General features: G+C 63.5%; 51 protein-coding genes and 3 pseudogenes. 24 read left to right on the top strand and 30 right to left on the bottom strand.

The genetic code is table 11. The annotated features are described in order from the left end of the window. Positions 1–277, bottom strand: a pseudogene (locus BM315_RS15480) (IS110 family transposase); the annotation flags it as partial. Between the two features lie 401 nt (positions 278–678). Here BM315_RS15480 and BM315_RS15485 point away from each other — a divergent pair. The 5 genes from BM315_RS15485 to BM315_RS15505 all read left to right on the top strand — a co-directional run bounded on the left by BM315_RS15485 (position 679) and on the right by BM315_RS15505 (position 3,954). Continuing rightward, positions 679–1,623, top strand: a complete 945-nt coding sequence (locus BM315_RS15485; RefSeq protein ID WP_090502555.1) for a DUF2971 domain-containing protein — start codon at positions 679–681, stop codon at positions 1,621–1,623. A 494-nt stretch (positions 1,624–2,117) separates the two neighbouring features. Beyond that, positions 2,118–2,345: an ash family protein gene (locus BM315_RS25510; protein WP_090502557.1), complete on the top strand. Its 228-nt coding sequence runs from the start codon at positions 2,118–2,120 to the stop codon at positions 2,343–2,345. After that, on the top strand, positions 2,338–2,613 hold the full coding sequence (locus BM315_RS15495; RefSeq protein ID WP_090502559.1) for a hypothetical protein: 276 nt from the start codon (positions 2,338–2,340) through the stop codon (positions 2,611–2,613). The genes BM315_RS25510 and BM315_RS15495 overlap by 8 nt, the downstream gene beginning before the upstream one ends. Beyond that, a complete protein-coding gene (locus BM315_RS15500) occupies positions 2,606–2,902 on the top strand; it encodes a LasR-specific antiactivator QslA (protein ID WP_090502560.1) in 297 nt (98 codons plus the stop codon). The genes BM315_RS15495 and BM315_RS15500 overlap by 8 nt, the downstream gene beginning before the upstream one ends. 572 nt (positions 2,903–3,474) lie before the next feature. Beyond that, entirely contained in the window at positions 3,475–3,954 is a 480-nt protein-coding gene (locus BM315_RS15505; RefSeq protein ID WP_090502562.1) for a VOC family protein, read from the top strand. A 474-nt stretch (positions 3,955–4,428) separates the two neighbouring features. On the opposite strand, the gene BM315_RS15510 is transcribed toward BM315_RS15505, so the two are convergent. Beyond that, entirely contained in the window at positions 4,429–4,629 is a 201-nt protein-coding gene (locus BM315_RS15510) for a hypothetical protein (protein WP_090502706.1), read from the bottom strand. Between the two features lie 5 nt (positions 4,630–4,634). Next, positions 4,635–5,078 (bottom strand): BrnT family toxin, encoded by a 444-nt coding sequence (locus tag BM315_RS15515; RefSeq protein WP_212632965.1) that lies wholly within the window; start codon positions 5,076–5,078, stop codon positions 4,635–4,637. Positions 5,079–5,161: 83 nt separating this feature from the next. Between BM315_RS15515 and tnpA the strand changes: the two are divergent. Both tnpA and BM315_RS15525 read left to right on the top strand, forming a co-directional pair. After that, a pseudogene (tnpA, locus tag BM315_RS15520) lies at positions 5,162–5,410 on the top strand (IS200/IS605 family transposase); the annotation flags it as partial. A gap of 112 nt (positions 5,411–5,522) precedes the next feature. Continuing rightward, positions 5,523–6,656 (top strand): aminotransferase class V-fold PLP-dependent enzyme, encoded by a 1,134-nt coding sequence (locus BM315_RS15525; protein WP_090502710.1) that lies wholly within the window; start codon positions 5,523–5,525, stop codon positions 6,654–6,656. A 152-nt stretch (positions 6,657–6,808) separates the two neighbouring features. Here the strand turns inward: BM315_RS15525 and BM315_RS15530 are convergent, their stop codons facing one another. Beyond that, complete coding sequence (locus tag BM315_RS15530; protein ID WP_090502564.1) at positions 6,809–7,279, bottom strand: hemerythrin domain-containing protein; 471 nt, start codon at positions 7,277–7,279, stop codon at positions 6,809–6,811. Positions 7,280–7,752: 473 nt separating this feature from the next. Further along, positions 7,753–8,238 (bottom strand): outer membrane lipoprotein, encoded by a 486-nt coding sequence (locus BM315_RS15535; RefSeq protein WP_090502566.1) that lies wholly within the window; start codon positions 8,236–8,238, stop codon positions 7,753–7,755. Positions 8,239–8,441: 203 nt separating this feature from the next. Here BM315_RS15535 and BM315_RS15540 point away from each other — a divergent pair, with 203 nt between their 5' ends. Next, entirely contained in the window at positions 8,442–9,341 is a 900-nt protein-coding gene (locus BM315_RS15540; RefSeq protein WP_090502568.1) for a DMT family transporter, read from the top strand. Positions 9,342–9,404: 63 nt separating this feature from the next. Here the strand turns inward: BM315_RS15540 and BM315_RS15545 are convergent, their stop codons facing one another. From BM315_RS15545 to yaaA, 18 genes and pseudogenes are all read right to left on the bottom strand, one after another. Then, positions 9,405–11,837 (bottom strand): bifunctional diguanylate cyclase/phosphodiesterase, encoded by a 2,433-nt coding sequence (locus BM315_RS15545; protein WP_244527313.1) that lies wholly within the window; start codon positions 11,835–11,837, stop codon positions 9,405–9,407. A gap of 211 nt (positions 11,838–12,048) precedes the next feature. Then, positions 12,049–12,561 (bottom strand): annotated as a pseudogene (locus tag BM315_RS25515) (DUF2459 domain-containing protein); the annotation flags it as partial. A gap of 222 nt (positions 12,562–12,783) precedes the next feature. Beyond that, complete coding sequence (locus BM315_RS15555) at positions 12,784–13,194, bottom strand: hypothetical protein (protein ID WP_425287790.1); 411 nt, start codon at positions 13,192–13,194, stop codon at positions 12,784–12,786. After that, a complete protein-coding gene (locus BM315_RS15560; protein ID WP_090502572.1) occupies positions 13,195–14,025 on the bottom strand; it encodes an SDR family oxidoreductase in 831 nt (276 codons plus the stop codon). A 237-nt stretch (positions 14,026–14,262) separates the two neighbouring features. After that, entirely contained in the window at positions 14,263–14,727 is a 465-nt protein-coding gene (locus tag BM315_RS15565; RefSeq protein ID WP_090502574.1) for a multidrug transporter, read from the bottom strand. A gap of 127 nt (positions 14,728–14,854) precedes the next feature. Further along, complete coding sequence (locus BM315_RS15570; RefSeq protein ID WP_090502576.1) at positions 14,855–16,294, bottom strand: mannose-1-phosphate guanylyltransferase/mannose-6-phosphate isomerase; 1,440 nt, start codon at positions 16,292–16,294, stop codon at positions 14,855–14,857. Positions 16,295–16,467: 173 nt separating this feature from the next. Beyond that, positions 16,468–17,115 (bottom strand): alginate O-acetyltransferase AlgF, encoded by a 648-nt coding sequence (locus BM315_RS15575; protein ID WP_090502578.1) that lies wholly within the window; start codon positions 17,113–17,115, stop codon positions 16,468–16,470. A gap of 148 nt (positions 17,116–17,263) precedes the next feature. Continuing rightward, positions 17,264–18,421: an alginate O-acetyltransferase gene (locus tag BM315_RS15580; RefSeq protein ID WP_090502580.1), complete on the bottom strand. Its 1,158-nt coding sequence runs from the start codon at positions 18,419–18,421 to the stop codon at positions 17,264–17,266. 12 nt (positions 18,422–18,433) lie between these two features. Further along, the gene (locus tag BM315_RS15585) at positions 18,434–19,906 is read right to left on the bottom strand and encodes an MBOAT family O-acyltransferase (RefSeq protein ID WP_090502582.1); all 1,473 of its coding nucleotides are present in this window, start codon (positions 19,904–19,906) and stop codon (positions 18,434–18,436) included. 201 nt (positions 19,907–20,107) lie between these two features. Further along, complete coding sequence (locus BM315_RS15590; RefSeq protein ID WP_090502585.1) at positions 20,108–21,202, bottom strand: mannuronate-specific alginate lyase; 1,095 nt, start codon at positions 21,200–21,202, stop codon at positions 20,108–20,110. Positions 21,203–21,209: 7 nt separating this feature from the next. After that, entirely contained in the window at positions 21,210–22,649 is a 1,440-nt protein-coding gene (locus BM315_RS15595) for an alginate O-acetyltransferase (RefSeq protein WP_090502588.1), read from the bottom strand. Between the two features lie 15 nt (positions 22,650–22,664). Then, positions 22,665–24,266 carry a mannuronan 5-epimerase AlgG gene (algG, locus tag BM315_RS15600; protein WP_090502590.1) on the bottom strand — a complete coding sequence of 534 codons (1,602 nt, stop codon included), beginning with the start codon at positions 24,264–24,266 and terminating at the stop codon, positions 22,665–22,667. 10 nt (positions 24,267–24,276) lie between these two features. Continuing rightward, positions 24,277–25,791, bottom strand: a complete 1,515-nt coding sequence (locus BM315_RS15605) for an alginate export family protein (protein ID WP_425287791.1) — start codon at positions 25,789–25,791, stop codon at positions 24,277–24,279. After that, positions 25,788–27,176: an alginate biosynthesis TPR repeat lipoprotein AlgK gene (gene algK / locus BM315_RS15610; RefSeq protein WP_090502592.1), complete on the bottom strand. Its 1,389-nt coding sequence runs from the start codon at positions 27,174–27,176 to the stop codon at positions 25,788–25,790. The genes BM315_RS15605 and algK overlap by 4 nt, the downstream gene beginning before the upstream one ends. 13 nt (positions 27,177–27,189) lie before the next feature. Further along, positions 27,190–28,356, bottom strand: coding sequence for a PilZ domain-containing protein (locus BM315_RS15615; RefSeq protein ID WP_090502594.1), 1,167 nt, complete (start codon positions 28,354–28,356; stop codon positions 27,190–27,192). A 31-nt stretch (positions 28,357–28,387) separates the two neighbouring features. Continuing rightward, positions 28,388–29,875, bottom strand: coding sequence for a mannuronan synthase (gene alg8 / locus BM315_RS15620; protein ID WP_090502596.1), 1,488 nt, complete (start codon positions 29,873–29,875; stop codon positions 28,388–28,390). 90 nt (positions 29,876–29,965) lie between these two features. Continuing rightward, on the bottom strand, positions 29,966–31,276 hold the full coding sequence (locus BM315_RS15625; RefSeq protein ID WP_090502597.1) for a nucleotide sugar dehydrogenase: 1,311 nt from the start codon (positions 31,274–31,276) through the stop codon (positions 29,966–29,968). A gap of 621 nt (positions 31,277–31,897) precedes the next feature. Next, complete coding sequence (gene yaaA / locus BM315_RS15630) at positions 31,898–32,677, bottom strand: peroxide stress protein YaaA (RefSeq protein ID WP_090502599.1); 780 nt, start codon at positions 32,675–32,677, stop codon at positions 31,898–31,900. A 203-nt stretch (positions 32,678–32,880) separates the two neighbouring features. Here yaaA and dmeF point away from each other — a divergent pair, with 203 nt between their 5' ends. The 5 genes from dmeF (at position 32,881) to moaE (ending at position 36,945) form a co-directional block, all read left to right on the top strand. Beyond that, entirely contained in the window at positions 32,881–33,870 is a 990-nt protein-coding gene (gene dmeF, locus BM315_RS15635; RefSeq protein ID WP_090502601.1) for a CDF family Co(II)/Ni(II) efflux transporter DmeF, read from the top strand. 313 nt (positions 33,871–34,183) lie between these two features. Beyond that, positions 34,184–35,575, top strand: coding sequence for a PhoH family protein (locus BM315_RS15640; RefSeq protein WP_090502603.1), 1,392 nt, complete (start codon positions 34,184–34,186; stop codon positions 35,573–35,575). Positions 35,576–35,705: 130 nt separating this feature from the next. Beyond that, complete coding sequence (gene moaC / locus BM315_RS15645; RefSeq protein ID WP_090502605.1) at positions 35,706–36,197, top strand: cyclic pyranopterin monophosphate synthase MoaC; 492 nt, start codon at positions 35,706–35,708, stop codon at positions 36,195–36,197. Next, positions 36,194–36,442 (top strand): molybdopterin converting factor subunit 1, encoded by a 249-nt coding sequence (gene moaD / locus BM315_RS15650; protein WP_090502607.1) that lies wholly within the window; start codon positions 36,194–36,196, stop codon positions 36,440–36,442. Before moaC ends, moaD begins: the two co-directional genes overlap by 4 nt. Before the next feature lie 47 nt (positions 36,443–36,489). Next, positions 36,490–36,945, top strand: coding sequence for a molybdopterin synthase catalytic subunit MoaE (gene moaE / locus BM315_RS15655; RefSeq protein ID WP_090502609.1), 456 nt, complete (start codon positions 36,490–36,492; stop codon positions 36,943–36,945). A 481-nt stretch (positions 36,946–37,426) separates the two neighbouring features. Here moaE and BM315_RS15660 read toward each other — a convergent pair whose 3' ends face one another. Beyond that, positions 37,427–37,852 carry a group II truncated hemoglobin gene (locus BM315_RS15660; protein ID WP_090502611.1) on the bottom strand — a complete coding sequence of 142 codons (426 nt, stop codon included), beginning with the start codon at positions 37,850–37,852 and terminating at the stop codon, positions 37,427–37,429. A gap of 332 nt (positions 37,853–38,184) precedes the next feature. Between BM315_RS15660 and BM315_RS15665 the strand changes: the two genes are divergently transcribed. The 6 genes from BM315_RS15665 (at position 38,185) to BM315_RS15690 (ending at position 43,872) form a co-directional block, all read left to right on the top strand. Further along, complete coding sequence (locus tag BM315_RS15665; RefSeq protein WP_090502613.1) at positions 38,185–38,976, top strand: ABC transporter substrate-binding protein; 792 nt, start codon at positions 38,185–38,187, stop codon at positions 38,974–38,976. Between the two features lie 41 nt (positions 38,977–39,017). Continuing rightward, on the top strand, positions 39,018–39,743 hold the full coding sequence (locus BM315_RS15670; protein WP_090502615.1) for an ABC transporter permease: 726 nt from the start codon (positions 39,018–39,020) through the stop codon (positions 39,741–39,743). Then, on the top strand, positions 39,740–40,483 hold the full coding sequence (locus BM315_RS15675; RefSeq protein ID WP_090502617.1) for an ABC transporter permease subunit: 744 nt from the start codon (positions 39,740–39,742) through the stop codon (positions 40,481–40,483). The genes BM315_RS15670 and BM315_RS15675 overlap by 4 nt, the downstream gene beginning before the upstream one ends. Next, positions 40,480–41,241: an ATP-binding cassette domain-containing protein gene (locus tag BM315_RS15680; RefSeq protein WP_090502619.1), complete on the top strand. Its 762-nt coding sequence runs from the start codon at positions 40,480–40,482 to the stop codon at positions 41,239–41,241. The genes BM315_RS15675 and BM315_RS15680 overlap by 4 nt, the downstream gene beginning before the upstream one ends. Before the next feature lie 75 nt (positions 41,242–41,316). After that, on the top strand, positions 41,317–42,768 hold the full coding sequence (lysA, locus tag BM315_RS15685) for a diaminopimelate decarboxylase (RefSeq protein WP_090502621.1): 1,452 nt from the start codon (positions 41,317–41,319) through the stop codon (positions 42,766–42,768). A 123-nt stretch (positions 42,769–42,891) separates the two neighbouring features. Beyond that, on the top strand, positions 42,892–43,872 hold the full coding sequence (locus BM315_RS15690) for a LysR family transcriptional regulator (RefSeq protein WP_212632968.1): 981 nt from the start codon (positions 42,892–42,894) through the stop codon (positions 43,870–43,872). A gap of 194 nt (positions 43,873–44,066) precedes the next feature. Here BM315_RS15690 and rhlB read toward each other — a convergent pair whose 3' ends face one another. The 4 genes from rhlB to BM315_RS15710 form a co-directional block, all read right to left on the bottom strand. Continuing rightward, positions 44,067–45,530: an ATP-dependent RNA helicase RhlB gene (gene rhlB, locus BM315_RS15695; protein WP_090502717.1), complete on the bottom strand. Its 1,464-nt coding sequence runs from the start codon at positions 45,528–45,530 to the stop codon at positions 44,067–44,069. Between the two features lie 131 nt (positions 45,531–45,661). Continuing rightward, positions 45,662–46,597, bottom strand: a complete 936-nt coding sequence (locus tag BM315_RS15700; RefSeq protein WP_090502625.1) for a GGDEF domain-containing protein — start codon at positions 46,595–46,597, stop codon at positions 45,662–45,664. Between the two features lie 267 nt (positions 46,598–46,864). Continuing rightward, positions 46,865–48,766: an acyl-CoA synthetase gene (locus tag BM315_RS15705; RefSeq protein ID WP_090502627.1), complete on the bottom strand. Its 1,902-nt coding sequence runs from the start codon at positions 48,764–48,766 to the stop codon at positions 46,865–46,867. Beyond that, the gene (locus BM315_RS15710; protein WP_090502629.1) at positions 48,763–49,449 is read right to left on the bottom strand and encodes an alpha/beta hydrolase; all 687 of its coding nucleotides are present in this window, start codon (positions 49,447–49,449) and stop codon (positions 48,763–48,765) included. Before BM315_RS15710 ends, BM315_RS15705 begins: the two co-directional genes overlap by 4 nt. 482 nt (positions 49,450–49,931) lie before the next feature. Between BM315_RS15710 and BM315_RS15715 the strand changes: the two genes are divergently transcribed. The 4 genes from BM315_RS15715 (at position 49,932) to BM315_RS15730 (ending at position 54,125) form a co-directional block, all read left to right on the top strand. Then, a complete protein-coding gene (locus tag BM315_RS15715; protein ID WP_090502631.1) occupies positions 49,932–50,960 on the top strand; it encodes an amino acid ABC transporter substrate-binding protein in 1,029 nt (342 codons plus the stop codon). 99 nt (positions 50,961–51,059) lie between these two features. Further along, complete coding sequence (locus tag BM315_RS15720) at positions 51,060–52,244, top strand: amino acid ABC transporter permease (protein WP_090502633.1); 1,185 nt, start codon at positions 51,060–51,062, stop codon at positions 52,242–52,244. 10 nt (positions 52,245–52,254) lie between these two features. After that, positions 52,255–53,352, top strand: a complete 1,098-nt coding sequence (locus BM315_RS15725) for an amino acid ABC transporter permease (protein ID WP_090502635.1) — start codon at positions 52,255–52,257, stop codon at positions 53,350–53,352. Positions 53,353–53,363: 11 nt separating this feature from the next. Next, on the top strand, positions 53,364–54,125 hold the full coding sequence (locus tag BM315_RS15730) for an amino acid ABC transporter ATP-binding protein (RefSeq protein ID WP_090502637.1): 762 nt from the start codon (positions 53,364–53,366) through the stop codon (positions 54,123–54,125). Positions 54,126–54,198: 73 nt separating this feature from the next. On the opposite strand, the gene BM315_RS15735 is transcribed toward BM315_RS15730, so the two are convergent. Next, positions 54,199–55,248, bottom strand: coding sequence for an alkene reductase (locus BM315_RS15735; protein ID WP_090502639.1), 1,050 nt, complete (start codon positions 55,246–55,248; stop codon positions 54,199–54,201). A gap of 37 nt (positions 55,249–55,285) precedes the next feature. Further along, complete coding sequence (locus BM315_RS15740; protein WP_090502642.1) at positions 55,286–55,588, bottom strand: ArsR/SmtB family transcription factor; 303 nt, start codon at positions 55,586–55,588, stop codon at positions 55,286–55,288. Between the two features lie 129 nt (positions 55,589–55,717). On the opposite strand from BM315_RS15740, the gene BM315_RS15745 reads away from it, so the two are divergent. Next, positions 55,718–56,299 carry an acyl carrier protein phosphodiesterase gene (locus tag BM315_RS15745; protein ID WP_090502644.1) on the top strand — a complete coding sequence of 194 codons (582 nt, stop codon included), beginning with the start codon at positions 55,718–55,720 and terminating at the stop codon, positions 56,297–56,299. The last annotated feature ends 161 nt before the right edge of the window (positions 56,300–56,460 follow it).

The following is a 56,460-nucleotide window of genomic DNA, read 5'->3' on the forward strand; positions in this document are numbered from 1 at the left end:
CCACGAAGTCGTTCTTGTTGCTCTTCACGAACGGTCTGACAAATTGCGGTGAGATCAGTTTGGCGACGTGTCCGAGCTTGTTGAGCTCCCGCGCCGTGAAGTGGGCTCCGGCACAGGCCTCCATGACCACCGTGCAGGCTGGCAGATTGCCGAAGAGCCGCATCATCTGCAGTCGCGAGAATTTCTTGCGAAAGACCGCCCGGCCTGCCCCATCCTGACCATGCAGATGGAAGCTGTGCTTGCCGAGATCGATACCCACCAGTGCAACTTTGTTCATGGCGATGGCCTCCGAGATAAACCCAGCGAGAGCATAGCCCTCGCGGGGTGTGGGGGTGACCATCTCATTACGTAGGCGCTGCTTTGAGGTCTGCGCGGCTACGTGAATTCTGCTGGCGTGTGGCTAATCAGCAGACCCGGAATTTACATAGAGGCGCGATTTTCGTTCCGTCTCTGGCCCTCAAATCTGCTCAAAAACGTTTTTACACAACCTCGGCCAAGAGCTGACGTCCGCGAGTGACTGCGATGGGCCGAAGCACGTAGCCTGTTTACACCCTGTGCTCACAGGACTTGCTCCATTAAAGCGAAGTCCTTAGAAACGGCCGAGGAACTCGAAACCGCGGTTACTCGGTGGCAGCTGATATCCTATACAGGATTTCGTCGATCACGAAGGAGGTTCGTATGCGCGAACAGTGGATGGAAACGCTGAGGGAATTTTTCTTTGCACAGACTATTGATGCCCGGGAAGTCGACCAAATAGTTCGGTTTAAGCACCGGTACATACCAAAACGATTATTCAAATACAGAGAGGTCTCAGAATACTCGCTGAGCAATCTGTCAAATGACACGTTGTGGTGTGCAAGAGCAAATAGCTTCAACGATCCGTACGACTGCGCTCTCAGCGTCGAGCTGTCGCCACTTTGTGAGTTGGCCGTCACTTCGGCTAGGAAACTTGGCTTCTTCACCCCGGATGAGATTGGGTCAATCGAGCAAGCTGAAGACCCGATGCAAAAACTACTGGAGCTCTCTGCCTCTAAGAACACCGGAGTTCCTGCTGAGCAGTTCTATGCGCTCCGGGACAAGGTGGAGGAGGCTCGAGCGACAGCGAAGGTCGGGATTCTCGACAAGATGAACAACGGATTGCGTAGCGCATACAAGATCTGCTCACTTTGTCAGCGGATCGACTCATTGCTTATGTGGAGCCACTACACCAGAAACCATCAAGGTTTTGCCATGGAGTACGACTTCACCCGTCTCCCCCAGCAGAGTCCTGTGGCTAGATTCCTCTGGCCAGTCATATACGACGAGAAGATATATGACGCGTCGCACGTTTTTGTAAGAAAGTCACCGGATGATCCAGTGAACAATATGTTTGCGGTAGGTGCCGCCATTCATAAAGCGCTTGATTGGCAGTACGAGCAGGAGTGGCGAATTGTCGTGCCAGACGGTGAGAGTGAGCCGCCCAAAAACATCCCTGTTCCCAAACCAGTTGCCGTCTACCTCGGGGCAGCAATGGAGCCAGAGAAAGCGGAGAAGGTCATCGGTATTGCTGATAGCAAAGACATTCCAGTCTTCAAGATGCAGCTTTCCCGCTCCGAGTTCAAAATGGTGCCGGTATCAATTTAGCGCTGAACTCACGTACCCTCATTGCTTTGACGTAGAGACGCAGGGAGATAGAGCGTCATCTCTGCAGGTGCGTGCCGAGCTGAGGGTGGATGGCGTGCCCCGATCGGCCTGGTGTGCGTCATCTCGCCTGCGCAGCTGGCCGAGGCCATTGGGCGCGTGTGATCTGCGCTGGACGTAGGGCGTGGCACTCTTGCCAATTCCGAGTGCCGTTACGTAGGCTTCTACGAACGCACCAGCATGATCCAGGGGAGCTTCCATTTCTGGCCGGTTCCTGTCAGTCAGGATAGGCCGAACCTAGCCATTCATGACCGGTTCAGGTTGACTTAACCGATTGTTATCTCCCCTCGGGCTTGCCCATCGCTCGTCGCCGGGCTAGAGTTCGCCCGTCGCGGTCAATCCCGTGGCCGGGCGTCGCAACCCGTGTTTTGTCTGAGGCGCGGAAGCGCCATAGCTGAGTAGCCGGCGCTTTTTTTGTGCCCGGCTATCGCATTTCTATGGTGGGCCGTGCGGGGCAGGCTTCGGCCTGGCCGGTTCCCTCGGACGCCGGTATTGCGACCCCCGTACGGTCCGCCACCCATAACCGTGTCGCAACGGCGGGCGGCGGCTCCTTAATCAGTTCGAGGAGCATAAGGAAAATGCGCTACCCACCTTTTACCCAAGGGCTCCACCTTGGGCTCTGCTGTTTGTCATCTGCCTCCGCCCTGGAGGTGCTTCATGACTAGCTCCAACCCCGCTGTTATCGCCTTTCCGAAACGTGTCGAGCCGCTCGACGGCATCGATTTTTCCGCCTGTCGCTTTCAGGCGGAGGCCGAGTTGCGGGTGGCGATGCTGCACAAGCTGTTCAACATTCTGGCTCGCTCGGGAGCGGCTACGGCCGCCGCAAGGGACTTGCACGAGCTCTGCCAGAACGCCCACGAAATGCTCAACGATGTGATGGTGCTGTACCGCGGTTCGCTGACGCAGGCACAGGGGAGGGTTGGCGATGAATAAGCCCTTTACCAGTTTCCTGCCCAGCCATGATGGTCAGCGCAGCGCAGTGATCGAGTGGCCGTGGGATTGCCAGCAGGCCTTCGACAAGGGCGTGGCCTGCGCCCAGACCTGGTTGAGCAACAACGACACCGGCTGGCTGTGGGCCGACCTGATCATCGAGCGCGACGTGCTGCCCGGCGGGCTGCAACGGCGGGCCTTCGAGGTCGGTTTTCTCAGCCGGGTGCATCAGCGCTTGTGTTCGCCGTTCGGCGGCAATCACCAGGCCAGGAAGACCTGTTTGAACCTCTGAGCCCAGGGCGCGACTCGCCACAGGCAGTACGCCGAGGCTTGGCGGGCTGTGGCGAGGCCGCCCAACTTGGGAACAGTCAGGGACAAACCACGGTATTGATGCTGATGGCAGCTTGTGGCCGTTATGCAAACGGGTTGAGCATTTCCCCCTGATTCAAGGCTGCTCTAACCGACAGCTCCTGGCCGCTCGCCGCCAGTCGCCACCCGCCGCCTCCCTTTTGCAGACGGTCACAGATGAGGTTCTGGGCAAAATACCGGTCTGCCGGCGAGGAGGCTGTCTCGCAATAATCATCGCTCAAGCGGCTGCGGCTGACCTGTGCAGGGCGCGTGGGGCCGCCTAGGCTGCGCGTACCACTGATAACCCCTGGTGCGCACGGCGCACCCTACGAGCCGGTGTCATCGAACAATCGGGGACAAGGTATTGATGCGGGTGGGCCGCTCCTCGCCGGTTCCTGCCTGTCGCCAACGGCAGCTCCATTGGGTCGATAGCAGGCGGTAAGCATGCTCTGCTGCCTCTCCAGGCTGCCTTCGAGGCTAGAATCAACGGGTCAGTCGCAATCTTGGAGAACCAGGATGATCAGCAAAAATACGATTTGCCTCTGGTACGACGGCACCGCGTTGGATGCTGCGACCTTCTACGCCAAGACGTTCCCGGACAGCGCTGTGGGTGCAGTCCATCGTGCGCCTGGCGACTATCCGGCGGGCAGGCAGGGCGATGTCCTGACGGTCGAGTTCACAGTGATGGGCATCCCCTGCCTCGGCCTGAACGGAGGGCCGGTGTTCAAGCACAGCGAGGCTTTCTCGTTTCAGGTTGCGACCGACGACCAAGCTGAAACGGATCGCTTGTGGAACGCGATTGTCGGAAACGGCGGCGAGGAAAGCGCATGCGGCTGGTGCAAGGACAAGTGGGGACTGTCGTGGCAGATCACGCCACGCGCATTGACGGCCGCGATAGCCAGTCCTGATCGAGCGGCGGCCAAGCGCGCGTTTGCAGCCATGATGACGATGAGGAAGATCGACATCGCCACGATCGAAGCTGCGCTGCAGGCTTAGCCCGCTCTGGCGGACGCGATCAATGTCCGCGTGCGGCGGTTTTGCCGGTCCCATGGGCCTGCAGCGACCCACAGCGGACTTGTTGCCTCGAGTTTTACCCGCTGTGCAACAGCCCGGAATTGGGCGAACCGGCCATGGCCTTGTGCTCGAGTTGCGCCATGGGCGGCTCCTCCGCCTCGCCATGCCCCCGCGCGCGCGGCGATCTGCCGCGGCTACCCCGCCGAGAAAAGCGCAAGTTCAGAATCAATGACACTGCCCCCATTGATCACACTTTGCGGCGCGATCGCGCCTTTGCTTCAGGTTGTCAAACCCGGCCACGGGATTGACCGTGACCGGCGCAGGATAGGCTGGGGGATGGGCAAGAGAGGAGTTGCAGTGTTAGCCGCTCATTGCTCCCGCGAAATTTCTTCCGGCTGCAAGTTGCGGCGTTTGTGTACAACGGTCACCAGCCATGGACACTACAGGCGCCTGGTGTTACTTCACACCCTCGATGAGGGCGATGTCTTTGCGCAATAAATCGTTGATGAGGGCAGTCAAAGCGACGCCCTTGCTGCGTGCGCGCTCCTCGAAATAATTGAGCACATCGTTGTCCAGGTACACCGGCAGATGCAGTTCGGCATCGGGGCGGTGGAACTTGCCGCGTTCGGCTCTGCTGAAATCGTACTCTTCACGCATGGTATTCACCCTTCGTACTGTTGCGTCTCGTGGCTCGTGGCCAAGCGGGCTGAGATCAAGCGGACATGGATATGGTCGCTGTCATCTTCTCGCCAAGTATGCACCACGACGACCAGTTTGCGATCACCGGCTTGGCCCAGGGTTATCCAGCGTTCCTCGCTCTGGCTGTGGTTTTCATCAAGGAGGCTGAGGGCCAGTGGATCGCGAAATACTTGCGCGGCCTCTTCGAAGCTGACCCCATGTTTGCGCAGGTTACTGGCTGCCTTCTTGGCATCCCATTCAAAGTGCAGATGCATGCGCATCATCCCGTTGGCCAGTGAGCGGTGATTGGTTGCCAGGCTGATGGCGGGTTTGCTGGGTGTGCCCCTCGCCAAAGACGGCGCTGCTGGGGTCATGCCCAAAACCACAACCAGTCGAGTGCACTGGCGGTTGCGCATGGTATAGGACAACTTATTGTCCATCACAAGGTTAAAACCACCGGCTTCCAGCCGGTCAGCTTTAGCGCCACCATGCGCAGCTGGAGGGCTGGCGCATGGATTACAGATACGGAAGTCACAGGGTCTACCAGATCGAGTATCACTTTGTCTGGGTGACCAAGTACCGCTACAAGGTACTGAGTGGGGAGGTGGCCGCGCGAGTACGCGAGTTGGTGAGGCAGACGTGTGAGGCGTTTGAGAACCGGATAGTAAAGGGTGTGGTGAGCAAGGATCACGTCCACATTCTGGTGAGTAGTCCGCCGAGTTTGGCGCCGAGCGAGATCATGAGACGGATCAAGGGGCGCGACGAGCAAGCTTTTTGCGGTTATTCCAAATCGAGCGGAGAACCATCTTGTCATTCATCCAGGCTTCGGGCAGGGTCGAGCGATATGCTCATCCCTGCCACAGGAGGCACTCATGTCTGACCGCTACCCGGATATCGATCCCGATGGCTTGATCGAATACTCGGTCGTCTACACCGACCGTTCTCTCAACCATATGTCGCAGTCGTTCCAGCGGGTGATGAACGACATCTCGCGTACCCTCAAGCAGGTCTACCACGCCGACGCCGTGGCGATAGTGCCCGGCAGCGGCACCTTTGGCATGGAGGCGGTGGCGCGCCAGTTGGCCAGCGGGCAGAAGTGCCTGGTGATCCGCAACGGCTGGTTCAGCTACCGCTGGACGCAGATCTTCGAGATGGGCGACATTCCGGCCGAGGCCCGGGTGCTCAAGGCCCGGCCGATCGAGGCCGGGCCCCAGGCCGCCTTCGCCCCGCCGCCGATCGAGGAGGTGGTCGCGACCATCCGGGCGCAGAAGCCGCAGTTGGTGTTCGCCCCGCATGTCGAGACTTCGTCGGGGATGATCCTGCCGGATGACTACCTGAGGGCTGTCGCCGACGCCGTGCACGCGGTCGGCGGTCTGTTCGTCCTCGACTGCATCGCCTCCGGCACGCTCTGGGTGGATATGCAGGCCTGTGGCATAGACGTGCTGATCAGCGCGCCGCAGAAAGGCTGGAGCGGTTCGCCCTGTTGCGCCCTGGTGATGCTCAGCGAGGCGGCCCGGCAGCGCGTCGAGGCGACCCAGAGCAGCAGCTTCGCCTGCGACCTGAAGAAGTGGCTGCAGATCATGCAGGCCTACGAGCAGGGCGGCCATGCCTACCACGCGACCATGCCGTGCGATGCCCTGGCGCGCTTTCGCGACGTGATGCAGGAAACCGAAAGTCTGGGTTTCGCCAAGGTGCGGGCGAAGCAGCAGGAACTGGGCGACCGGGTGCGTGCGCTGTTGACCCGCAAGGGCTTCAAGAGTGTCGCCGCCGCCGGCTTCCAGGCGCCCGGGGTGGTGGTCTGCTACACCGACGACGCGGAAATCAAGAGCGGCAAGAAGTTCGCCGCCCAGGGCCTGCAGATCGCCGCCGGGGTGCCGCTGCAGTGCGACGAGCCGGCGGACTTCCAGACCTTCCGCATCGGCCTGTTCGGCCTCGACAAGCTGAACGATATCGAGCGCAGCGTCAGTACTCTGGAGCAGGTGCTGGGCAAGATCGCCCAGGCTTGAGTGTCTGCGAACACCCTGCGCGCAACCCATTAGCTCGGGTAATACGGTGCGCAGGGTGCCGCTCGCCGCAGGCAGTGCACCAGGGGATTATCGGCGCGGCACAAAGCTGGCGGGCTGTCGCGGCGCTCCGAACGGACGGCGCCCGGGCTGCCCTACGCGCCGGATGTCTGCCACTGCTGCTTGATTTCCTGCCAGTGGTTGTCGCTCAGCCATTCATCCGCCAGGGGGAAGAAAATATATTCCTCGCTGTCCAGGTGGTCGTAGTACTTGCTGATGTAATCCTCGATGAAGGTGGCTATTTCACTCTGGGTAAGGTTCGAGTGCTCGAGCGCCTTGAGCCGGGCGGCAATCCGGGCGAAGCCCTGATGGTCGCGCTCTATTTCCAGCACGCGCGGATGCGCGGGGGCGCGGGTGGTTAACAGCAGGCGGCGGATAAGTTCTTCGTTCTGGTGGTGGCGGGTCTCGGCTTCGCCATGCAGAGACTCCAGTAGCGCAAAGAGCTGCTGCCGGTCGGCAGCGTCGCCAGCATCATTTTTCAGTTTGTCGAGCGGGCCTTTCATCTGGTCGATGGTGGCGGAAATGTTCTGGTGGTAGCGGTGAAGTTCCTCTAGCAAGGGGTGCATAGTCAGTCCTCACAGGCGAATGCCCTGGTGCCGTTTAGTACAGCTTAGGACAGTGCGAAATCCGCTAGTCGAAATCCGATGAGAGATCCCCCGTCGTTCAGACGCCGCGCTGGCGCGCAGCAAACCGGGGGGCAATTGCGCCTATCAGCTTGTGGGTACCTGTAGGCGCGGCGGGGACGCCCAGTTCCATAGCCGCGATGCGTTTCGCGGGCATGGCCCGCTCCTACAGGTCTTTGTGTAGGTTAAATTTCTATTTATAAAACAACGGGTTATTTATTGTTTGATGAGAGATTGAGCGTGGGAGACGCTTCAGCGGCGCTGGCGCGCAGCGCGCCTGATCGCGGCTATCGCGGCTAAAGCCCCTCCCACCAGTGGTTCGCCAGCATGGCAGCAATTGGACCACCACGGATGACCGTGGGAGGTGCTCTACGCTGCCTACTGTCTGCATACGACACTTGAGTGCTGGGGCAACACTAGTAGCGCTGCAGGGCACCATTGTCGATGCGCACGCGGTCGCCGACTCTCAGGTCGCCGATGCTGGGCTGGGTCAGTGTTTGATAGTCGCCGTTTTCCATGCGTACGGTTATCCGGTAGGCGTTCTCAGCCTGTTTACGCTTCTCCAGCTGGTGGCCGATATAGGCACCGCCTGCCGCCCCGGCGATGGTCGCCGCCGTGTTGCCGCTGCCCGAGCCTACCTGGTGACCTGCCACGCCGCCGATCACCGCCCCAGCCACAGTACCCAGGCCGATGCCGGTGCCGCCGACGCCCTGATACTCCTGCGCGACGCTGTCAATCGACTCCACCCTGCCGTAGCCGGAGTAGATGCCGCCGGGTGCCGCACTGCCCTGGTACGGCCCCTGCGAGTAGGGCGTAGCGGGCGGGGGCGTGGACATGCACGCGCTGAGCGCAAGGACACCGGCCAACCCGAGCATGGAGCCGAATCTGTTGATTGTCGTCATAAGCAATTTCCTCTGGTGGCGCCTGTTGCCGGCGGCCTCTTGCTATTGACCACGGCCGCGGAGAAAAGTCCGCCTGGTCCGCCGCGTTGCAGGTGGGGGCAATGCGGCTTGCGTGCGGCGGCTGCCCGACAAAACCCGCAACTTTGTGCAAGCGCCAGCACCCGACACGGCGCAGACTGCGGGCATCTACCGGGAGTCTTGCGATGAATCTGGCGTTGTATCTGTTAACCGTGCTGATCTGGGGCACCACCTGGATCGCCATCAAACTGCAGATGGGCGAGGTGGCGATTGCCGCCTCGATTGCCTATCGCTTCGCCCTGGCGGCCGCGGTGCTGTTTGCCCTGTTGCTGCTCAGCGGCCGCCTGCAGAAGCTCGACAGGCGTGGCCAGGTGATCTGCCTGATCCAGGGCTTGTGCCTGTTCTGCATCAACTTCCTGTGTTTCTACACCGCCAGCCAGTGGATCCCCAGCGGGCTGATCGCGGTGATCTTCTCCACGGCGACCTTGTGGAATGCGCTGAATGCCCGGCTGTTCTTCAAGCAGAAGATCGCCGCCAATGTGCTGGCCGGTGGCGCCCTGGGCCTGGGTGGCCTCGGCCTGCTGTTCTGGCCCGAGCTGGCCGGCCATGCGGCCAGTCGGGAAACCCTGCTGGGCATCGGCTTGTCGCTGCTCGGCACCCTGTGTTTTTCCGCTGGCAATCTGCTCTCCAGCCTGCAGCAGAAGGCCGGTCTCAAGCCGCTGACCACCAACGCCTGGGGCATGCTTTACGGCGCCTCGATGCTGGTGGCGATCTGTCTGATCAACGGCACACCGTTCGGCTTCGAGTGGAGCACGCGCTATGTCGGTTCGCTGCTGTACCTGGCGATTCCCGGTTCGGTGATCGGCTTCACCGCCTACCTGACCCTGGTCGGACGCATGGGTCCGGAGCGCGCGGCCTACTGCACGGTGCTGTTCCCGGTGGTGGCGCTGAATATCTCGGTGTTCGTCGAGGGCTACCAGTGGACCGCGCCGGCGTTGTTCGGCCTGCTGCTGGTGATGCTCGGCAACGTGCTGGTGTTTCGCAAGCCGAAAGCCGCGCCGCGGCTGGCGCGGGCCACGGGCTGAACGGGGTCTTGACCGGTGGTGCGCGCGGCGCACCCTACGGGACCAGCAATCGAGGCGCGTTGGTCAGTGCCAGCTCGACAAGGCTTCCCAGTTGCGGAAGCTGTTGCCGGGGATTGGTTGGCTGATCGAGAAGCCCTGGGCGATGTCGCAACCGAAGTTGCCCAGGCGGGTCAGGGTTTCCTGGTTCTCCACGCCCTCGGCGACCACCTCTAGGTCGAGGTTGTGCGCCAGTTCGACGATGGAGCGCACGATCTTCGCCGAATCATCGTCGTCGCTGAGCATGGGAATGACGAAGGACTGGTCGATCTTCAGCGAATCCACCGGCAATTTCTGCAGGTAGGCCAGCGAGGAATAGCCGGTGCCGAAGTCGTCGATGGTCAGCCGGCTGTCAAGGTTCTTCAGTTGGGTCAGGGTCTCCAGCGCCGCTACCGGGTCTTCCATCAGCGCGCTTTCGGTCAGCTCGAATTCGATCCAGTCGGGTTCGGCGCCCCAGGTCGAGAAGGCGCCGCGAATCCGTTCGAGCAGCTTGGGGTCGCGCAGGTCGTGGGCCGACAGATTGATCGAGATCGGTCGAGGGTCGCCTTCCTGATGCCAGGCATAGCTCTGGCCCAGCGCCGCGTCGAGCACCCAGTAAGTGAGCGGGGTGATCAGCCCGGCGTTCTCGGCCAACTTGATGAAGTCGTTGGGCGGCAGCAGGCCGTGCTGCGGATGCTGCCAGCGCACCAGGGCTTCGCTGCCGCACACCGTATTGGTGGCGATCTGCAGTTTCGGTTGGTAGTGCAGCAGCAGTTGGTTGCCGTCGATCGCCCGGCGCAGTTCGCTCATCAGGGTCAGGTGCTGGGCGCATTCGCGATCCAGGCCGCCCTGGAACAGCGCATAGCCGGTACTGGAGCGCTTGGCCTGGTCCATGGCGCTGGCCGAGCGACGGATCAGGGCGTCCGGGTCGGTGCCGTGGCCGGGGTAGAGGGCGATGCCGATGCTGGCGCGGGTATCGAGGAGCAGCCCGGACAGGTCGATCGGCTCGTACAGCGCCACCAGGATCTTCTGCGCCAGTTGCGAGGCCTGCTCGGCGCCGCCGCTGGGCATCAGCACGGCGTACTCGCTTTCGCCGATGTGCGCCAGGGTGTTGCTTGCGCCCACCGCCAGGACCAGACGCGCGGCGATGGCTTGCTGCAGGCGGTCGCCTTCGCGGTAGCCGAGGGTTTCGTTGATCGCCTGGTTGCGCCCGACCTCCAGTTGCAACAGCCCGAGCGCCCGATGCTCCTGCCTGGCTTCGGCTATCGCCTCTTCCAGCAACTCGCGCAGGCGCAGGCGGTTGGGCAGGCCGGTCAGCTCGTCGGTATAGGCCATGCGCCTGATGGTGGCCTCCGCCTCGGCGGCCCTGCGGCGGGTGCGCAGGGTGGCGATGCCGAAGCCCAGGTCGTTGGCGGCGGCGAACAGCAGTTCGACCTCCTGCTCGTCGAAGGCGTCGGCTTCCGCGGCCGAGATGTCGAGGGTGCCGATCAATGCGCCTTCGACTCGTAGTGGCAGCGAAATGAAGGAGACGTAGCCGCGTTTTAGCGCCTCGTCGCGTAGCGCAGCGGTATCGGCGGCGTTGACAGCGTCACGCATCACTTGCTTCACGTATGGCTGGCCGCTCTCCAGGGTGGCGTCGAAGCGCCTCATGAAGGTCTGGCCTTCCTCGCCGCTCATCCAGGCCTGGGCGAGGTCGAGAAAGCCCTCCTCAAAGCCCGCATAGGCCACGTAGTGGTAGGGTTCTGTTGGGTTGTCTTGGCGATAGGCGACCCAGGCCAGTCGGTAGCTGCAATCCTGCACCAGCACCCGGCAGACTTCCTTGAGCAACGAGGGCTCGTCGTCGGCGTGGATCAGCGCATGGTTGACCGCCACCCGCGTCGACAGGGCGCGGTTGAGGCGCTGGATCTCCTGTTCCGCCTGGGCGCGCCGGGCCTTGCTGCGCAGGGTTTCGATGCCGAATGCCAGGTCCTCGGCGGCTTCGCTGAGCAGCTCCATTTCTTGCGGGCCGAAGGCGTCCGGTTCCGGTGCGCCGATGCCGAGAGCCCCGAAGATCTCGCCCTCGACCCGTAGCGGCAGCGACATCACCGAGGCGATGCCGTGGGCCGTCGCTCCTTCACGCCAAGGCGCGGTGTTCGGGTCGGTCAGCAGGTTGTGGGTCAGGCTCAGCTGGCCGGTGCGGATCGCGGTGCCGGAGGGGCCGTGGCCGCGCTCGTTGTCGGCCCAGGAGATATTCAGCGAGTCGACGTAGGCCTGTTCGACCCCGGCATGGGCCACGGGGGTGACCGTTTGCGCCGGATCGTGCTCGGCGCGGCCAACCCAGGCCAGGCGGTAACCGGCCTGCTCGACTATGACCCGACAGATATCCTGGAGCAGGGTGGCCTCGTCTTCGGCACGCAGCAGCGCGCGGTTGCAGCCGCTCAGGGTGCGCAGCGCACGGTTGAGGCAAAGGTGTTCCTGACTGGTGGAACTTGTGGTTGGCACGGCTCGCCTCCAACTCATGCACGGTCTGCCTTGAGTATAGAACCGCGGGACGCCGCGAGGTTCCCGCTGTTGAGGCCGCCGCGCGCGGCTCAGTGGGCGGGCAGGCCCGGTGCAGGGCGGACATGAGTTGGCTCGCCGTTATCACCTCGCCCGGCGAGAGCGGACAGCCGCTTGCGGCCAGCGCCTCGGCCACCCAGGTATTGCACGTGCGCCGCATCGAGTAGTGGCCTGTGGCCCGGTAGAAACGGCTGCCGGGATACAGGCCAGGCCCGATCGGGGCCGGGGCATCTGCAGGAGTGCGGGTGAAGCTGGCGGCGACGAACGCCAGCAGTTGCCGGTAGCCGTCCTCGCTGACCCGTACTGCGACGCCTTCGCTGGCGGCAAAACCTCGTCCGGGATCGCCGCTGATCGGCAGCACATGCAATACGCTGGCGGTCGGCCAGAGCAGGGCTCGCAGGGTCAGGCCCAGGGTCGCCTGCGGGGCGCGGTAGAAATCCTCGTCGCCCCAGCCGAGTTCGAGGAAGTCGCCGTCGTCGAACGCCTCGGCCAATCCGGGGAGGACTTCGAGCAGGTCGGCGCGGGCGATCTGCAGCCCGGTATGCAGGCCATGATTCACCACATACAGGGTCCGCCACGCGCCGTCCGTGCGCTGCAGCGCCGACGGGGCCGGCGCGCTGGTGCAGCCGAACAGGACCAGGCTGAAGAGCAGCAGTGCGATGCGCATAGGCGATGGCCTATTGAGCGGCTGAGGGGAACTCTAGTCAGCATAGAAGCTGGAGTGCGCTGCGAGCTTGGCCGTGGGATTGATCGGGTGGGTTAGGTGCATGTTGCCGACAGTGATGAACCCGCAAGATCCGCTGCGCCGTAACCCACCATAGGCGCTACGCAGGGATATCGCCCGGTGGGTTACGCGGCGCGCCACGATGGCGGTGCCCGATCAGCGCCGCTAACCCAGCCTACGCCGCGGGAAAATCCGCGCGGAGAACAGCAACTGGGCGAACAGCGGATAGCACAGGTAGTGCAGGGCGAGGAGCAGCATGCCCATGGGGCTGGGGTCGTCCTTGAGCGCCATCATGGCCAGCAGGCCGAGATAGAGCAGCGCCAGGGCCCCGCCATAGAGCCAGACCAGGTGCCGCCGTTCGCTGGGCAGTGGCGCGCGGTGCTGGCGGGCGGCAAACCAGAGGGCCATGGCGGCGGCGACCGCGGCGGCGATCAGCAGGGTGGTCAGCAGGCCGCCGAGTCTGACGAAGGTGCGCAGCAGCAGGTTGAGTATTATCACCGCCGCTACGCCCGTCAGGGCCAGGCGGGCCATGGGCACGGCGGCAGGGCGCGGAGTCGGATCGGTCGAGGGTTGCATTCAGAGGCTCCGGTTCAGCAGGAAGCGTTTTTTCAGTACAGCCTCGAGCAGGCGTTGCGGCAACAGCGCGGCCAGCAGCGGCAGGGCGCGGCTGCCATTGCCCAGACGCAGCAGGCGCGGGCGCTTGGCGCGTTGCACGGCGGCGAGCAGGTGGCGGGCGAAGTGGCTGGCAGGCGTGGGATTGTCCTGGGAGGCGTTGGCACGGGCGCGAATGCCCTCGCGCAGCGGCCACCAGGGCGAGGCCTGGTCGATCAGCTGTTCGGCCTGCTGGCTGGCATTGGCGCCGAAGCTGGAGGCAATGGCACCGGGCTGCACCTCCATCACCTCGATGGCGAAGGGCGCCAGCTCCAGGCGCAGGGCATCGGAGAGGGCATGCACCGCGGCTTTCGAGGCGCAGTAGGCGCCGGCGAAGGGGGTGACCAGCAGACCGGAGACGCTGCCGATATTCACCACCAGGCCCTTGTTGCGCCGCAGCAGGGGAAACAACGCGCGGGTCACGCCGACGATGGCGAATACATTGGTCTCGAACTGCCGGCGCATGGCCTCTACGCCGCCATCCAGTAGCGGCCCCATGGCGCCGTAACCGGCGTTGTTGATCAGCACGTCCAGACCGCCGATCTCTGTCTGCATGCGTTCGGCCAGCTGGCCCAGCCCCAGGCCGTCGTTGACGTCCAGTTGCACCGCGGTAAACCCGGCCGCCTCGAGCGTGGCGAGGTCGGCCTTCTTGCGGGCGGTGGCCCACACCCGATAACCGGCCTGGTGGAAGGCGTCGGCCAGGGCGCGACCGATGCCGCTGGAGCATCCGGTGATCAGGACGGTGGGCTGGGTCATGCGGGCATCCTTGTGGTTATACGTATTAGGCCGCTAAAAACGTAGGCGAGGCAGGCAAGACAAGGCGAAAACAGGCGAGGAAGCGGACTGGGCTCGCACGCGAGTTTACTGTTGTAAATGAGCATTACTCGCTTCGCTCGCCCTGCGGGCCGCGCTGAAGCGCGTTAGCCGCAAGCGGCTTTCCGAGCCTGTTTTTAACGCCCCTCTCGTGTCAAGAGGGCCAACGCAGGTAGTTTTTCAGCGACTGAAACTGCCTTGCAGGCGTTCGGCGCGAAATTCCAGGGTGCTGGCGCGGTAGCCGCTGCGCAGGCTCGGCAGGGGCAGGCAGTCTTGCCAGGTGGCGCCGGGCAGCAGTTCGCCGGGGCCGCTGTAGCGGGGGGATTCGTAGAGGCGTTCGGCGAGGTTGGCACTGTCGCCGGGGCGGTAGGCGGCGATCTGCCAGCGCAGTTCGAGCAGCGCGGCTGTGCTGCCGTTCTTCAGGGTCAGGGCCAGCGGACGGTTGGCCGGGCAGTTCTGTGGGTCGTAGACCAGGCGCAGTTCAAGATGCGCCAGATGGCGCGTCTCGCGGCTTTCCTGCCAGAGCACCCAGCTGGCCACCAGGCCCAGGCCGATCAGCGCGGCGAGGGAGATGGGCAGGGCTTTGCTCGGGTAGCGGATCAGCAGGATCAGCCAGCTCAGAACCAGTATCGCGCCGAATAGCATAGGGAGTGGGCCTTGGTGGACATCACAGAGCCTATCCTACACAAGGCCGGGGCGACTTGCGCCGTGCTGGCGCCGGCCCTTGCTGTGGCAAGGGCCGGCGTCTGTTTGCTGAGGGTTTAGAGGCGGCTCAGCGGGCGACGAGGCTCAGCGGGGTTGCCTGGCTGCGGCCGTAGACGTCTTCCAGGCGTTCGATGTCGTCTTCGCCGAGGTAGCTGCCCGATTGCACCTCGATGATTTCCAGGGGGATCTTGCCGGGGTTGCTCAGGCGATGCACCGCGGTCATCGGAATGTAGGTGGACTGGTTTTCGGTGAGCAGGAACACCTTGTCGGCACAGGTCACCTCGGCGGTGCCGGACACCACGATCCAGTGTTCGGCGCGGTGGTGGTGCATCTGCAGGGACAGGGTGGCGCCGGGTTTGACCGAGATATGCTTGACTTGGAAGCGTCCGCCCATGTCCACCGAGTCGTAGGAACCCCAGGGCCGGTAGACCTCGCAATGGTTCTGGGTTTCGCTGCGGCCCTGCTCGTTGAGCTGGTTGACCACGGTCTTGACGTCCTGCACATGGTCGCGGTGGGCGATCATCATGGCGTCCTTGGTTTCCACCACCACGATGTCGTCCAGGCCGATCACCGAGACCAGCTTGCCGTTGCCATGCACCAGGCAATTGCGGCTGTTGTGCAGCATGACATCGCCCTTGGTGACGTTGCCGTGGCGGTCCTTGTCGTGCACGTCCCAGATCGATGACCAGCTGCCGACATCGTTCCAGCCGGCATCGAGTGGTACCACGCAGGCGCGGCTGGTCTTTTCCATTACCGAGTAGTCGATCGAGTTATCCGGGCAGCACTCGAAGGTGGCGGCGTCGATGGTGATGACATCACCCTCGACCTGGCTGCGTTCCAGTGCCAGCAGGCAGGTGTCGTAGATGTCGGCGTCGTGTTTCTTCAGCTCTTCCAGGTAGCGGCTGGCGCGGAACAGGAACATGCCGCTGTTCCAGAAGTAGTCGCCCGAGGCGACGAATTCACGGGCGCGGGCTTCATCGGGTTTTTCGACGAAAGACTGCACGCGAATCACGCCTTCAGGCAGCGCGGCGTCGGCCACCGATTTGATGTAGCCATAACCGGTTTCCGGACGCAGGGCCGGAATGCCGAACAGCACCATTTCGCCACGTTCGGCGGCTTTGCTGGCCAGCGCCAGGGCGTCCTCGAAGGCCTGCTGGTTCTCCAGCACGTGGTCGGCGGGGAGGACCAGCAACAGTTCGTCGCGGCCTTCGGCGAGCAGCTGCATGGCGGCGATGGCCACCGCCGGCGCGGTGTTGCGGCCGAAGGGTTCGAGCAGGATCGCCTGGGTGGCCAGCTGCTGGCTGTGCAGCTGTTCCTGGACGATGAAGCGGTGTTCCTTGTTGCACACCAGCAGCGGCGCCTGCATGCCGTCGAAGGCCAGGCGCTTGATGGTTTGCTGGAACAGGGTGTCCGTGCCGGTGAGGGCGAGGAACTGCTTGGGGTACTGCTTGCGTGAGAGGGGCCAAAGGCGCGAACCGCTGCCACCGGAAAGAATTACTGGAATCATGTCGGTACTCCTAAAGCATTTATGCGTTTGGTTGGGCAGCTCCCGCGCGTTGGCGGACTGCCCGCTTACCCAGGCCGAACGATCGGCGTTGGGGGACCACTCCAGAACGCCTTCTCGTGAAGGCGCTGTTCGCATGCCGGTCTATTGCCGGTCTTTGCTGTTGTTCGGGTTGCTCATTCGTTCCTGGCCGGGCGCTTGACCCACACCGGCGAGAGCTGGCTGCCGCTGCCGGTGATGTACAGGCTGACCACCTCGCCGCGCGTCAGGGCGACGGGCTTGAGGTCGCTGATCTTGTTGTCGCCGTCGAACAGCGCCAGGCTGACCTTGACCGGGTTGACCTCGCGCTCGCCGTTGCCGTCCGGGGCGACTTTGTCGACTACCGCGGCCTTGCCGTCGGCGGTCTTCAGGCTCAGGCTGCGGTCGGACAGGTTCTGCACCCGCAGCATGGCCTTGTGCTTGTTGCTGAATGCGGCTTCCGACACCAGCTTGGGTTCGCTACCCGGCTGGTTGACCAGGGTGTAGTAGCGGCCGGCGTCGAGTTTCACCGGCAGCCTGTTGCTGCCGACCTGGGCGCTATAGCTGCCGGCCGGCAGATAGCTGAAGTCGCTGGAGCCCAGCGGGGCGATGTCGCTGAGGTCGGTGTTGCCGACGCTGACGCTGAGCTCGCTGTTGCCGGCGTTGTAGGCGCGGACGAAGGCCGATCCCTTGGGCGCCTGCGGGGCATAGAGGGCTGCGTCGCCGGCCTGGGCATGGAGGGCGCCGACGCTCAGGGCGAGGGCGCAGGCGTAGGACGTCCAGCTGCGTTTGTTCTGTCTGATCATGGGTGTTCCTCCATCTTGCGGTTACAGGGCCGCGGGGGCGTGGTGTAGCGAGCGGCTGCGCCGTTCGGGTTCTCTAGCTCCGTAGGATGGGTTGAGCCTGCGATACCCATCATCGCAGCCGCATGGGTATCGCTTCGCTCAACCCATCCTACGGGTAGGGGGGGCAGCGGCTGGCGGTGGTCGCCAGACGTTGCTGGCGGCTGTCGTTCTTCAGTTCGGCGATCCAGTCCGGATCGAAGTCGTCGAGATCGCTGGCCATCGGCAGGTAGCGTTCGGGGAATTCCCAGATCAGCAACTGCGGCGGGGCGTCGGCAAACTCGTCGCTTTGCAGGTACTTGAGCATCGGCACTATCGGCCCCTGGCCGTCTTCGGCGTGGTTGCTCAGGTCGCGTTGCAGGTGTTGACGCAGGGCCCCGGCAAAATTCCAGTTGGGGTTGGCGCTGTAGCTGGTGCCGACCAGCGCCACCGGGATGTCGCTGTCGGCGAACAGCGCATCGGCTCCGCCGGCCTGGTCCGCCGCGCGGGTTTGGTACTGCTGCAGCTGGTCGGGTTCGGGCAGCAGTCGCTCGAACAGCGGCGCCAGTGGCAGGAAGCTGGTCAGGTCACCCAGCAGTGGCTGCTGTTGGGTGGCCTCGGTGACGAACGCCTGCGGTTCGCCGTTGAGGGCCAGCGAGCGGTTCACGGTCTCACTCAGTTGGCGCGCGACCAGGTCCGCGCCCAGGGGTGTCCAGTGGGTGTCGGTGCGCAGGAACAGCTGACCGCGGCTCTTCTCGGCCTGCAGGCTGGCGAGCAGGTCTGGCGCGGCGATGTCGGCATTGCGCACCTCGCGGTGGAAGCGCTGATAGAGGTCCGCGCGCTGGCTGCTGATGCGCTGGTCGCCGAGGTACTCCGGGTACAGGCGCGCCTTGGCCGGCACTATCGCCAGCAGCAAGCGCACATTGCGCTGCGCCAGTTGCTCGCGCACGCCGCGGATCAGCGCCAGGTTGTCGCGCTGGTGCTGGCGGCCATCGGCCACCGGGTTGAACTCTTCAGCCGAGTACAGCCAGTCGTGCTGGCCGATCACCACGCCGGGGCGGCCTTCGTTGAACAGCACATAATCCAGCGCGGCCCAGACGTTGGTGCCGAGCTGCTTGATCGGGAATTGCTTGTCGTAATGGCTCTCGAAGTTCGTCGCCAGGTTGCCGTCGAGCACGCTGAACTGGTTGGGGGCCTGGTAACTCAGAACCCCGCGCAGGGACCAGAGCAGCAGCAGGCTCAGCACGCCGAGGAACAGGGCGACGTAGAGTTTGCGTAATGGACGCGTCATGCTCGGCCTCATTCAGAATTGGAAATACAGAAAGGGGGAGTAGCTCTGCGCCGAGAGCTTCAACAGCGAGGCGCAGAACAGCAGCAGCAAGGCGCCACGGACCAGGTAGCGCGGCATGGCGGCGCTCCAGCTGGCCTGTTGCAGCAGCACGCCGCCGCTGCCCATGACCAGGCCCGCTGCAGCGTCCGGGCGCGTGTGGCGGTAGAACTGGCGCAAGCCGCAGAAGGCCATGACCGCATAGGCCAGGACCAGGGTGGCGATCTGCAGGTCGCCGACATTGGCCCGGCCCAGTTCGCTGAGCTGCCAGCCATCGAAGGCGAACAGCGCGGCGTACATGCGCCAGGCCACGTCGAGGTTCTCGGCGCGGAAGATCACCCAGCCGAGCATCACCAGCAGGAAGGTCAACAGCCACTTCAGCGGATTGATCGCCTTGGGCGCGGCGTTCACCCCGAACAGGCGCTCGATGGTCAGCCACATGCCGTGCCAGGCGCCCCAGATCAGGAAGGTCCAGTTGGCGCCGTGCCACAGGCCGCCCAGGAGCATGGTCAGAAACAGGTTGCGGTAGGTGTTGAAGGTGCCCTTGCGGTTGCCGCCCAGCGGCACGTACAGGTAGTCGCGCAGCCAGGTCGACAGGCTGATGTGCCAGCGCCGCCAGAACTCGGTGATCGACTGGCTGATATAGGGCTGGTTGAAGTTTTCCATGAAGCGGAAACCCATCATCAGGCCCAGGCCGATGGCCATGTCGCTGTAGCCGGAGAAGTCGAAATACAGCTGCGCGCTGTAGGCGAGCATGCCCAGCCAGGCGTCGCCGCTGCTGGGGTCCTGCAGGGCGAAGAGGTGGTCGACCAAGGGTGCCAGGCTGTCGGCGATGAACACCTTCTTGACGAAACCCTGCATGAAGCGGGTGGCGCCTTCGCTGAACTTGTCGAGGCTGTGGGTGCGCTCGGTGAACTGCTCGGCCAGGTCCTTGTAGCGCAGCACGGGGCCGGCAATCAGTTGCGGGAACAGGGCGATGAAGGCGGCGAAGTTGATCAGGTTTTCCGTGGGTTTGGTGTCGCCGCGGTAGACGTCGATCAGGTAGCTGAGCGACTGGAAGATATAGAAGGAAATGCCGATCGGCAGGATCACCTGGGTCAGCAGGAACGGCTCGAAGCCGGCGCCTTCCAGCACCTTGTTGAGGTTTGCCACCCCGAAGTTGGCGTACTTGAAGTAACCCAGGGTCGCCAGGTTGCCGGCCACACCCCCGATCACCCAGCGCTGCGCCGCCTTGCTGCGTACCCCAGCCGCATGGATGCGCAGGCCGAACCCGTAGTTCCACAGGGTGACCGCGGCGAACAGCAGAAGGAAATCCACTCGCCACCAGGCGTAGAAGGCGTAGCTGCCGAGCAGGATCAGCAGGTTGCGATAGCGATTACTGCTCAGGTAATACAGGCCGAGAAAGATCGGCAGGAACAGGAACAGGAATACGTTGGATGAAAAGACCATCCGTAGATCTCCGTTGAATAACCACTCTTCAGAGGCTCGCAAGCCCCCCTTTCCCCCCGCGCGCGGGAGGCTGTTTCTACGTCCGTAGACGGACTTGCAAACTGCCGCTATTGGTAGGATGGGTTGAGCGAAGCGATACCCATCGACGTTCTCGTCAGCGCCTTAGCTGCGGGCATCGCTTGGCTCAATCCTTTCCCGTAATCAGCTATCGCCCCGCTGCTTTGGCTCGAATACCCGGGTCACGTTGCCGCCGAGGCGGAAGGTCTTGAACGGGCCCATCTGCTGCTTGAGTTTCTCGGTGTCGGCCGAGCAGGCATAAAGCGTGCAGTAGGGCGCCAGCCAGGCGTATTTGTTGTCCTTTTTCAGGTCTTCCATGTCCTGTTTTTCGCCGGATTTGCTGGCGAAGTCGTCTGGGTCATTCACCCCGTCCAGTACCCGTTCGGCCAGGCGCTTGAGCGCGCCCTGGTTTTCCGGACGCAGATCCACGGCGTTGGCCTGGGCGAAGCTGGCGATCATCGTCAGCGGCGGCAGGGCGTAGTTGTGGTAGGCCAGGGCGCGCTGCTTGCGCTTGATTTCGTTGGGCAGGAAGCCCTGATCATCGACCTGGCCCGCGGCCACGCGGAACTGCTCGACGGACCAGTCGAACAGGTCGCGGCGGTCGAGCGCCACGGCGGCGGCCATCACCGACCAGGCGCTCCAGTAGGAGTGGTTGTTGATCTTTTTCAGCGGCAGGTCGCTCCAGTCCTGCACCGCCTGCTCGGCCAGTTTGGCGAACCAAGACTCGATCACCCGGACTTGCTGCGGGTAGGCGGCCAGCGGCTGGGATTCGGAGAATTTCAGCTGCAGGTAGGCACCCGCCAGGCTGCCCAGCGCCCATTTGCGCATCGACTTGCCGGTATGGTTGTAGTCGCTGGAGAGCAGCGCATCGGCTTCGGCCCAGCTGCTCAGCCAGTCCATGGCGCACGCCAGCTGCTGCGGCTGGCCGTCGCGCAGGTAGTGCATGACCTGCTTGTTGAAGTCCTTTTCCAGGCGGGTGATGCTGGCGGTCTGCTGGCGAAAGGCCTTTTCCGCCTTGCGGTTCAGGGTCGCGCGGGCCTTGTCGGAGCCCTCGTACTTGCTGGTGAATTGCAGCGTGCCGGTGTAGGGCGTGGGCACGCTGGGGCAGGCCTGTGGCGCGCCCTTGCGGGTTTCCACCGGCGCGTAATAGCCCTGTGGCGGGCGCAGGGCGGCCTGGCTGGCGCAGGCCAGGAGCATGGCGCCGAGCAGGCAGGGCAGGGTCAGTGTGCGCATCGGCATAGGCACCTCAGGAGTCGCTTGCGGCGAGCTGCGCCGGACTGGAGAAATCGTTGCGCCTGCACACCCGCGCCTGCACCTCGAGCGGTTCGCCGGTGCCCGCGGGGGCCATGATTTCCAAGGCGAACAAGTTCAGCTCGGCCCAGTCGCGGTCGTCGCGCAGTTCGAAGGCGAAACGGCCGTCGGTGTCGGCGGTGTTGGGCTTTTCGAGCTTGACCTTTTCGCGGCGCCCGCTGAGGTACCAGAGGGTCGCCTCGAGGGTTTTCACCGAGGGGTCGCTGAAGCGGATGTCCACCTGGTGGCGCTTGCTCGGCAGGTCCAGCAGTTGTCCCTTGCCGTTGACCAGCACCTCGTTGGCACCCGGGCGCAGCCTGGTTTTGTTCGAGAGCAGAACCTCCTTGCCCTCGCAGCCGTTGCCCAGCATGGCCATCATCTGCCGGTGGATCTTGTCCGAGGCCAGGTCATACAGCGGCGAGAACTCCCAGATCAGGATCTTCGGCGGGTTGTTCTGGAACTCGTCGCTGCCCAGGTATTCCAGCATCGAGCCTTCCAGGCCGCCGCCGGCAAAGGCGACGTTGAGTACATCGGCGCCAATGTGCTGCTCGAGGAAGCCGCCGAAGTTGTAGTTCGGGCCGCTGTGGCTGGTGCCCACCAGGGTGATCTGCGGAGTCGCGCTGTCGCCGAACAGCTCGTCGCTGCCGCTCTCGTTCTTCGGTTCGGTGGCGAACTGGTCGATGTACTGCGGGGCATAGACGGTGCCGCAGAGCTGGGTGGCCACCTTCTGCATGGTGCCGGTCTTGCCCATCAGGCCGATGCGCTGGCTGACGAATTCCTTCTGCGGGATCTGCGCGAAAGCGGGGATGCGCTTGACCGTTTCGGCCACCAGACGCGCCGTGCGCTCGGCGCCGTAGGGGGTCCAGTGCTGGTCGCGACGGAAGTAGAAGGCTTGCTCCTCCTGCTCGTCGGTCAGCGGCGAGAGGTCGGGCACCCTCAGGCCGACCTCCGCGAAGTTGGCCAGGGCCTGGCGATAGTTGCGCAGCGCCAGATCGTAGTCGAAGCGGGCCTGGTCTGCCGGCTTGAGCTTGTTGCGGTTGACCAGGCCACGGGTCGGTTGATAGACCACCACCAGTTCCACGCCGCGGCTGTTGAAGGCTTCGCGCAGCTCCTTGAGCATGCGCAGGCCCTCGGCGCTGGTGCCGAATTCGGTGCGCAGGTCTTCCTGGGTACGGAACAGCCAGGCGTCCTGCGCATCGATCAGGGTGGTGAAGTTCTTCATGTAGTTGCTGGTGTACTGGCTGGCGTCATGGGCCGCCGGGCACAGGGAGCAGCAGTCCTCCACCTGGTATTGCGGAGCCTTGGTTTGTTCTGCGGCCTGCAGCCCCGCGGCGGCCAGGCAGATCGCCGCCGCCAGGGGGCAGAGGCCAAGCCATTTGCTATCACGCACTTTCATAGAAACTGCCTCAAATTAGTTGTGCAGGTCGACCTGGTTCTCGACCGGGTCGATGAGCACGGCCAGCTTGCGCCGCACCAGCAGGTCGAGGATTTCATCCTGGCGTTCGCCGAGGATGCCGGCGAAGCTGATGCCGGTGCTCTTGCTCGGCGCGAGCATGTCCACGCGGTACAGCTCCACCGACAGCGGCGAGTCGATCGACAGCGGGCTGGAGCCGTTGGCGGCGAGCTTGCCGCCGACCAGGATCAGCGAGACTTCGGTGTCGAAGGGGTCGAGTTCGAGGTCGCGGTCGGTGTCGGAGAGGTCCTTGATGTGGCCGTAAATGCCGGTCAGGCCATTGGCCGCCGAGATGTTCTCGTACAGGCGAATATTGGTGCTGTTGCGCAGGCGGATGCCGTGGCGGGCGTTGTTCAACACCTTGTTGCCCCACAGCAGGTTGTCCGAACTCTCGTAGATGGTGATGCCGTCGGACTGGTTCTGGTACACCTCGTTGTAGGCCACCAGGTTGCGCACGCTGTTACGGTCGAGGACGATGCCCGAGAGCTTGTTGGCGTAGCTCTTGTTGTTGATGATCCAGCTGTCATCGACCTCGCGGGAAATGATGATGCCGTGCTTCTTCCTGGTCCCGTACACGGTGTTCTCGGCGATGATCAGGCCGTGGGAACGGTCATGCGGGTCGATGCCGTAGACGATGTTGTCGCGGTAGGTATTGCCCTTGATCACCACGTTCTCGGCCTCATAGCAGTAGAAGCCGTACCAGTGGTCGACGAACTCCGAGTCGATCAGCCAGCCGGTCGGCTCCGGGCGCTTGAGGCGGGCCTGCATGCCGGGGGTGTACTGGGTGATGCTGACGCCGTAGGACTTGCTGTTGTCGTAGCCCAGGCTGGTGAAGACGCTGCCCGAGACGTACAGCTCGCTACCGCCCCAGGACACCAGAAACGGGCGGAACTCGCTGCCCTTGCGCAGGCTGGCCGGGCCGTTGTCCGCCTCGCGCCAGGCGGTGAGCCGGGTGTCGGTGAAGAACAGCTGGCCGTCGTTGACCACGAAACTGCCGCGCTCCTGGGACAGGCGCAGATCCTTGGTGTCCTTGCCCACGTGCAGGGTCGCACCCTGGGCCACCACGAGCGGCAAGCGCGCCAGGTAGACGCCCGGCTCGACCTCGCGGAACTGGCTGTCCGGCAGGGTCTTGGCGATGTCCTGCGGGGTGACGTAGCCGCCCTCGATGAAGATCGCATGGGGCATGCCGTTCTGCCGCTGGACCCATTCGCGCAGGCGCTCGTTGCCGCCGATGAAGTCCTTCAGCGCATCCTGTTGCAACATGCGCCGCACCACCACCTTGCCGCCGGGCGTGCGCTCGATCTTGGCCTCGACGGCAGCGGCGGTGTAGCCGCTGAGATCGGGCAGCTTGGGCTCATCCAGATGCAGCTGCTCGACGGGTACGCTGGTTACCGTGTAGTTGCTGGTTTCCTTGAGTGCCCGGGGCGCCGTCTTGCCGCTGTCGAGCGCCGGCGCCGCCTGCACCCAGGGCGCCGCCAGCTGCAGCGCGCCAAGCAACAGGCCGCTGCAGAGCAGGCCGGCTGCACAGCCTCGTTTGAGTTTGCCTGGTGGTTGCTTCATGGCGTTGTCCTCAGTACTTCCAGATCACGTCGACGAAGGCGCGGTGCATCAGCGAGTCGCTGTCGTTGCCGTAGGCATCGCCGGGCTTGAACACGCCACCGCGAAAGCGCACCAGCGCCGACGGCTCGTCGATCGCCTGGCTCATCGAAGCCGGCAGCAGGCCCTGCTTGAAGTACTTGGTGGCCACCAGGTCCAGCTCCTGGCCGAGGTCTTTCTCGCCGTCGATCAGGTCCACTTGGGGCGCCGTACCGATGCCGTCATGCAGGGGATCATCGATACGCGCGTTGATCCCGCTCCGGCCGATCTGCTGGCGGTCGTCGACCCGCCAGAACTTGTGGTAGACCAGGCTGGCGTCGTAGTCCTCGGCCAACTGCCAGGAGCCGAACAGGGTGGCCGACTGCAGGTTGCTCAGCTCGCCGCGAAAGGCCTCGCCGTAGCGATGGACTCTGCTGCGGGTGCCGGTGAAGGCGGAGCGGTTGCTGTGCAGGCCGGTCTGGCGATAGCTGCCCGTGCCGTTGCCGTCGTCACCGCCGCTGCCCCGGGCGTAGGCGCCGCCGACTTGCCAGTTGGGGTCCAGACGAAAGCGCAGGCCCAGGTCGGTGCCCCAGGCGCTGACGTTGTCGCTGTTCTTGCCGGTGGCGATTTCCTGGCCGTTGTCGATGGCGCGCGTCAGGGCTTCGCGCTCGCCGGTCAGCGAGGTGAGGCTGGCCCAGTAATTGACCGGCTGCTGGTTGCGGAAGTTGTAGGCATCGCTGTGGGCCTGCACGCCGAGCCAGGTCAGCTCGCCGGTGGCGCGCTTGTCCAGGGCGTCGATCGGTTCGCCGGGATTGGCCAGCTTGCCGTCATCGCGTGAGTGATGGGCACTGAGGCCGAGCCAATGGCCCGGGCGCCACTGGGTCGCGACATCGCCGAACAGGTGCAGACGATCCTCGTCTTCCGGGGCCAGTTCGTCGAGGTCGGTGCGGTAGTCGCTGAAGCGCTGCGCGGCGCCGAGGCTGGCGCGCAGCAGGGTGGTGTCGAAGGTCCAGTTCAGCGCTTCGATATGGGTATCGCGCCATTGCCCGTCATCGTTGTGCAGGCGTTGGCGACCCAGGCGCAGGTGTTCGCCGGGGTAGTCGGTGAGGCCGGCGTAGTCGACCCAGAATTCGCGCAGGGCCAGGTAGTTCTTCTCCCGCTCGCGGCCATCGGCCTGGGAGTCGCCGGCCAGCTCGGGGTCGGAAGACTCCAGGGTGTCGGTCTCGATAATGTCGCTGGCGACCACCGCCTGGCCCATGGCGAAGGCGCTCCAGGCGCCGCGCTGGCCATAGAGCCAGGGGCGCAGGTCGGCACCGATACCGTTGACGTCGCCACCGTCGCGGGTGCCGAGGTCGCGGTCATCTTCCGATTGCGCGGTGATCTTGATGTCGAGGCCGAAGTTGTCGTCGCTCATCTGCACCGCCCAGGCCGAGCTGGCGGAGAGTAATGACACGCTCAGGCCCAGGCCTGCGGTGATCCTGTTGAGTTTCATCGCGTAGTCCTTGTTCATTGGGTTTGCGCCTGCAGCGAGGCTTGGGCTTGCCAGGCGTTGCCGCGCACCTGGCGTTCATCGCGCAGCAGTTGCTCGGCCTGGCTGCGCTGGGTCGGCGGCAGTTGCTGCTCGATCTGCCGCGCCAGTGCGCTGGCTTGTGGGGTGTTCTTCGGCAGCGCCAGTTGGCTGAAGATGAAGGCGTTGACCAGATCCGGGCGTATGCCTTTGCCCTGGGAGTACATCTGGGCGAGGGCGAAGTCGGCGTTGATCTGGCCGTTACGGGCGGCGCTGAGCAAATGATCCAGGGCTTGCTGCGGATAGACCTCGCCGAGGTAGCCGCGCAGGTAGATCTGGCCGAGGAAGTAGTTGGCGCTGGGTTCGCTGGGCGCGGCCTTGCGCAGATGCTCTTCGGCCTTGTGCGGGTCCTGCGGCACCAGCTTGCCCTCGTAGTAGAGCCGGCCGAGCAACAGTTCGGCCCGCGGCAGCGCCGCGGCGCGGCCGTTGTCGAGGTAGCCGAGCAGGGTCTCGATGTCGCCCAGGCCCGGGTAGTCATAGAGCAGGCGCGCCAGGCTGACCCAGGCGGCCGGGTAGGCCGGGGCGATGGTTTCGAGCAGTTGCTGGGCTTTGCCTTCGTCCGGCGTGCCCAGTTCGGCGTCGGCCAGCACCTGGGCGACGGCATCCACCCGCTGCGGGCTCACCACGGCGCTGCGGTAACCCGCCATCAGGCGCTGCAACAGGGCCTTCTGCTTATCGGCCTGCCCCCGCTTCTGGTACACGGTGGCCAGTTCGACGTAGCAGACATCGGCCTCGGCGATCAGGCCTTGGCAGATCTGTTCGATTTCACCCAGGTGCTGGTCGTAGTTGCCCTGGCTGCGATAGAGGAGGATTTGCGCCAGATCGGCCTGGCTATGGCCTTGCTGGCGCCAGCTGGAGATGCGTTGTTGCACGTTCATAGCGGGGAAATCCTCTGGGTATTGCAGGTAGAGCATGACCAGCGGCAGCAGGCTGCTCGGTTCACCCGCGGTGAAGGCGTCATTCAGCAATTCGGCCGCTTCGAGGCGCTCGGCCTGGCTGGGATTGACCTTGCGCGCGAGTAACTTGCCCAGGCGCGCCTTGGCCCGCGGCGACTCGTCCAGGGCCAGGCGGTAGGTCCGCTCGGCTTTTTCCAGGTCTTGCGGCGTGCCGCCGGCCATGTGCAGATCGGCCAGACCGACCTGCGAATTGACGTAGCCCAACTCCGCCAGGCGCCGGAAGTTCTGCTCGGCGGTGCCGGTGTCGCCACGCTTCAGCGCTGCGGCGGCCAGGCGCTCGTCCGGCAGCCCGGCGCAACCGGCGAGGGTCACGGCCAGGGCGAGCGCCAGCAGGGGCGCGGCATGCATGAGACGGGGGGCAGTAGTCGCCATTGCCGAGTCCTCCTCAGAGACCTTTCGCCAGGGCCTTGTCGATCACCCAGTCGAACGACGGACCGCGATCGAGGATGACTTCGACCGGCTGGCCGGCGAGGCTGCTGTTGAGTTTCTGCTCCGGTTCGATGATCACGCGGATATCCGCCGACAGGCCGCCTTGATGCAGGCTGCTGCTGACGATCTGGCCGTAGCGGGGGCTGTCTTCGCCGGCCACCCAGAAGCTGGCGCGGCTGCCGGGACGCGCGCGGGAGAAGTCGCGGTAGGGAAAGCTGGCCAGCACCGTGGCCTTGGTGTTCTGCGGGACCAGTTCGAAGATCACATCGCCCTTGCCGGCGAACTGACCGTCGGCCACCAACTGACGGGCCACCTTGCAGTCGCACGGGCTGGTCAGGGTGCCCTGCATCTGCTTGCCGAACAGCGCTTCGACATTCTCCGGGGTCATTTGCTCGTCGGTCAGGTGACCCTTGAGCATCTCCAGCATGCTGGCGGAGAAGGTGGCAATGGGCGCGCCTTTCGCGACTATGGCGTCCGCTTCGATCAGGCTCTGCACCATGCCTTCGCGCGGCATGGTCACTTGCAGGCTGGCTACGTTGACCAGGCCCGACTCGGCGTGGGTGACGAAGTAGATGCCGTAGACCGACTTGAAGATAAAGCCGAAGGCGGCCAGGCCGACCAGGAAAATCGCCAGGCTGAAGGTCACGGCCTTGAGCCGGCCGAACAGGCCCATGGCGGAGCCGCCCGCGCCGTTCTTGCGCGCCTTGGTGAAGTTTTCCCGCTGCAGGGTGCTCAGCAGGTCGCCGGCGCTGACCAGTTCGCCGCCGAGGAAGGCGCTGATCAGGTAGCGCAGGGTGGCCTGCTCGCGTGGCTTGAGGTTATGGAACTGGCAGCCGACGCGGCCGTTGTCGGCATTCACCGAGCGCACCTGGAACTCGATATCGACGCCCAGGTCGAGGCTGTCCAGCTTGAACTGCAAGCGGCCCCTATGGAAGTCGCCGACCTGCACCGGCACCTTGCCGGCGCTGAAGCAGAAACCGCCGGCCGAGATGTCGCCGATCGGCTGGTCGACCCGCTCGCGGTTCTTCGTCAGGTAGCGCAGCACGGCCGGGATCTTGACCCGCGCATGTTGCCGCTGGGCTTCCGATTCATGGACCACATTGACGTTGACGGCTGTATTCATGGTTGCAAATTCCTGTTCGAAAAGGGGCCGGTCACACCAGCGCCAGAAGCGTGGCGATAAAGACGCTGGCAGCAGCAAAAGTCATGGAGCGCGAGGACCAGGTGTTGAACCAGCGCTGGAAGCTCAACAAACCGCGATCGAGCTTGGTCGGCTGGCGGGTCCAGGACTGCTGGTCGAGGCGGAAGAACACGTAGATCTTCACCATCGCGCCGACGATCTGGTTGTAAAAGAGGATCACCGGGTAGGCCGGGCCGATGCGGTGGCCACTGATGCTGAGCAGCAGGGTCAACACCAGGCGGGTCAGGCCGATCCACAGCAGGTAGGCGATGAAGATGCCGGGGCCGTACTTGATGCTGGCGATGATCGCCACGCTCAGGCCGAGCAGGCTGGTCCACATCGACACGCGCTGGTCGAACAGCACCACGCTGGTGAACCAGCCGAGGCGGCGGGTGCCCAGGCGCAGGGCGCGGGCGTTCTGCCGCAGGTTGTTGCCGTACCAGCGGAACATCAGCTTGCGGCTGGCCTTGATGAAGCTCTTCTCCGGCGGATGCTCGACCGTGTTGATCGCCGCATCCGGCACGTAGAAGGTGTCGTAGCCCAGGCTCATCAGGCTGTACCAGCTCGACTTGTCGTCGCCGGTGAGGAACTGGAAACGGCCCAGGCGCCAATGCTCGAGGTGATCGCTTTCCACGTCGGCGATGAACGCGGGGTTAGTGACCACTTCGGCGCGAAACACCGACATGCGTCCGGTCATGGTCAGCACCCGCTTGCTCAGGGCCATCGAGCACATGTTGAGGTGGCGCTGGGCGAAGCGCAGCTTGTGCCACTCGCTCATGATGTAGCCGCCGCGCACCTCGCAGAACTCGTTGGTGGTCAGGCCGCCGACATTCGGCAACAGCTTGAACCAGGGCACGGTCTTGCGCACCACGCCCTCGCCGAGCACGGTGTCGCCATCGATCACCGCGACCACTGCGTTTTCATCCGGCATCTGCCGGGAAATGGCGCGAAAGCCGTAGGCCAGGCCGTCGCGCTTGCCGGTGCCGGGGATGCGCACGAAGTCCAGCTTGACCTGCTCCGGCGGGTTCATCCGGGTCCAGAGGTTTTTCACCAGCAGTTCATCGGACAGCTCGACGATGGAACACACCAGGGTGGTCGGGTAACCGCAGTCGATCGCCTCGCGAATCACCGAGCGGTACACCTGGGCGGTGGTCAAGGCGTCGATGCGAAAGCTGGTGACCAGCAGAAACACCTGAGAAGGGTCGGCGTCCTTGCCGAATTTTTGCAGCTTGCGCTGGTAATAGGGGTACACCACATAGAGAAACAGGATGCCGCGCACGAAGTGCACCGCGCCCATGGAATAACGCCAGATGCCCACTGCGCCGATCAACAGCAGGTAGTCGCGCGACTCGGGGTCGAACACGCTCCTGGGCAGCGCCAGCGCGAGCAACATCAGCAGTGATAGGTAGAACAGCCAACCCGCGGCTTCGAGGAGCGCGGTTCTCAGCGTGTTTGTGTGCATATGCGTATCCATCGTGTGCGCCGGCCGAACCTCGGGCGAGGGTGCTGCTCGCGCGCCCAAGGTTCGGCCCAACTGGCTGCTAGGCCGGGGTTACCAGCAGATGCCTTCGGAGCCTGCGCGTGAGGCGGTGGGCATGAAGCCGACCAGGTCGACCACGTGCTTGCCGTCGAGGGCCTGTTGCGCCAGGGGTGCGAAGCGCTCATCGGCATTGCCGAGGACGATGATCTCGGCGTTATCGACTACCGCATCGAAGTCGCTGTTGAGCAGCGAGGAGACATGCGGAATCTTCGATTCGATGTAGTCCTTGTTGGCGCCATAGACGCGGGCATATTCGACGTTGCTGTCGTAGATGCTCAGCTCGAAGCCCTTGCCGATCAGCATCTCGGCCAGCTCCACCAGCGGGCTCTCGCGCAGGTCGTCGGTGCCGGACTTGAAGCTCAGACCGAGCAGGGCGACCTTGCGCTTGTCATAGCTGGCGATGATGTCGAAAGCGTTCTGCACCTGGACCCCGTTGCTGCGCATCAACGAACCGATCAGTGGCGCTTCGACGTCCAGGCTGCCGGCGCGGTAGGACAGGGCGCGCACGTCTTTCGGCAGGCAGGAACCACCGAAGGCGAAGCCGGGCTTCATGTAGTACTTGGACAGGTTGAGCTTGTGATCCTGGCAGATCACCTCCATCACCTCGCGGCCGTCGACCCCCACCGCCTTGGCGATGTTGCCGATCTCGTTGGCGAAGGTGACCTTGGCGGCATGCCAGACGTTGCAGGTGTACTTGATCATCTCGGCGACATCGATGTCCTTGCGGATAATCGGCGCGTCGAGTTCGCGGTAGATGCTTTCCAGCAGGTCGCCGGAGGCACTGTCCAGCTCGCCGATCACGGTCATCGGCGGGAAGTCGTAGTCCTTGATCGCGGTGCTTTCGCGGAGGAACTCGGGGTTCACCGCCACGCCGAAATCGATCCCGGCCTTCTTCCCGGAGCAGTCTTCGAGGAGCGGGATCACCACGTTTTTCACGGTGCCCGGCAGTACGGTGCTGCGCACTACCACGGTATGCCGTTCGGGCTTGTTGCGCAGGGCGAAGCCGATCTCGCGGCACACCCCTTCGATGTAATTCAGTTCCAGGTCGCCGTTCTTCTTGCTCGGTGTACCGACGCAGATAAACGAGACCTCGGTATCGCGAATTGCGTCGGCGACATCGGTGGTGCCACGCAGGTGGCCGGAGTTCAGGCCCTGTTGCAACAACACTTCCAGACCGGGCTCGACTATTGGCGATTTGCCATTGTTGATCAACTCGGTTTTACTGGCCGATATATCGACGCCGACCACGTCATGGCCACGGGTCGATAAACAACCGGCACATACGGCGCCCACATAACCCAAACCAAAGATACTGATTCGCATCGTATTACCTCGTCCATTTTAGTTCGCAATTTAATAGTGGCTTATTGACCACCGTCGTTCATTCAACTCAGGTCGACAGGGCTGCTTGATTAATTCGGGCATGAGCAATGCCCGGCATCCGCAAGAGGAGGCCTGAGCTGGGCTTGTAATATGAAACGTGCCCTGTTGAACTGCTGAGCTGCTGGCCCGGAAGGCTCTGGCTCTTGGTTTATTAGTAAGTCATCTGATCGGCGAAAGTTCTCCTCTGAGCGCACGGCAACTTTTCTTCAGATAAAGTCCGTCCGCGGACATTGGTCCGGGATTAAAGGCAGTTTTGGTTCATGCGAAGTTGCATGAAGAAGTCTGTTACGTCCCTAAGAGTCTGCGCTTTTTCCTATAGTTCCTACCGTTCGTCCCCCTTTTGTGAATTATCAGGGCTGTTAATATAGTGGCCACTAGTTGCATATTGATGGCCGTTTACGATTGTCGGTTTGTTGATGTGCGTGCGGTGTGCGGAGAACTCGGAAAGTTCAATGTGGCGGGGGTTGATTAATTAATCAGGTTGTTTGTGGCAGTCATTGATTGCCGATGGCGGGGGGCAAACGGGCCGGCGGGCGGCCCTTGGCGGGAGAGGAGGCGGGATCAGTCTTGTGGCAGGTCGCGCAAAAATACCAGTTTGTTCAAGGTGGACTGTTCGGCCGAATAGACATAACCCTGATCATTAAAGTCCTTTAGTTGTTCAGGGTTATTCAGGCGTTGTTTGATCACATGGCGTGCCATCAGGCCACGAGCCTTCTTGGCGTAGAAACTGATGATCTTGTACTGACCGTTTTTCAGGTCCTTGAATTCGGTGTCGATGATCCGTGCATTCAGGGCCTTGCGTTTCACCGCGCTGAAGTACTCGTTGGAGGCCAGGTTGAGCAGTACCTCGTCGCCCTGGGCGGCCAGCGCCTCATTCAGCCAGCCACTGATGCGCTCGCCCCAGAAGTCGTAGAGGTTGTTGCCGCGCGGGTTGACCAGCTTGGTGCCCATTTCCAGGCGGTAGGGCTGCATCAGGTCCAGTGGCCGCAGCACGCCATAGAGACCGGAGAGCATGCGCAGGTGGTTCTGGGCGAAGTCGAAGTCGTCCTCGTCGAAGTCTTCGGCGTTGAGCCCGGTGTAGACATCGCCCTTGAACGCCAGCAGTGCCTGCTTGGCGTTTGCCGGGGTGAAGGTCCTGGTCCAGCTGGCAAAGCGTGCGGCATTCAGGCCGGCGAGCTTGTCCGACAGGTGCATCAGCTCGGCAATCTGCATGGGCGTGAAGTCGCGCAGTTGGGCGATCAGGTCCTGGGCATGCTCGAGGTGTTCGGGTTGGGTATAGCGCTGGGTCACCGGCGGGGTCTGGTAATCGAGGGTCTTGGCCGGGGAAATCACCATCAGCATAGGGTCTGCTCCTGAAAGTCTTGGTCGCGATTCTAGAAGCTGAGGGCGGTCAAGACTAGCGACGATGGCGCCACTGGCGTAATCCGGATAGGCCTTGGCGCAAGCCGCGCCGGCGGCGTTGCGCCAAGGCCAAGCGCTGCGCTTGACCTGGGGGCCGTCACGGGGTTGTAGTTGGCCCAGGTCAAATCCTCCAGGGAGCCACCATGACCGCCTGCAATCACTCGCGCTGGGAGCCTTCCCACGATTACCGCCCGCTGGAAACCCGCAGCGAACGCCAGGCCTGGCTGGTGACCGCGCTGACCGGGGCGACCATGCTGGTGGAAATCGCCGCCGGCTATGCCTTCAACTCCATGGCCCTGCTCGCCGATGGCTGGCACATGGCTTCGCACATGCTCGCCATCGGCCTGACGGCCCTGGCCTATCTGCTGGCGCGGCGTTACGCCGATGATCCGCGTTTCGCCTTCGGCACCTGGAAGATCGAGGTGCTGGCCGGCTTCGCCAGTTCGCTGCTGTTGCTGGTGGTGGTGGCGATGCTGGCGTTCGAGTCGTTGTGGCGATTGTGGCAGCCGCAGCTGATCGCCTTCGAGGTGGCGCTGTGGGTGGCGGTGGTCGGCCTGCTGGTCAACCTGCTGTCGGCCTGGCTGCTGCGCGACCAGCATGAACATGAGCACGGTCATGCTCATGGCGATCACGATCACGATCACGATCACGATCACGATCACGATCACGATCACGATCACGTCGCGCCGGCGAGGGCGCGCGACCTCAATCGGCATGCCGCCTTTATCCATGTGCTGGCCGATGCGCTGACCTCGGTGGCGGCGATCGTTGCACTGCTGGGCGGCTGGTTGTTCGGCTGGAACTGGCTCGATCCGCTGATGGGCGTGCTCGGCGCCGCGATCATCGCGCTATGGGCCAGGGGCTTGCTGGTCGAGACCGCCAAGGTGCTGCTCGATCGGGAGATGGACAGCCCCGTTGTGCTGCGCGTGCGCAGTGCCCTGGCCCAGGAAGCGGACACCGAACTGGCGGATCTGCACCTGTGGCGGGTCGGTCGCGCGCAGTACGCCTGCATCGTCAGCGTGGTGACCCATGGTGACATCTCGGCGGATCGCTACAAGGACCGGTTGGCGGGGATTGGCGAGTTGGTGCATGTCACGGTCGAGGTCAATCGTTGTGTCGACAACGAGGCGTGACGCCGCTACCGAGGCGGGATTATTTTCGGCGCGAGCGCGGGTAGGACTTCTGACTTTAACGGCGTCGTTGCGGGTCGCCAAGCGCTATTCGTCGAGGCGACGAATAAACCTAAAAAAACTGAAAAAACCTTTCGCCTGTCATGATTTTTGGAGTATCTAAAAGACAGACCGCCGAACCCTGCAGACAGGTGGCGACCCTTGGCCTTCACCTTGCTTGCACCTGCTCAGCCCCCGTCTGAGAGGTCGGCGGTCCCCGCGGCGGAGCGCTGCTCAGGCATTCCGTCGCTTGGCTCCTATAAGAAGGTGACCGAGTATGGATGACCACGGAAGCTTCAAGCCCACCGCTCCAACCCTCTACGCCCTCGACACCAATGTGTTGATCCACGATCCCAACGCGTTGCTGAATTTCCAGGAACACCACGTCGCCATCCCGATGACCGTTCTGGAGGAGTTGGACAAGCTGAAAACCGGCAAGCAAGGCGTCGCCGCCGAGTGTCGGCAGGCCATTCGCTTGATCGACAAGATTTTGGGGAGCGCCACGCCCGAGGAAGTGGAGCATGGCGTCGCGATCCAGCGCGAGAAGAGCGGGCCTTGTGGTTTTCTCTCGATTCTCATGACTAAAAGTGCCTCGCCCATTACCTGGCTGCCGGAGGATCTCAACGACAACAAGATCATTAACCAGCTGGTCGAGCTGAAAGCCCGGCGCCCGGACATGGCCGTGGTGCTGGTGACCAAGGACATCAACATGCGCCTGAAGGCGCGCGCCTGCGGGATCGACTCGGAGGACTACCACACCGACCAGTTGGTCGACGATGTGTCGCTGCTGTCCAAGGGTTATCACAGCATGAGCGGTTCCTTCTGGGATCGGGTGAGCAAGGTCGAGACCCGTCAGGATCACGGCCGCACCTGGCACCGGGTGCAACTGATCGACAACCTGCCGGCGGTCCACATCAACGAGTTCATCATCGACGAGCAGGGCTTCGTCGGCTGGATAAAAGGCATCCAGAGCGATGAATTGCTGATCCTCGATCTGCACCAGGAACCTTTGCTGCATCAGGAAGCCTGGGGGCTGCGGCCGCGCGATATCCACCAGGCGCTGGCGCTGTTTGCCTTGCTCGATCCGGACATCCACCTGGTCAACCTGTCCGGCGCCGCCGGTTCGGGCAAGACCATCCTGGCCCTGGCCGCGGCCATCGAGCAGACCATGGTCAGCAAGCGTTATCGGCGCATCATCGCCACCCGCAGCGTACAGGGCCTGGATCAGGAGATCGGCTTCCTGCCCGGCACCGAGGCGGAGAAGATGGAGCCCTGGCTCGGCGCCATCACCGACAACCTCGAAGCCCTGCACATGGACGACGAGAACACCCACGGCAGCGTCGACTACATCCTGCAGAAGGTGCCGCTGCAGTTCAAATCGCTCAACTACATCCGCGGACGCAGCTTCCAGCAGAGCCTGATCCTCATCGACGAGTGCCAGAACCTCACCCCGCACCAGATGAAGACCATCATCACCCGCGCCGGCACCGGCTCCAAGGTGGTCTGTCTGGGTAACCTGGCGCAGATCGATACGCCCTACCTGTCGGCGCCCAGTTCGGGCCTGACCTACCTCACCGAGCGCTTCAAGGACTTCGAGCATGGCGTGCACATCACCCTGCAAGGGGTGCCGCGTTCGATCCTGGCGGAATTTGCCGAAACCCATATGTAGGAGGCGGTGAGCGGCAAGCTGCAAGCCATAAGCTGCGAGTTGAACGCGCAGCAGCCCGGCTTGCAGCTTGCCGCTGCCATATCGTGACTGCTGGGTTTACAATCGGCCGATCCCTGCCTGGAGTAAACCCGTGCTAACCCATCTCGATTCCCAAGGTCACGCCACCATGGTCGATGTCAGCGATAAAGCGCTGACCGTTCGTGAGGCCGTGGCCCAAGCCCTGGTGCGCATGCGCCCGCAGACCCTGCAGATGATCGTCGACGGCGCCCACCCCAAGGGCGATGTGTTCGCTGTGGCGCGTATCGCCGGCATCCAGGCCGCGAAGAAGACCGCCGACCTGATCCCGCTCTGTCATTCGTTGATGTTGAGCAGCGTCAAGGTCGAATTGCTCGCCCATGGCGATGATGCCGTGCAGATCACCGCGCGCTGCAAGCTGAGCGGGCAGACCGGGGTGGAAATGGAAGCCCTGACCGCCGCCAGCGTCGCCGCCCTGACCATCTACGACATGTGCAAGGCGGTGGACCGCGGCATGGTCATCGAAAGCGTGCACCTGCTGGAGAAGCTGGGCGGCAAGAGTGGTCACTACAAGCTGCTAGAGCCCAATAAAGAGGACGAGCAATGATTCATGTGCAGTATTTTGCCCGTTACCGCGAGGCCCTGGGCCTGGACGGCGAGCAACTGAGCGATACCCAGGAGTTCGCGACCCTCGATGACCTGCGCCAGCACCTGCTGGCCCGCGGCGGCGTATGGCAAGTGCTGGCCGAGCAGAACCTGATGTGCGCACGCAACCAGGAACTGTGCAGCCTCGACGAGCCGTTGGAGGAGGGCGATGAGGTGGCCTTCTTCCCCACGGTGACCGGCGGTTGAATTCGTTGTAGTCGCGGCTAAAGCCCCTCCCACAAGAGAGCATCTGCATGAACATCCGTGTCCAACTGGAGCCCTTCGATCCGGGCGTCGAAGTCAATGCGCTGCATGCCGCGAACGTGGGTGTCGGCGCGGTGGTCAGCTTTGTCGGCTATGTGCGCGATTTCAACGAGGGCCGCGAAGTCGGCGGGATGTTTCTCGAGCACTTCCCCGGCATGACCGAGAAATCCCTGGCCAAGATCGCGCTCGAGGCCGGGCAACGCTGGCCGCTGCTGAACCTGCAGGTCATTCACCGTATCGGCCGCCTGGAGCCGGGCGAGCCGATCGTCTTCGTCGGCACTACCAGCGCCCACCGCGAGGCGGCGTTCGAGGCCTGCGCCTTCGTCATGGACTACCTGAAGACCCGCGCGCCCTTCTGGAAGAAGGAAGACACGGCCGAAGGCTCCTGCTGGGTCGAAGGCCGGCAAAGCGACCAGAGCGCCGCCGAGCGCTGGCACAAACCCTAAGCGCTTGCGCCGCAACGCTTTGTTGCTGCGCCTTGAAGGCGTTTAGCTCCAGTCATTTGCGCTCGAATCGGGGCGCCATCGCCCGACCGGCGACTGCGCGTAGTCGGTCGACGGGCAAAGCCACTGCCCCTGAGCAGGGAATGTTCGCCGAAAACCTGGTGCAGATAGGCAGTGGGGGCACCTTTCTCGGCTGACTACGCCGTCGTCGCGCCGCTGCAAATGCCTTGTCTCCTCGGGACTCCGGGCCAGCCGGAGCTGGCGGCGCCTATGTCACGCTAAGCCAATGCCGTTGCACACTTTAACCGTCGCAACTGGCCTTCCAGGCTGGGCCGGGCTGCGCAGCCCATAACTGGAATTTCGTGAAAAAAAACCGGCAGCAGGTCGTCTAGTCGCTGACGGGGCAAGGATGACGCCGGCGTAGCGGGTGGCGAAATCGCCACTGCCATTGAACGGCTCCAGCGGTTCGCCGCAGTCCGGCCCGCTATTGCGCGTCATGCCGATTGCGGCTGGCCTGGACTATGCGTTGGGCCGGTACCCGCAACTGGCTCAGCAGGTACTCGGCGAAATCCGGCGTATAGGGTTGCAGGGCTATGGCCTGGGCCATACAGCTGAGCCAGAGTTCACTGAGGCGCTCGCTGATGGGCCACTGGGCGTGGAAGGCGGGAATGGCGATGCTGCCGTACTTTTCCTGGAACAGCTTGGGACCACCGAGCCAGCCGCTGAGGAAACAGGCCAGCTTGTCGGCTGCCAGTTGCAGGTCGTCGGCATGGAGCTGCCGCAGGTCTGCCGCCTCGGGTTGCTGGTCCATCAGCCGGTAGAAGTCGGCGACCAGGCGCTGCAGGCCGTTGATACCGCCAGCGGCCTGGTAGGAGGCATCGCCGACGCCATAGACGGGAGGGTGGCTCATGGCTGTGCTCCAAGGCAAAAGTGTCATTGTAAAGGCGCCATGGCAGTCGGTGCAGTGGTGAAGCGCGCATCGCCACCTGCTGGTGGCACTCACAGGGGCGGTTGCTCAGGCGGGCGGCGGCTTTGGGGCGGCTCCGTCGCGAGTTAAATCTCTACAACTACATGCATAGCGCTGGAGTATGCATAACATAATAAATATACATTTGATAAATGCGAGGTGCGGGCGGATTCTTGGTTCGCGGCGGTGACCAAGCGGTCATCCAGTGCGATGTGAAGCGGGCTTGCGGGTGACGGCCGGCTTCATAGCAAACCCTGATTCCAGAGGAAAACAAGATGAATAAGACTCTCCGCTCCCTGTTGCTCTGCGCCAGTCTCGGTGCCCTGCCGTTCGCTGCCGCCCAGGCCGCCGAAGGCCAGACCCTGCGCCTGGCCACCGAAGGTGCCTACCCGCCGTTCAACTACTACACCGCAGACGGCCAGCTGGCCGGTTTCGATATCGAGATCGGCAAGGCTCTGTGCGAGCGCATGCAGGCCAAGTGCAGCCTGGTGGCCCAGGACTGGGACGGCATCATCCCCGCGCTGCTGGGGCGCAAATACGACGTGGTGATCGCCTCCATGTTTATCACCGAGGAGCGCCGGCAGAAGGTCGCCTTCAGCGACCCCTACCAGAAATCGGCGATGACCTTCGTGGTGCCCAAGGATTCCGAACTCAGCGATTTCAGCCCGGCCGCCATGGCCGGCAAGACCATCGGCGCCCAGGGCGCGACCACCCAGGCCGATTACCTGATGGCGATGTTCCCCGACTCCGACGTGCGCCTGTATCCGACCCAGGATGCGGTCAACCTGGACCTGGTGTCCGGGCGTCTGGATGCCCAGGTTGGCGACATGATCCCGATGCTCGACTGGACCCTGAAATCCACCGATGGCAGCTGCTGCCGTCTGGCCGGCGCGCCGATCAGCGACCCGAAATATGTCGGCGAGGGTGTCGGCATGGCGCTGCGCAAGGAAGATGAGCAGCTGCGCCAGCAGCTCAACCAGGCGCTGGCGTCGATCATCGCCGATGGTACCTATCAGGCCATCAACGACAAGTTCTTCTCGGTCAATCTGCTGACCCTGGAGCAGTGAGCCAAGCGCTCCTGACCTGCTGAGCGAGAAGAGGATCTGTTATGGACTGGCTCACCTACCTGAGCTTCGGTGACGCCGGCTGGGGCGACGAGTTGCTGCAGGGCCTCGGGGTGACCCTGGCCCTGGCGCTGACCACCCTGCCGGTCGGCCTGCTGCTGGGCCTGCTGGTGGCGGCGCTGGCGCTGTTCGGCGCTCGCCCGGCGCGCGCCCTGGCCCTGGCTTTCAGCACCACATTGCGCGGCCTGCCCGAGCTGCTCACCCTGTTTATCATCTACCACGGCGTGGGCATGGGCCTGAACGCCCTGCTGCGCTGGTACAACCCGGCGGCCGGTTATCTCGAGCTGAGCCCCTTTATCGCCGGGGTGCTGGCCCTGGGCCTGGTCTTCGCCGCCTATTCCAGCGAAGTCTGGCGCGGTGCCTGGCAGGCCCTGGACGGCGGCCAGCGCGAGGCGGGGCAGGCCATGGGCCTGCGCCGGCTGACCATCTTCCGCGTGATCGAGTTGCCGCAGTTGCTGCGCCTGGCCCTGCCGGGGCTGGGCAACCTGTGGGTCAACCTGCTCAAGGACACTGCCCTGGTCTCGGTGATCGCGCTGAGCGACCTGATGCGCATGGCCAATATCGCCGTGGGCACCACCAAGAAGCCGTTTCTGTTCTTCTTCGTGGTGTGCCTGGCCTACTGGCTGGTGTGCCTGCTCTGCGAGTGCCTGCTGGCACGCATGGAGCGCCGCGCCAACCGCGGTTACCGCACGGGAGGTGCCGCGGCATGATGGATATCCTCACGCGCTTCTCCGGCCAGCTGTTGGCTGGTGCCGGCCTGACCCTGCAGCTCACCGCCATCGCCGCGCTGCTGGCCTGCGCCCTGGCGCTGCCCCTGGCCATCGCCCGCTGCAGCGAACGGGGTCTGTTGCGCTGGCCGATTCGCCTGTATGTGTCGTTCTTTCGTGGCACGCCGCTGCTGGCCCAGTTGTTTCTGGTCTATTACGGCTCGGGCCAGTTCCGCGCCGAGCTGAGCCAGCTGGGGCTCTGGTGGTTCTTCCGCGACCCCTACTACTGCGCGCTGCTGACCTTCGTCCTCAACTCCACGGCCTACCAGGTGGAAATCCTCCGCGGCGGCCTGCGCGCCGTGCCCTGGGGACAGATCGAGGCGGGGGTGGCCATGGGCCTGTCGCGCTTCAACCAGTACCGCACCATCATCCTGCCCAATGCCTACCGCATTGCCTTTGCGGCCCTGGGCAACGAGATCATCCTGCTGCTCAAGGGCAGCGCGGTGGTCAGCGTGATCACCCTGTTCGATGTGATGGGTCAGACCCGGCGCATCTTCTCGCAAACCTTCGACCTGTCCGTGTACCTCTGGGCGGCGTTGCTCTACCTGCTGCTGACCAGCGCCTTCGTCTGGCTCTGGCACCGCCTGGAGCTGTGCCTGACTCGCCACCAGCGGGTGCGCCAGGCGTCTACCACTGTCACTGCACCCGCCGCCAAGCGGGTATCCGCCGGAGTTTCGCCATGACCAACGCTGCGTTGCAGGTGGAAGACCTGCACAAGTCCTTCGCCGGTATCGAGGTGCTCAAGGGCATCTCGTTGACTGCCGAGAAGCACGACGTGATCAGCATCATCGGCTCCAGCGGTTCGGGCAAGAGCACCTTGCTGCGCTGCATGAACCTGCTGGAGTTCCCCGACAGCGGCCGCCTGCGCGTGCAGGGCGAGGAGCTGGAGCTGACCCCCAACCGCCGCGGCGGGCGTTCACGGCGCTGCCAGCGGCAGATCGAGCGGGTGCGTTCGCGCCTGGCCATGGTCTTCCAGTCGTTCAACCTGTGGTCGCATATGACCGTGCTGGAGAACGTGATGCTCGGCCCCTGCCTGGTACATAAGCGCAACCGCACCGATGTGGAGGCCCAGGCGAAGAAGCTGCTGGCCCGGGTCGGCATGCTGGAGAAGTGCCAGATGTACCCCGACTGCCTGTCCGGCGGGCAGAAGCAGCGGGTGGCCATCGCCCGCGCCCTGGCCATGGATCCCGAGGTGATGCTGTTCGACGAGCCCACTTCGGCCCTGGACCCGGAGCTGGTGGGCGAGGTGCTGCTGGTGATCCGCGAACTGGCCGAAGAAGGCCGGACCATGATCATGGTCACCCACGAGATGCGCTTCGCCCGCGAGGTGTCATCCAAGTTGGTGTACCTGCACCAGGGCCGCATCGAGGAGCAGGGCAGCCCCGAGCAGCTGTTCAACGCCCCGCAATCGGACAACCTGCGCCGCCTGCTGGCGACGTAGGGTGCGCTGTGCGCACCGCTAATAACCCAATAACGAAATGGTGCGCATGGCGCACCCTACTAGTGAGCAATACCCATGAGCCAAGTCGTCTCCCTGCACCCCTGGAAAAGACCGCAACACCTCGAGAGCGCCCACAACCAGTTGCTGATCGACGGGGTCAGCGCCATCGAACTGGTCGAGCGTTATGGCTCGCCGCTGTTCGTTTATTCAGAGAGCAAACTGCGGGATAACGCCCGGGATATCCTGGGCAACTTCCGCCGTGTGCACGCCAAGACCCGGGTCTGTTTCGCCAGCAAGGCCTGCGCCAACCTGGCGGTGCTCAAGGTATTCAAGGGCTGCGGCCTGGATCTGGAGGTCAACTCCGGCGGCGAGTTCTACAAGGCGCAGATCGCCGGCTTCGCCCCGGCGCAGATGGTGTTCAACGGCGTGGCCAAACAGCTGGGTGAGCTGCGCGAGGTGATTGCCGCCGGAATCAAGGCGATCAATGTCGATTCGCTGTCGGAGCTGGCGCGCATTCTCGCGGTGGCCAGCGAACTGGACCAGCAGGCGCGGGTCAGCCTGCGCATCATCCCGGAGATCCAGGGCGGCGCCGCGGCCGGCTGGCAAACCGGCACCTCGACCTCCAAGTTCGGCATGACCGCCGCCGAGCAGAGTGAGGCCATCGAGCTGATCCTGGCCCATCCCGCGGCGCTCAAGCTGGTGGGGGTGCATGCCCATATCGGCACCCAGATCACCGACATCGGCGTGTATCAGGCCGAGGCCAATTTCCTGATCGACTATGTGCGTCAAGTCAGCGAGCGCCTGCCTTATCCATTGGAGCATCTGAACCTGGGCGGCGGCTTCCCCAAGAACTACAGCAGTGCCGAGGCCAACTTCGATTCGGTGGCCGCGCACTACCGCGCCAACTACCGTACCGAGGTCGACTTCGCCCTGCTCGCCGAGCACCTGATCAAACCGGTGTCCCAGGCTTTGGGCGAGCAGATCGAACTGATCGTCGAGCCGGGGCGCAGCATGGTCAGCGACACCGCCATCCTGCTGACCCGCATCGAGGCCCACAAGCAGCGCCAGGGCCGTCCGGTGTTCTACCTGGACGCCGGCTACAGCGTGCTGTTCGACCTGTATAACGGCTGGTACTTCCATATGCTCAACGCCTCCCGCGCCGATGACCGGGACACCCACCACTGCCGCATGGCCGGGCCGCTGTGCGACAGCAGCGACACCTACTACGACATCGAAGGCGAGGGCGCGGTGACGGACCTGATCGCCGAGGAACCGGCGTTGGCCGAATATCGGGCGGTGCTGGAGCAGGTGCTGGTGCACCAGCCCAACCTGCGCGAGTTGCCGGCGGCCACTGCCATGGGCGATGTGATCGCCCTGCTGGACGTGGGCGCCTACGCCCTGGAGATGATGAGCCAGTACTGTGGCCGCCAGTCCGCCGCTGCGGTGCTGGTGGATCTGCAGCAGGGCAGCCGCTTGATCCGCCGCCGTGGCGAATACCGCGACCTGCTGGCCCATGATCTGGACTGAATGCCGTAGGGTGCGCTGTGCGCACCAGCGCCAGCTGCGGATTCCAGGTGCGCACGGCGCACCCTACGCAAGCCTTGCGCCAGAGACGGTGTGCGGTGCACTGTTGCTCCCGAAGTGGCCGGGATGACGGCCTGCCTGGGAGAGCTACCGATCATGCTGTCGCCCCGCGAGCGCCTAATGCGCAACCTGGACTGGAACCTGCTGTACACCTTTCTGGTGATAGTCGAGGAAAGCAGCATCACCGGCGCGGCGCGCAAGCTGTCGCTCAGCCAGCCCAGCGTCAGCAATGCCCTCAAGCGTCTGGAAGAACACCTGGGCATGCGCCTGATCCAGCGCAAGAAGGGTATGTTCTCCCTGACCGAGCAGGGCCTGCGGGTCTACGAGTACATTTCCTCGGCCGGCAGCATCATTGGCAAGATGGCCGAGCAGTACGCTGGCGAGGCCGGCGCGGTGCTCGGTGAGCTGCATATCCAGGTCGCCAGCCATGTCAGTTGCCAGCCCTTCGACGACAGCCTGGCGCAGTTTCACCGCCTCTATCCCAATGTGCTGATCAGCCTCAGCTCCCAGCCCAGCGCCGACATCGTCGACGCGGTGGCCAGGAGCAGCCTGCATATCGGCATCAGCAACAAGAAGACCGCTCAGACCGGCCTGCACTTCGACTTGATTGGCTACGAGCAGATGGCCTTCTACTGTGGCCCGCGCCACCCGTTGTTCGGTCGCGCGGACCTGACGGCCGCGGACCTGCGCGGCCTGGCCTATGTCTCCTTCGAGAGCGACCAGCCCGGCGAGGGTCTCAGCGCGGTCAACTCGGTGCGCACCGAACAGCAGTTCTGGGGTCGCCTGGTGGCGGTGTCGCCCAACGAGGAGGAGGTGCGTCGGCTGATTCTCGCCGGCCTCGGCTTCGGTGCCCTGACGGTCGAGGGGGCCAAGCCCTTTGTGGCGCAGAAGCTGCTGTTCCAGCTGCCGCCCTACGACGAGTTGCCGGTCAACGAGGTGTACCTGGTCACTCCGGAAAATCAGTTGCTGACGGATGTGGAACAGCTGTTTATCGCCCTGCTGCGCGAAGCGACGGTGGCGGCGGTGCGGGCGCGCTATTTCAAGTAGGCTCAGAATTATTTTTCCGATGTCACCGGCTCGTAGGGTGTGCGGGGCCGCCTAGGCCGCGCGCACCAGGCACCCGGTTGTCAGTGGTGCGCACGGCGCACCCTGCGGGATCGGCGCAGCGTGCCAAGGCTGCGGTGGTTGCAAAGAAAAAGGCGAAGCCCCTGGGCTTCGCCTTTTGTTTACCTACCGCAAGCTCAGTGCTTGCGCGGCACCGGCTTGAGCAGCTCTTCGGGCGGCATCTCGCAGTTGATCTTGCGTCCCAACAGTTGCTCGATCGGCGGCAGGGCGTAGGCGTCGTTCTCGCTGGCGAAGCTGATCGAGGTGCCGCTGGCGCCCGCGCGCCCGGTACGGCCGATGCGGTGCACGTAGTCGTCCGGTACGTCTGGCAGGGTGTAGTTGATCACGTGGCTGATGGCGTCGACGTGAATCCCGCGGCCGGCCACATCTGTGGCGACCATGACCCGGATCTTGCCTTCGCGGAAGCCTTCCAGGGTCTTGATCCGCTTGTGCTGCGGTACGTCGCCGGACATCTGGGCGGCGCTGATGCCGTCACGGGTCAGGCGTTCTTCGATGCGCCGCACTTCGTCCTTGCGGTTGGCGAAGACCATCACGCGGATCCAGTCGTTCTGCGCGATCAGGTTGTACAGCAGCTTGTACTTGTCGCTGGAGGCGACCATGTAGACGTGCTGCTCGACGGTGTCGCTGGCGACGTTTTCCGACTCGATCTCGACGATGGCCGGGTCGGTGGTCCACTGCTTGGCCAGGTTCATCACCTCGTCGGTGAAGGTGGCGGAGAACAGCAGGGTCTGGCGCTCGTTCTTCGGCGGGGTCTGGCGGATGATCTGCCGCACCTGGGGGATAAAGCCCATGTCGAGCATGCGGTCGGCTTCATCGAGCACCATCACTTCGACCATGTCCAGGTGCACCTCGCCGCGCTGGTTGAAGTCGAGCAAACGGCCCGGAGTCGCCACCAGGATGTCGCAGAAGCGCGATTCGAGCAGCTTGAGTTGCTTGTCGAAGTCCATGCCGCCGACAAACTGCATGACGTTGAGCCCGGTGTATTTGGTCAGCTCTGCGGCGTCCTTGGCGATCTGCACCACCAGTTCGCGGGTCGGTGCGATGATCAGCGCGCGCGGCTCGCCCATGTAGCGTTCTTTCGGCGGCGGCGTCTGCAGCAACTGGGTAATGATCGAGACCAGGAAGGCGGCGGTCTTGCCGGTGCCGGTCTGGGCGCGGCCGATGGCGTCCTGGCCCTTGAGGGTGAAACCCAGCACCTGGGCCTGGATCGGCGTGCAGTAGGGGAAGCCCAGGTCGTGGATGGCATGCATCAGCTCGGGGGCGAGCTTGAAATCATGGAAGCGGGTCTTGCCTTCGGCCGGTTCGACCGCAAAGTCCTCCAGTTTCCAGCTGTCCACCGGCTTGCTCGCACGTTGGCGCCGGGGCTTGTCCGCCTTGGCGGCAGGTTTGTCCTGGTTGACCACCGCCGCCGCGGCAGTGCTGCCGCTATCGCCGGCCGGGTCATGGGTCTTGGCCGTGCGGCTGGGGTGCTCATGTTTACGGTCGCCGCTACGGGGTGTGGCGGGCGAAGCAGGCGTGCTGGTTGGGCTGGGCTGCTCGCCCTCGGCTTTGCCGAACATTTTTTTGAGTGCTTTGAGCACGGTCATCTCGTCAATTGGTTAAGGAGTGAACGGCTGCCAGTGTAAAGCAAGAAGCCGGCGCGGCGAAGTGCCATGGCTGGCGCCTGCCATCGCTCGTGGTTGTGGCGTCGGTCGCAGTAGGCGGGAGTGTCTCAGCAGAGGCAGTTGCGACCCTGCTGCTTGGCTCGGTAGAGCGCGCTGTCGGCGCGAGCTATCAGGCTCTGCAGGTTGTCTTGCGGCTCCATTTGCGCCAGGCCTATGGATAGCGTGACACCGGGCAAGATGCCGACTGGCGAATAGAAGGAGGTAACGTGCTCGAGGCTCTGGCGCAGCCGTTCGCCGATGCGACGGGCTTCCACGTCGGCGATTTCCGGCAGGAGAATGACAAACTCTTCGCCGCCGAAGCGTACCAGGCTGTCCTTGCTGCGCAGCTGCTGGCACAGCGTGTGGGTCACCAGGCACAGGGCATAGTCGCCCGCCAGGTGACCATGCCGGTCGTTGTAGGCCTTGAAGTGGTCGACATCCAGCATCAGCAGGCTCAGCGGTTGTTCGTTGAAGGCGCAGCGGGTGCTTTCGCGTTGGTAGACATGCTCGAGCCAGCGGCGGTTGAACGCGCCGGTCAGGGTGTCGACATTGGCGTTCTGCTCACTGTTGAGAATCAGCAGGTTGCCTTGGCGCAGGCGGGTGCAGAGCAGTTCCAGCAGGTTGTGCAGCAGCTGTGGCGATTGCCGGAACAGCTCGGCCAGCGACTCGCGGTGCAGGCTCAGCACGCTGCTCGGTTCGCTCGCCACCACGTAGGCGCAAGGATGGTGGTTGTCGATAAAGCTGATTTCCCCGGCGCAATCGCCGGCTTGCAGGGTGCTGACCGGCTGGTTGTCCAGAGAGCCGAGGTAGACCTTGAGCTGGCCTCTGAGCAGGAGGTAGAGGTGCTGGTTACGGTTGAACGGCGAAAGGAGAATTTCGCCAGACTCCAGGTCGCAAGCGCTGAATTTCTTGAGCAGTCGGTTGACGCTGCTGGGCGCGATATTCCTGAACAGTTGCAGGCGCCGGGCTTGCTGCAGATTGGCCTGCCGCCGTGAGGTGTTCATGGCGCGCGGCGGCTGCGCAGCAGGCCGGGAAACATGGCGGACATCACGAACACTCCCTGTCGTATGGACGAATACCAACGCGCACGATATGCCTGTGGGGTAGAGCTGACAATCCTCGGCAAAAAACTGTGACCGATCCGCACCGAATAGTTGCGGGGTGCGTCACAGTTGGGTGCATCCGTGCATCACCTGCAGGACAGCTTCGTAGCCCGGATAGCCTGGGCGCAATCCGGGAGACTCGCCCCGGATTACGCTGGCGTTCGCTATTCAGTCGCTGCAGTGCAGCTGGATGGGCACCGTGAATCCCTCCAGGCGCTTGCTCACGGCCTGCTCCAGCTGGCTGTCGCGGCGCGGCAGATGGATGTGGGCGAGCTGGCCGCGGCGTTCGTCGCCGAGCACCTCCACGCGGATGGCAGTGTCCAGTTCGGCCACTGCCGCTTGATAGACCCGGCGAATGGCATCGAAACGCAGGGCCGGCTTGAAGGTCTTGCCTACCGCGGTGAGCGGGATGGCGTCGATGATCCAGGCGTCCTTGGGCACGGCCGCACGTTCGGGAATATGCGCGGCGGCATGCGCCAGCAGTTCCTCCTCGCTGACCTGGCTGCCCGGCTTGAGCTGGACATAGACCACCGGCAGTTCGCCGGCCTTCTCATCGGGTTTGCCGACCGCGGCGGCCAGGGCCACGGCCGGGTGGCTGTGCAGGGCCTGCTCGATCATCTGCGGGTCGATGTTGTGCCCGCCGCGGATGATCAGATCCTTGCTGCGCCCGGTCAGCCAGATGTAGCCGTCGGCGTCGATGCGGCCCAGGTCGCCAGTGTTGAACCAGTCGCCGTCGACCCAGATGCCGGCGTTCTTGCTGGCCTGCAGGTAGCCCTTGAACACCGTGGCGCCGCGGATGCACAGGTTGCCGACTTCATCTGGTGCGGCGTCGCGCAGGTAGCGGCCCTGTTCGTCGAGGACCTTGATGCTGACTTCGCAGTAGGGCATGCGCAGGCCGATCGAGCCGGGCCGGCGCTCGCCGGCGGGCGGATTGGCGCAGCTGCCGCAGGTGCCCTCGGTGAGGCCGTAGCCTTCGATCAGGGTCAGCCCGGTCTTGGCCTCGAACTGGCGGATCAGCTCCACCGGCATCGGTGCGGCGCCGCACAGCGCGTATTTCAGCGAGCTCAGGTCGTGGCCCGCGCTGGGCACCTGCAGCAGGCCGGCATAGATGGTCGGCACGCCGCTGAAGAAGCTGACCTTGTGGCGCTCGATGATGCGCCAGAAGTTCTGCATCAGTGCGCCGTTGCGATAGCCCTGCGGGGTGGCCAGGAGGACTTCGGCGCCGCCGATAAAGGCGGTCAGGCCGGTGACTATCACGCCGTTGACGTGGAACAGCGGCAGGCCGCAGAGGGTCACGTCGCCAGGCGCGAAACGGGTCACCAGATTCATGCTGTAGGCCATCGCCACTTCATTACCGTGGCTGTGCGGGGCCAGCTTGGGGGTGCCGGTGGTGCCGCCGGTGTGGAAATAACTGGCGATGTCGTCCGGGTGGAATTGCCGGCCGCTTTCCAGCTGGTCGGCCGGGCAGGCGGCGATCAGTTCGTCGAAGTCCAGCACGCCTTCGGGCAGCGGCCCGCGTTGCGCCTTGAGCGCGCTACGCTGCGGCTCGGGCAGCAGGTTGGCCATGTCCACGCAGATCACCGCCTTGAGGCCCGGGAGCTGGCCGCGCAGCGACTCGACCTTGGCCCACAGGTCGGTGCCGGGGAAGGGCGCCAGGGTCACCAGCAACTCGGAATCGGAGGCCTGGATCAGCTCGGCGATATGCTCGGCTTCCAGCAGCGGATTGATCGCGTTGACGATCCCGGCCGCCTCGCCGCCCCAGATGGTGAAGTGGGTCTGCGGCAGGTTGGGCAGCAGGAACGACACCGCCTTGCCCGGGCGCAGGCCGAGGCGGTGAAAGGCGTTGGCGGTCTGGGTGATCTTGCCCAGCAGTTGCTGGTAATCGAGGCGATAGACGGGTTCGTCGCCGCTACCCTGGAGGATAAAGGACAGCGCCGGCGCCTGCGGTTGCGCCGCGGCCGTGCGGCGGATCAGCTCGTAGGTGCCGGCTGGCAGGTTGCGTTCGGCCAGCGGAGTGGCTTCGATCTGCTCGATATCGGCTAAAGCGCGAATGATGGGCTGGCTGGTCATGTGTGTTTCTCGGCTCGTGGCATGGGCGTGTTCAGCCGCTGCGCCAGCCAATCGGCGATGTCGCGGATCTCTTCCGGCAGCACCTCATGGGCCATCGGATAATCGCGCCACTGCACGGCGACGCCGCAGGCGGCCAGTTGGTCGTGGGCCGTGCGGCCCATGGCAGGCTGCACAACGTCGTCGAATCTGCCATGCAAACAGAGTACCGACAGTTGTTTTTGTGTATCCGCCAGTTGCATGTCGTCACTGAAGGTCGGCGCATAGGTGGACAGCGCGATGACCCCGCCGAGCGGCCCCTGCCAGCGCAGGAAGGCGGCATGCAGCACCACGGCGCCGCCCTGGGAGAACCCGGCGAGAAAGATCCGGGCAGGGTCGATGCCACTGTTGCGCTGCGCTTCGATCAGGCTGATCAGCTGCTGGGCCGATTCTTCCAGTTGTTCATGGTTGATCGCCCGTGCCGGGCTCATGGCCAGGATGTCGTACCAACTGGGCATGGCCCAGCCGCCATTGATGGTCACCGCCCGGGTCGGCGCCTGGGGCAGGACGAAGCGCGTACTGCGCAGCCGTTCCTGCAGCGCCTCGGCCACGGGGAGAAAGTCATAGCGGTCGGCCCCCAGGCCGTGCAACCAAATGACGCAGGCGTCGGCAGCGAGTGTGGGCTGAAGGATCAACGGTTCGCTCATGGGTAGCTCCGGAGTGGTGCAGGCGGGCATCTTTTAGTGCACCTGAAATTTCAGTGAGTGGCTAATCTGTGAAGAAGATGTCGCAAGGTTACAAGTTTTGCGCTTGACCTGTCCGTATGGTGATAAAGGCGAGGCTTTGGTACGGGCTTTGCTGTAACCAGCCGGGACTGATGCTGTAGCCCGGCTTGGTAACACTGCTGGCAAACCGGGTATGGAACAGACGGGAAGCCATTTGTTGGGGGTTTCCACAAGACTCGGCAAACGCTGCATGTTTGCCGATAAGCGAATCGCTATCCGTCTCTAGCCCATTCGACCAATGGGCGAGCGAGGTTTTTAATGGCCGATGAAACAAACGGCTACTAGACTCTCGCTGAGGTTCGACCCCGGTTGATCGCGTTGCTGCCGACATGATCGACGTGCCCCACAAGGGTACGGAGGTAGGGCCGAGACTCCAAACACAACAAAAGCAACTGGAGGTTTTAATGAAGATGGTGAAATCCACCCTGGCTATTCTGACTACCGCAACCGTTCTGGGGGTCAGCGGCTTCGTTCACGCTGGCGCGACCCTGGACGCAGTACAGAAGAAAGGTTTCGTTCAGTGCGGTATCAGCGATGGTCTGCCTGGCTTCTCCTACGCCGATGAAAAGGGCAATTATTTCGGCCTCGACGTCGATGTATGCCGCGCAGTGGCTGCTGCCCTGTTTGGCGATGCGACCAAGGTCAAATACAGCCCGTTGACTGCCAAGGAGCGCTTCACCGCGCTGCAATCCGGCGAAGTCGATGTGCTGTCGCGCAACACCACCTGGACCAGTTCGCGCGACTCCGGTCTGGGCCTGAACTTCACCGGCACCAACTATTACGACGGCCAGGGCTTCCTGGTTAACAAGAAGCTCGGGGTGACCAGTGCCAAGGAACTCGACGGCGCCACCGTGTGCATCCAGGCCGGTACCACCACCGAGCTGAACCTCTCCGACTACTTCCGCGCCAACGGCCTGAAGTACACCCCGATCACTTACGATACTTCCGACGAGAGCGCCACTTCTCTGGAGTCCGGCCGTTGCGACGTGCTGACTTCCGACCAGTCGCAACTCTATGCTCAGCGCATCAAGCTGGCTGCGCCGCTGGAATACGTGGTACTGCCGGAAGTGATCTCGAAGGAGCCACTGGGGCCGGTTGTGCGCCAGGGCGACGAAGAGTGGTTCGACATTGTGCGCTGGTCGCTGTTCGCTATGCTCAACGCCGAAGAACTGGGCATCACCTCGGCTAACGTCGAGGAAACGGCCAAAACCACCAAGAACCCTGATATCGCCCGCCTGCTGGGGGTCGAGGGTGAGTTCGGCAAGGATCTGAAACTGCCGAAAGACTGGGCCGTACAGATCGTCAAGCAAGTGGGCAACTACGGCGAAAGCTTCGACCGCAACGTCGGTGCCGGCAGTGAGTTGAAGATCGAGCGCGGTCTCAACGCCCTGTGGAACAAAGGTGGTCTGCAATACGCACCGCCAGTGCGCTGACTGTCTTTGCCGACGTCCCGTCCTGGGGCGCCGGCATGTTCTAGATGACGTGAACCCCATGCCCACCAACGCGGGCATGGGGGTTCCTAGAGGGCTCCTATGCAAACGCCTGCAAATGTCTCGCGCCCACGTGGATCGGTCTGGACCGACCCCAAAGTGCGCGCATGGCTATTCCAGATCATTGCCGTTATTGCCGTAGTGGCGATCGGCTGGTTCCTGTTCGACAACACCCAGACCAACCTCGAGAAGCGCGGGATCACCTCCGGGTTCTCCTTTCTCAACAACAGTGCCGGGTTCGGCATTGCTCAGCACCTGATCGATTACAACGAAAGCCACACCTATGGGCGTGTCTTCTTCGTCGGTTTGCTCAACACCCTGCTGGTGTCGGTGATCGGCATCGTCCTGGCGACCATTCTGGGGTTCATTCTCGGCGTGGCGCGGCTGTCGCCCAACTGGTTGATCGGCAAGGTCGCTACCGTCTACATCGAGACCTTCCGCAATATCCCGCCGCTGCTGCAGATCTTCTTCTGGTACTTCGCGGTGATGCTCTCGCTACCCGGCCCGCGCGCCAGCCTGGAGATAGGTCAGACCTTCTTCCTCAACAGCCGCGGCCTGTATATGCCGGCGCCGAGCCCCTCGGACAGCTTTGTCACCTTTTTCGGCGCTGTAGTGGTGGCGATCATCGGTATCGTGTTGCTGACACGCTGGTCGCGGGCGCGCTTCGAGGCCACCGGCAGGTACTTTCCGGTGTCCCTGGGGGCGATACCGCTGTTGCTGGTGCTGCCTGGCCTGGCCGTGCTGCTGACCGGCAATCCGTTGCAGTGGAGCACGCCCGAGCTGACCGGTTTCAACTTCCGCGGCGGCTGGGTGCTGATTCCCGAACTGATAGCCTTGACCCTGGCGTTGTCCATCTATACGGCGGCGTTCATCGCCGAGAACGTGCGTTCCGGGATCATGGCGGTCAGTCATGGACAGACCGAGGCCGCCCGTTCGCTGGGCATGCCGGCCGGCAAGACCCTGCGTCTGGTGATCATTCCCCAGGCCATGCGGGTGATCATTCCACCGCTGACCAGTCAGTACCTCAACCTGGCGAAGAACTCCTCGCTGGCCGCCGGTATCGGTTATCCGGACATGGTCTCGCTGTTCGCCGGCACGGTGCTCAACCAGACGGGGCAAGCCATCGAGGTGATTGCCATCACCATGAGTGTGTACCTGGCCATCAGCATCAGCATTTCCATGTTGATGAATTGGTACAACAAGCGCATGGCGCTGATCGAACGCTAGAGGACAAGCCATGAGCACCCACACTTTCAAACCCGATCTACCGCCACCGCTGCTGAGCGTCGGCGTACTCGGTTGGCTGCGCGCCAACCTGTTTTCCAGCTGGTTCAACAGCCTGCTGACCCTGTTCGCCGCCTACCTGATCTGGCTGATCGTGCCGCCGCTGCTGCAATGGGCGTTCATCGATGCCGACTGGGTGGGCACGACCCGTGCCGACTGCACCTCGGGCGGCGCCTGCTGGGTCTTCATCCAGCAGCGTTTCGGCCAGTTCATGTATGGCTTCTACCCGACCGAACTGCGCTGGCGTGTCGACCTGACCCTGTGGTTGGCCGTCATTGGCGCCGCCCCGCTGTTCATCCCGGCAATGCCGCGCAAGGCCGTGTATGGCCTGGGCTTCCTGGTGGTGTATCCGCTGCTGGCGTTCTGGCTGCTGCACGGCGGCTCCTTCGGTTTGCGCGAAGTGGCCACCAGTCAATGGGGCGGCTTGATGCTGACCCTGGTGATCGCCTCCGTGGGGATCGCCGGCGCCTTGCCACTGGGCATCATGCTGGCGCTCGGACGGCGTTCGGACATGCCGGCGATCCGGGTGATCTGCGTGACCTTCATCGAGTTCTGGCGCGGCGTGCCCTTGATCACGGTGCTGTTCATGTCGTCGGTGATGCTGCCGTTGTTCCTGCCCGAAGGTATGAGCTTCGACAAGCTGATGCGCGCGCTGATCGGGGTGATCCTGTTCCAGTCCGCCTACATCGCCGAAGTGGTGCGCGGTGGCCTGCAGGCAATCCCCAAGGGCCAGTACGAAGCCGCTGCGGCCATGGGCCTGGGCTACTGGCGGATGATGGGCCTGGTGATTCTGCCGCAAGCCCTGAAGCTGGTGATCCCCGGCATCGTCAATACCTTTATCGCCCTGTTCAAGGACACCAGCCTGGTGATCATCATCGGTCTGTTCGACCTGCTCAACAGCATCAAGCAAGCCACCACCGATCCGGTCTGGCTGGGCATGGCCACCGAAGGCTATGTATTCGCCGCCCTGGTTTTCTGGATTTTCTGTTTCGGCATGTCCCGCTACTCCATGCATTTGGAACGTAAGCTGAACACTGGCCACAAGCGTTAGGAGTTATTTCAATGGCTGTCGCAAAAAAACAAACCAGCGCTGAATCGATGATCCTGATGGAAGGCGTGCACAAGTGGTACGGCGAGTTTCACGTGCTCAAGGACATCAACCTGAACGTCAAGCCGGGTGAGCGTATCGTCCTCTGCGGTCCGTCCGGTTCCGGCAAGTCCACCGCCATCCGCTGCATCAACCGCCTGGAAGAACACCAGCAGGGGCGCATCGTGGTCGATGGCACCGAACTGACCCATGATCTCAAGCACATCGAGGCGGTACGCCGCGAAGTGGGCATGGTGTTCCAGCACTTCAACCTGTTCCCGCACCTCAGCGTGCTGCAGAACTGCACCCTGGCGCCGATGTGGGTGCGCAAGATGCCCAAGCGTCAGGCCGAAGAAGTCGCCATGCACTTCCTCGAACGCGTGCGCATCCCCGAACAGGCGCTCAAGTACCCGGGGCAACTGTCCGGTGGCCAGCAACAGCGCGTGGCGATTGCCCGGGCGCTGTGCATGAAGCCGAAGATCATGCTGTTCGACGAACCGACCTCGGCGCTCGATCCGGAGATGGTCAAGGAAGTGCTGGACACCATGATCGGCCTGGCCGAAGACGGCATGACCATGCTCTGCGTGACCCACGAAATGGGCTTCGCCCGCACCGTGGCGAACCGGGTGATCTTCCTCGACAAGGGCGAGATAGTCGAGCAGGCCGATCCTGAAACCTTCTTCAACAACCCACAGAACGAGCGTACCAAGTTGTTCCTCAGCCAGATCCTGCACTGAGAACCCGCGGCAATGAAAAAGGAGCCCTCGGGCTCCTTTTTCATTTCTTCGCATCAGGCATGCCGCGGCAGCTTTACAGCCGTGGGTAGTCGATATAGCCGACCGCTCCTGCGCCATAGAAGGTGTGCGGCTGCGGCTCATTCAAGGGGGCGTCCTCGGCGAGGCGGGCGGGCAGGTCCGGGTTGGCGATAAAGGGGATGCCGAAGGCCACGGCATCGGCCTTGCCGCTTGCCAGCCAGGCGTTGGCCTGCGCCTTGCTGAAACGCTCGTTGGCGATGAACACGCCACCGAAGGCTTGCTTGAGAGTCGGTGACAGGCTGTCATCGGCTTCCTGCTCGCGGGCACAGATAAAGGCGATGCCGCGCTTGCCCAGTTCGCGGGCAATGTAGGTGAAGGTCTCGGCGCGGTTGCTGTCGCCCATGTCGTGGCTGTCGGCGCGTGGCGCCAGGTGCATGCCGACCCGGCCGGCGCCCCACACCGAAATCACCGCATCGGTGACTTCCAGCATCAGCCGTGCACGGTTTTCCAGGGAGCCGCCGTAGCGGTCGCTGCGCCGGTTGGTGCTGTCCTGGAGGAACTGGTCGAGCAGGTAGCCGTTGGCGCCATGGATTTCCACGCCGTCGAAGCCGGCGGCCTTGGCGTTTTCCGCCCCCTGACGATAGGCCTCGACGATGTCGTCGATTTCCTCGGTTTCCAGGGCGCGCGGGGTGACGTATTCGGTGATCGGGCGTACCAGACTGACATGCCCGGCCGGCGCAATGGCGCTGGGCGCTACCGGCAGTTCGCCGTTGAGATAGCTGGGGTGGGAGATGCGCCCGACGTGCCACAGCTGCAGGACGATCTTGCCGCCATGGGCATGCACCGCCTTGGTGATATTGCTCCAGCCGCGCACCTGGGCGTCGGACCAGATGCCGGGGGTGTCCGGGTAGCCGACGCCCATCGGCGTGACCGCGGTGGCCTCGCTGATGATCAGGCCGGCGGAGGCGCGTTGCACGTAGTACTCGGCCATCAGCGCGTTGGGCACCCGGCCCTCGTCGGCGCGGGTGCGGGTCAGCGGCGCCATGATGATGCGGTTGTTCAGTTCCAGGTCACCGATCTTGATCGGGTCGAAAAGTGTCGGCATGGGGTGATCCTCGCTCTGGGTTGCAGATAGTGGGGGGCTAGAGTTCTTGGCTGATATGGCGCAGAAAGTCCCGGATGGCGTCCTCGTTGCGCTTGAAGAAATGCCACTGGCCGACCTTCTTGCTGGTCACCAGACCGGCCCGTTGCAGGGTCGTCAGATGGGCCGAGACCGTCGATTGCGACAACCCGGTGCGCTGGTCGATCTTGCCGGCACACACGCCGATCTCCAGCGGGTGATCCTGGTCGGCGAAATACGCCTCGGGGGTTTTCAGCCAGTGCAGGATGTCGCGGCGCACCGGGTGGGCCAGGGCTTTGATCACTTCATCGATATCGATGGGCATGGGTGCGGTTTCTAGGGTTGCTGTCGCGCCATATCGCGATGGGGCGAACTGTATATCGGGCTGAGGCGATACACCGATCGTTTGCGCCGATAGTGCTCATTGCCTGCGCTGATGTGTAAGCTCTGGCCTATGAACTACCTCGCTCATCTGCACCTCGGTGGCGACGCGCCGGCGCAACTGCTCGGCAGCCTGTATGGCGATTTCGTCAAAGGCCGGCTGGCCGGGCAGTGGCCGGCGGATATCGAGGCGGCGATCGTCCTGCATCGGCGCATCGATGCCTTTACCGACAGCCATGCGCTGCTGGCCCAGGCCCGTGCGCGCTTCCCCGCCGAGCGGCGGCGCTATGCCGGGATCCTCCTGGACCTGTTCTTCGACCACTGCCTGGCGCTCAACTGGGCGGATTACGCCGACGAGCCACTGACCCAGTTCACCGGGCGGGTGTACCGGGTCTTGGCCGCCGAGCCGGTTCTGCCCGGGCGCCTGGCCCTGATCGCGCCGCGCATGGCTGAGCAGGACTGGTTGGGCCGCTACCGCGAGTTCGCCGTGCTGGAACAGGTGATTGCCGGCATGGGCCGGCGCCTGTCGCGGCCGGGCGTGCTGGATGGCAGCCTGCTCGAGCTGGAGCGCCTGTACCGGCCACTGAGCGAGGATTTCCGCGCCTTCTACCCCGAGCTGGTCGAGTTCGCTCGCCGTTTGCGGGTGGAACCGTAGATCTTATGTTTATGTGCAAGGCCCGGATTGTATTTCTGTGGGAGGCTCGACCTCGGGGCGAGCGTTTAACCCGTGCTCGTCAGGCGATAGCTGGGCAGCCCTGCGGGCTGCATTCGCCGCGGGGCGCGCCTCCTACAAGTTGCGCGGCATTATCCCCCCGG

The sequence above is a fragment of the Pseudomonas borbori genome, from assembly GCF_900115555.1.
GTDB lineage: Bacteria > Pseudomonadota > Gammaproteobacteria > Pseudomonadales > Pseudomonadaceae > Aquipseudomonas > Aquipseudomonas borbori.

Bases quoted from the DNA above. Each gene is read 5' to 3' on its own strand.
- BM315_RS15485 (WP_090502555.1), top strand. From the start codon at position 679: ATGCGCGAACAGTGGATGGAAACGCTGAGGGAATTTTTCTTTGCACAG.
- BM315_RS25510 (WP_090502557.1), top strand. From the start codon at position 2,118: ATGGTGGGCCGTGCGGGGCAGGCTTCGGCCTGGCCGGTTCCCTCGGAC.
- BM315_RS15495 (WP_090502559.1), top strand. From the start codon at position 2,338: ATGACTAGCTCCAACCCCGCTGTTATCGCCTTTCCGAAACGTGTCGAG.
- BM315_RS15500 (WP_090502560.1), top strand. From the start codon at position 2,606: ATGAATAAGCCCTTTACCAGTTTCCTGCCCAGCCATGATGGTCAGCGC.
- BM315_RS15505 (WP_090502562.1), top strand. From the start codon at position 3,475: ATGATCAGCAAAAATACGATTTGCCTCTGGTACGACGGCACCGCGTTG.
- BM315_RS15510 (WP_090502706.1), bottom strand. From the start codon at position 4,629: ATGCGTGAAGAGTACGATTTCAGCAGAGCCGAACGCGGCAAGTTCCAC.
- BM315_RS15525 (WP_090502710.1), top strand. From the start codon at position 5,523: ATGTCTGACCGCTACCCGGATATCGATCCCGATGGCTTGATCGAATAC.
- BM315_RS15530 (WP_090502564.1), bottom strand. From the start codon at position 7,279: ATGCACCCCTTGCTAGAGGAACTTCACCGCTACCACCAGAACATTTCC.
- BM315_RS15535 (WP_090502566.1), bottom strand. From the start codon at position 8,238: ATGACGACAATCAACAGATTCGGCTCCATGCTCGGGTTGGCCGGTGTC.
- BM315_RS15540 (WP_090502568.1), top strand. From the start codon at position 8,442: ATGAATCTGGCGTTGTATCTGTTAACCGTGCTGATCTGGGGCACCACC.
- BM315_RS15555 (WP_425287790.1), bottom strand. From the start codon at position 13,194: ATGCAACCCTCGACCGATCCGACTCCGCGCCCTGCCGCCGTGCCCATG.
- BM315_RS15560 (WP_090502572.1), bottom strand. From the start codon at position 14,025: ATGACCCAGCCCACCGTCCTGATCACCGGATGCTCCAGCGGCATCGGT.
- BM315_RS15565 (WP_090502574.1), bottom strand. From the start codon at position 14,727: ATGCTATTCGGCGCGATACTGGTTCTGAGCTGGCTGATCCTGCTGATC.
- BM315_RS15570 (WP_090502576.1), bottom strand. From the start codon at position 16,294: ATGATTCCAGTAATTCTTTCCGGTGGCAGCGGTTCGCGCCTTTGGCCC.
- BM315_RS15575 (WP_090502578.1), bottom strand. From the start codon at position 17,115: ATGATCAGACAGAACAAACGCAGCTGGACGTCCTACGCCTGCGCCCTC.
- BM315_RS15580 (WP_090502580.1), bottom strand. From the start codon at position 18,421: ATGACGCGTCCATTACGCAAACTCTACGTCGCCCTGTTCCTCGGCGTG.
- BM315_RS15585 (WP_090502582.1), bottom strand. From the start codon at position 19,906: ATGGTCTTTTCATCCAACGTATTCCTGTTCCTGTTCCTGCCGATCTTT.
- BM315_RS15590 (WP_090502585.1), bottom strand. From the start codon at position 21,202: ATGCCGATGCGCACACTGACCCTGCCCTGCCTGCTCGGCGCCATGCTC.
- BM315_RS15595 (WP_090502588.1), bottom strand. From the start codon at position 22,649: ATGAAAGTGCGTGATAGCAAATGGCTTGGCCTCTGCCCCCTGGCGGCG.
- algG (WP_090502590.1), bottom strand. From the start codon at position 24,266: ATGAAGCAACCACCAGGCAAACTCAAACGAGGCTGTGCAGCCGGCCTG.
- BM315_RS15605 (WP_425287791.1), bottom strand. From the start codon at position 25,791: ATGAACAAGGACTACGCGATGAAACTCAACAGGATCACCGCAGGCCTG.
- algK (WP_090502592.1), bottom strand. From the start codon at position 27,176: ATGGCGACTACTGCCCCCCGTCTCATGCATGCCGCGCCCCTGCTGGCG.
- BM315_RS15615 (WP_090502594.1), bottom strand. From the start codon at position 28,356: ATGAATACAGCCGTCAACGTCAATGTGGTCCATGAATCGGAAGCCCAG.
- alg8 (WP_090502596.1), bottom strand. From the start codon at position 29,875: ATGCACACAAACACGCTGAGAACCGCGCTCCTCGAAGCCGCGGGTTGG.
- BM315_RS15625 (WP_090502597.1), bottom strand. From the start codon at position 31,276: ATGCGAATCAGTATCTTTGGTTTGGGTTATGTGGGCGCCGTATGTGCC.
- yaaA (WP_090502599.1), bottom strand. From the start codon at position 32,677: ATGCTGATGGTGATTTCCCCGGCCAAGACCCTCGATTACCAGACCCCG.
- dmeF (WP_090502601.1), top strand. From the start codon at position 32,881: ATGACCGCCTGCAATCACTCGCGCTGGGAGCCTTCCCACGATTACCGC.
- BM315_RS15640 (WP_090502603.1), top strand. From the start codon at position 34,184: ATGGATGACCACGGAAGCTTCAAGCCCACCGCTCCAACCCTCTACGCC.
- moaD (WP_090502607.1), top strand. From the start codon at position 36,194: ATGATTCATGTGCAGTATTTTGCCCGTTACCGCGAGGCCCTGGGCCTG.
- moaE (WP_090502609.1), top strand. From the start codon at position 36,490: ATGAACATCCGTGTCCAACTGGAGCCCTTCGATCCGGGCGTCGAAGTC.
- BM315_RS15660 (WP_090502611.1), bottom strand. From the start codon at position 37,852: ATGAGCCACCCTCCCGTCTATGGCGTCGGCGATGCCTCCTACCAGGCC.
- BM315_RS15665 (WP_090502613.1), top strand. From the start codon at position 38,185: ATGAATAAGACTCTCCGCTCCCTGTTGCTCTGCGCCAGTCTCGGTGCC.
- BM315_RS15670 (WP_090502615.1), top strand. From the start codon at position 39,018: ATGGACTGGCTCACCTACCTGAGCTTCGGTGACGCCGGCTGGGGCGAC.
- BM315_RS15675 (WP_090502617.1), top strand. From the start codon at position 39,740: ATGATGGATATCCTCACGCGCTTCTCCGGCCAGCTGTTGGCTGGTGCC.
- BM315_RS15680 (WP_090502619.1), top strand. From the start codon at position 40,480: ATGACCAACGCTGCGTTGCAGGTGGAAGACCTGCACAAGTCCTTCGCC.
- lysA (WP_090502621.1), top strand. From the start codon at position 41,317: ATGAGCCAAGTCGTCTCCCTGCACCCCTGGAAAAGACCGCAACACCTC.
- BM315_RS15690 (WP_212632968.1), top strand. From the start codon at position 42,892: ATGACGGCCTGCCTGGGAGAGCTACCGATCATGCTGTCGCCCCGCGAG.
- BM315_RS15700 (WP_090502625.1), bottom strand. From the start codon at position 46,597: ATGAACACCTCACGGCGGCAGGCCAATCTGCAGCAAGCCCGGCGCCTG.
- BM315_RS15705 (WP_090502627.1), bottom strand. From the start codon at position 48,766: ATGACCAGCCAGCCCATCATTCGCGCTTTAGCCGATATCGAGCAGATC.
- BM315_RS15710 (WP_090502629.1), bottom strand. From the start codon at position 49,449: ATGAGCGAACCGTTGATCCTTCAGCCCACACTCGCTGCCGACGCCTGC.
- BM315_RS15715 (WP_090502631.1), top strand. From the start codon at position 49,932: ATGAAGATGGTGAAATCCACCCTGGCTATTCTGACTACCGCAACCGTT.
- BM315_RS15720 (WP_090502633.1), top strand. From the start codon at position 51,060: ATGCAAACGCCTGCAAATGTCTCGCGCCCACGTGGATCGGTCTGGACC.
- BM315_RS15725 (WP_090502635.1), top strand. From the start codon at position 52,255: ATGAGCACCCACACTTTCAAACCCGATCTACCGCCACCGCTGCTGAGC.
- BM315_RS15730 (WP_090502637.1), top strand. From the start codon at position 53,364: ATGGCTGTCGCAAAAAAACAAACCAGCGCTGAATCGATGATCCTGATG.
- BM315_RS15735 (WP_090502639.1), bottom strand. From the start codon at position 55,248: ATGCCGACACTTTTCGACCCGATCAAGATCGGTGACCTGGAACTGAAC.
- BM315_RS15740 (WP_090502642.1), bottom strand. From the start codon at position 55,588: ATGCCCATCGATATCGATGAAGTGATCAAAGCCCTGGCCCACCCGGTG.
- BM315_RS15745 (WP_090502644.1), top strand. From the start codon at position 55,718: ATGAACTACCTCGCTCATCTGCACCTCGGTGGCGACGCGCCGGCGCAA.